We start from the raw sequence: 56540 nt of genomic DNA on the forward strand, positions 1-56540 counted from the left end.
GGCGGCGCCCTCGCCCCCGCCGCAGCCCGCCTCGCCCGCCTCGCCCGCCTCAGCGCACGGCCGCCTCCGTCATCCCCGGCTGGTCGAACTGTGTCCGGTGCAGCTCCGCGTACCGTCCGCCGGTCGCGAGGAGTTCGTCGTGGGTGCCGCGTTCCACGATCCGGCCGGACTCGACGACGAGGATCAGGTCGGCGGCGCGCACGGTCGACAGCCGGTGGGCGATGACGATCGCCGTACGGTCCACGAGTGCCTCGGCAAGGGCTTCCTGGACGGCCGCCTCGGAGGTGTTGTCGAGGTGGGCGGTGGCCTCGTCGAGGATGACGACGCGCTGGCGGGCCAGCAGCAGCCGGGCGATGGTCATGCGCTGGCGTTCCCCGCCAGAGAGGCGGTAGCCGCGTTCACCGACGACCGTGTCGAGCCCGTCGGGGAGGGAGCGGACGAGGTCGTCGAGGCGGGAGCGGCGCAGGGCGTCCCACAGGTCGTCCTCGGTGGCCCCGGGACGGGCCAGCAGGAGGTTGGCGCGGACGCTGTCGTGGAAGAGGTGGCCGTCCTGGGTGACCATGCCGAGGGTGGCCCGCAGGGAGCCCGCGCTCAGGTCACGGACGTCGACCCCGCCGATCCGGACGGCGCCCGCGTCGACGTCGTACAGGCGCGGCAGGAGCTGGGCGATGGTCGACTTGCCGGCGCCGGAGGAGCCGACGAGGGCGACGGTCTGCCCGGGGGCGGCATGGAAGGAGACGCCGTGCAGGACCTCGGCGCCGCCGCGGGAGTCGAGTGAGGCGACCTCCTCGAGGGAGGCAAGGGAGACCTTGTCGGCGGACGGGTAGCCGAAGCGGACGTCGTCGAACTCGACCGCGACAGGGCCCGGCGGCACCTCGCGGGCGTCCGGCTTCTCCTCGATGAGCGGCTTCAGGTCGAGCACCTCGAAGACCCGCTCGAAGCTGACCAGCGCGCTCATCACCTCCACCCGGGCGCCGGCGAGGGAGGTCAGCGGGGCGTACAGGCGGGTCAGGAGCAGGGCGAGGGCGACGACGGCCCCCGGTTCGAGGGTGCCGTTCAGCGCGAGACGGCCGCCGAGACCGTAGACGAGGGCGAGGGCGAGGGCGGAGACGAGGGTCAGGGCGGTGATGAACACCGACTGGGCGGTGGCCGTGCGGACGCCGATGTCGCGGACGTGGGAGGCCCGGGCCGCGAACTCCGCCGACTCCTCCTCGGGCCGGCCGAACAGCTTGACCAGCGTGGCGCCGGGCGCGGAGAAGCGCTCGGTCATCCGGGTGCCCATCGCCGCGTTGAGGGTGGCCGCCTCGCGCTGCATGCCCGCCATGCGGCTGCCCATCCGCCGGGCCGGGAGCACGAACACCGGCAGCAGGGCCAGCGCGAGCAGCGTGATCTGCCAGGACAGGGTGAGCATGACGGCGAGCGTGAGCAGCAGGGTGACCAGGTTGGAGACCACTCCGGAGAGGGTGTTGCTGAAGGCGCGCTGGGCGCCGATCACGTCGTTGTTGAGTCGGGAGACGAGCGCTCCCGTACGGGTACGTGTGAAGAACGCGACCGGCATCCGCTGCACATGATCGAACACGGCCGTCCGCAGATCGAGGATGAGACCCTCCCCCAGCGTCGCCGAGAGCCTCCTGCCCAGGATGCCGAGCGCCGCCTCCAGCACCGCGATGACCGCGATGAGCAGCGACAGCCGGACGACCGCGTCAGCGTCGCCGTGCGACACGATCGTGTCGACGACGCGCCCGGCGAGGACCGGGGTGGCGACCGCCAGCAGCGCGGTCGCCACCCCCAGCAGGACGAACAGCGCGATCCGGCGGCGGTGGGGGCGGGCGAACGCGCCGATGCGGCGCAATGTCACCCGGTCGAAGGGGCGGCGTTCCTGCTGGGCGTTCATGACGCTGTAAAGCTGCGTCCAGGCGGTGCTCTCCATGCTCATGGAAGTGACCGTAGGACCTCAAGCAACCTTGAGGTCAACTTTCTCGCCGCAGAGGTTCAGCCAGAGGTTCAGGCAGTGGATCAGACGAAGGACCCGATGACCGTACGTAATGTTCCGTCCCCGCTTCCGCAACCCGCAGTTGGCACCGTGCGGAGAACCTCTGCGAGTGTGACAGCGGTTCCCGTTCCCCTTCCCCTTCCCCGTCCCCTTCCCCCAGGCAGGCCGGCCCGGCGGGTGCCGGTGCGCAAGCTCCTGTGTCTGCTTCCGCTCCTGCTCGTCACCGTGGTCGCGGTGCGGCACCGGTCCGTTCTCGTCGAGGGCTTCGCACAGTTGCGGAGCGCGCAGTGGCCCTGGCTGCTGGCCGCGCTCGGAGCGACCTGCCTGACCTGGGTGGCGGCGGCCGTCACCCGGCAGGGCGCGGTGGTGGAGCGGCTGCCCGGACGGCGGCTGCTGGCCGCGCAGTTCGCGGCGGGCGCGGCCAACCACCTGCTGCCCACCGGGCTGGGCGCGAGCGCGGTCAACCTGCGGTTCATGACCGTGTGCGGGGTGCCCCTGGCCCGCTCCTCCGCGGCCCTCGCGCTGTACATGCTGGCGGAGGGCGTGTCCCGGGTGGGCCTGCTGGCCGTGCTGCTGCTCGTCTTCCCCGACGCGCTGCGGCTCGGCTCCCTGCTGCCCGGCGGGGCGCTCGGCCCGCTGCTGGGCGTCCTCGGGGCGGTCGTGCTGGTGGTGGCGGGCGCGCTCGCCCTCGTACGGCGGCTGCGGTCGGCGGTGTGCTCGTTCCTGCGCACCGCGCTCGGCGAGGCGCGCTCGGTGCACTCCCGTCCGGCCCGGGCGCTGGCCCTGTGGGGCGGCTCGCTGGCGTTCCCGGTGCTCCAGGCGGCCGGCCTGGCCGCGGTGGGGCAGGCGTTGGGGCTGCCGGTGCCGGTGGCGCACATGGCGGTCGCGTATCTGGCGGCGACGGTGGCGGTCGCGCTGGTCCCGACGCCGGGCGGGATCGGTTCGGTGGAGGCGGCGCTGGTCGTGGCGCTGGTGGCGGCGGGCGGCCCGGTGGCGTTGGCCACGGCCGTGGTGCTCGGCTACCGGATCATCACGGTGTGGCTGCCGCTGGTGCCGGGGGCGCTGACGCTCGGTGCGCTGGTGCGGATGAAGGTCATCTGAGGGCCCGTCGGGCCTCGGGCACCGGCCCCGGACAGCTCAGGGCCGGACGCTCACGTGGACGGGGCCGTCCTGCGGGTCGACCCGGTGCGTCCAGCCGGCCGGCAGGCGCAGGGTGCGGTTCGGCAGGACGGCCGTCCACAGCCGTTCCCGGTGCAGCACGCGCCCGTTCTGGGTGACGTGCAGAACCGGGCGGGTCAGTCGCGTCGCGGTGCGCAGGACGTACGGGAGACGGTCGGCCGGGGTGACGCGGTTCGGGGCGATCCAGAGCAGGGGCGGGTCCACGAGGAGCGGGACGGCGGCGGCGCGGTCGGCGTCCGGGGGGTGATCGGCGTCCGGGTGATCGGCGTCCGCGAGGTGGTCGGTGCGGGCGAGGTGGTCGAGGACGGCGCCGGCGGCATGGGCGCCCTCCCGCACCGCGGTCGCCGCGCTCTCCACGGCGTGCAGCACGCTGCCGACGGCGAAGACGCCGGGGCGCGAGGTGCGCAGGGCGCCGTCGACGGCGGGGCCGCGGGTGCCGGGGTCCAGGACGAGCCCGCCGCGCCGGGCCAGTTCGTGGTCGGGGACGAAGTCGCCGGTGAACACGACGGTGTCGCAGGGCAGTACGGTCGTCCGGCCGTCGCGGTGCCGCACCCGCACGCCCGACAGACGTCCGTGGCCCAGCAGTTCGGCGACCGTGGTGCCGGCCAGGAGCGGAGTGCCGTGGCGCAGCCGTGAGCCGGCGGCACGGGCCGGGGTGGTCTGCGGGCCGGGCAGGTCGGTGACCATCGCCACGACCGTGGCGCCGGCGGCCCGTACGGTGTCGGCGGCGGCGTACGAGACGTCCTGCGCGCCGACCACCACCGCGCGCCTGCCGATCCGCTGCCCGTAGAGGTGCACGGCCTGCTGGAGTTCCCCGGTGGTGTAGACGCCGGCCGGGCGGGTGCCGGGCACCAGACGGGCCGCACGGGGGCGTTCGCGGGCGCCGGTGGCCAGGACCACCGCCCGTGCGGTGATCGTCCCGGGTCCCTCGGCGCCGAGGGTGCGCAGGGCCAGGGGGCCGGCCCAGTCGAGGGCCGTCACACCGGTGCGGAGGGTCGCCCCGGCCTGCCGGGTCGCGGTGACCAACAGCCGGGCGTACGCGGGGCCGGTGAGGGGATGCAGCAGCGTGCCGTAGCCGCCGTGCGCGCAGTGCCGAGGCGCTCCCCCGGCCCGTGTCTCCCGCTCCACGATCTCGACGCGGCCCGCCCCGGCGGCGGCGAGCCGGGCGGCGGTCGCGAGGCCCGCGGGGCCCGCGCCGACGACCAGGACGTCGACCCGGCGTGCTCCGGTCACTTCCGGGCCGGTCATTTCCGGGCCGGTCATTTCCGGGCCGGTCGTTTCCGGGCCTCCTCCAGCAGGGCCCGCACGGCCGCCCCGCAGTGGAAGCCCTGGCAGCGGCCCGCGCGGGCCCGGGTGCGGCGGCGCAGCCCGTCGAGGGTGCGCGGCGGGATCGGATGGGCCAGGGCGTCCCAGATCTCGCCCCGGGAGACGCCTTCGCAGTGGCAGACGAGGATGCCGTACTCGGGGCCGGTCGGCCGCCGGTGCACCGGGACGGGGCGCAGTTCGCGCACCGGTCCCGGGTCGAGGCCGGTCTCGGTCTCGAGCAGGCCGACGACGTGGGCGGCGATGGCGAGGGACGCGGTCAGACCGGTGGAGCGGATCCCGCCGACGGTGACGCAGGCCTCGCCGGGGTGGGCGGTGATGCGGTAGTCGTCGTGCTCGGTGGCGGCGCGCAGTCCCGCGTAGACGGCGGTGACCTCCTCGTCGAGGAGCCCGGGCAGGATGCGGCCGCCCTGCGCGCGCAGCCCGGCGAGGCCGTCGGCCGTGGAGTGCGTGGCCCGTTTGTCGTCCAGGTCCTCGGCGGTGGGGCCGAGCAGGACGTTGCCGTACACGGTGGGGGCGACCAGGACGCCCTTGCCGAGGGCCGTGGGCACCGGCAGCAGGATGTGGTGGACGAGATCGCGGGCGAACGTGTCGAAGACGATGAGCTGGCCGCGGCGCGGGACGACGGTGAAGTCGTCGTGGCCGAGCAGCCGGTCGAGCGCGTCGGCGTGCAGACCGGCCGCGTTGACGAGGAAGCGGGCGCGCAGGACGCCCCGGGCGGTGCCGATCACGTGTGTGTCGCCCTGCCGGCCCACCTGGCGGACCGGGGCCTCGAGGTGCAGGTCCACGCCGTGCCGGACGGCCTGGGTGGCGTACGCCAGCGGGGTCGTCCAGGGGCAGACGACGCTCTCGCCGGGCACGTGCAGGGCGCCGAGCGCGCCGGGCCCCAGGTGCGGTTCGAGCCGGTACAGTTCGGCGGCCCCGATCAGACGCGCGTCCCTGTACTCGTTGCGTTCCGCCTTCTCCGCCAGCCGGGGCAGCGCGGCGAGCTGCTCCTCGTCCCAGGCCACGAGCAGCGCGCCGACCGGCTCCACGGGGATGCCGGACTCCGCGGCGTACGCGGCGAGCAGGGCGGCGCCCTCGCGGACCAGGCGGGCCTCCAGCGAGCCGGGGACCGCGTCGAAACCGGTGTGCAGGATCGCGGTGTTGGCCTTGGACGTGCCCTGGCCGATGTCGTCCTGGGCCTCGACGAGGGCGACCTTCAGGCGGGGCCGGCGGGCCAGTTCGCGGGCGATGGCGCAGCCGACGACTCCGGCGCCGACGATCGCGACGTCGTACGGCTCCGTGGGCAGCGGCCCCTCGGCGGTCACCGTCACGTCGGCTCCCGCTCCAGCAACACGCCCACGGCGGACCGGAATTCGCCGAGCCGCCGGGCGGCCTCCGCCGCAGGGACGCGGGGCTCGTACACCGTCGAGGGCCCGCCCTCGGGCAGCGCGTCGGCGACGCTCAACCCCGGGGTGGCGCCGAGGCGGGCCAGGGCGCCCGCGCCGAGGGCCGTCGCATCGGTCAGCGGGGACACCTCGACGGGGCACTGCGCCAGGTCGGCCTGGGTCTGCATGAGCAGGGCGGAGCGCGTGAGGCCGCCGTCGACCCGCAGGGTCGACACGGGCGTGCCGAGGTCGGCCGCCGCGGCCTCGGCCAGCTCCACCACCTGTGCGGCCAGCCCCTCGCACAGGGCGCGCACCAGGTGCCCCGGGGTGGTGTCCAGGCCGAGTCCGGTCAGGGAGCCGCGCAGGTCGCCGCGCCACCAGGGGGCGGCGAGTCCGGCGAGGGCGGGGACGAAGGTGACACCGCCGCTGTCGGGCACGGTGGCGCCGACGGTGTCGAGGTCGGCGGCGCCCTGGATGACGCCGAGGCCGGTGAGCCAGCGGACGGCGGAGGCGGCGGTGTACACCTGGCCGTCGAGGCAGTAGGCGGTGCGTCCGCCGAGCCGCCAGGCGACGCAGCCGACCAGTCCGGAGGCGCTGCGGCGGGCCGTGCCGCCGGTGGGGGCGAGGAGGAAGGCCCCGGTGCCGTAGGTGCATTTGGCGACGCCGGGTGTGGTGACGCGTTGGGCGAGCAGGGCGGCCTGCTGGTCGACGACGAGGCCGGTGAGCGGGATCTCCGGGCCGAACGCGCGGGTCGTGCCCACCGGCCCGGCGTTGTCGACGACGTCCGGGAGCCGTTCGCCGGACAGCCCGTAGAGGTCGAGGGCGCGCGGCGACCACTGCGAGCTGTCCAGGTCGAGCAGCTGGGTGCGGCCCGCGGTGGCCGCGTCGGTGACATAGGCGCCGGTGAGCCGGTGGACGAGCCAGGCGTCGCTGGTGGTGACGACTCCCTCGGTGGTGAGGTGACGTCGTATCCAGGCCATCTTGGGGGCGGCGAAGTACGGGTCCAGGGGCAGGCCGGTGAGGTGGCGCAGCTCGTCGGCGTGCGGCTCCAGTCCGGCGCACACCGAGGCGGCCCTGCGGTCCTGCCAGACGAGGGCGTCGGTGAGCGGGCGGCCCGTGGCCGGGTCCCAGGCGAGGACGGTCTCGCCCTGGTTGGCGAGGCCGAGCGCCACGACGGGCTCGCGGGCCTCGGCCAGCGCGTGGCGGCCTGCGGCGACGACCGAGTCGTACAGCGCGCCGGGGTCGACCTCGGCCAGACCGCCGGGTGGGTAGCGGGGGCGTACGGCGGCGAACCCGGCGCCGATCACCCCGCGTTCGGGACAGATCACCAGGGCCTTGGTGCCGGAGGTGCCCTGGTCGACGGCGAGTACCGGACCCGTCATCGTGCCCTCCCTCGGTGATCGGTCGGGTGATCACGGAGCGACAGCCTGCCGTCGGCCCACGGGTCGCGTCAAGAGGCCCCCGACCAGCGGCGACCGGTCTTCGTCCACTCTTCGTTCACTGGCTGATGGCCAGTCAATTCCGTTGTTCAGAAGGTGAGTTGGATCGAGCGAGAAACGAGTGTGATGCCTTTCCCGCCCCCCTATAGTGACGGCCGTCCCACGCGATCTCCTCACCCGCCACTCCGTCCGCCGCCCCGAGGAGGGCTGTTGTCACTCCACCCCGCCGTCGTGCCGGCGCCACGCCCGCGGGCGGGTGGCTGATGGCCAGAGACGGAGTACGGCCGGCCTACGACCCCGCAGGGCACGACGGTGATCTGCGGGCCGCTCTCCAGGAGGTGCGCACCGGGCGCTGGCTGTCGATGCGCCTCCTGCTGGAGCGCACCACGGCGTGGTGGCAGTGGACGCGGCGCACCCAGGTGCTGGCCGCGGCGGCGGCCGGGACGGACGTGGTGCGGGCCTGGCTCGCCGAGGAGCCGCACAGCGTGCCGGCCACGGTGATGCAGGCCCGGGTCGCCGTCGAGCGGGCGCTGCGGGCGCGCCGTGAGCACCATCTCCGTACGCACGAACTGTGGATCGAGGCCTGGGACCTGAGCCAGTCCGCGGCCCGCACCGCGCCGCCGGACCCGGTGCCGTGGGTGTGCCTGCTGGCGCTGGCCCAGCTGGACCGCGAGCTGCTGTGGGAGGAGCACCGGGCGGCGCCGCCCGAGCCGACCCTCCCGCCGGGCCCGTGGGGCCTGCTGGACGAGGCCGGCCGACGTGACCCGCACAACCGCGAGGCGCACCACCGCATGCTCCAGTTCCTGTACACGCAGGCGGGTTCCGGGCGGCTGGCCGAGGCGGCTGGCTTCGCGCAGCTGGTCGCGGGCACCGCCCCGCCGGGTTCCGCGCTGCACGTCCTGCCGCTGTACGTCCGGGCCGAGCGGTACCGGCGCGGCGCCGGCCGGGGCGCCGCCCTCGACCTGCACTGGGTGGCCGAGGACGCGACCCGGGAGGCGCTGCGGGCGCGGGAGGGCTGGTTCGACCGCGCCGGTCCCGCCGAACGCTCGCCGCTCGACCTCAACCACCTGGCGCACGCGCTGTGGGGAGCGCTCCGCTTCGCCGACGCGGCCGAGGTGTTCGACGCGATCGGCCCGTACTGCACGCCGCTGCCCTGGACGTACCGCACCCCGACCCCGGGCGATCACGCGGAGGCCGTGCAGGTGTTCCTCCAGGCCCGCACGCGCAGCCGGCCCGGGGCGCGGGGTCCCGGTTCCTGACGCCGTCCGCGGATCCCCTCACACGCCACCGTCCCCCTCCGCCCCCCTTCCGTCCCCTCCCCCTCGTGCTCGCCTCCCCGTGCTGCCGCCCCCGCGTTCTCGTCCCCGGCTCCGCTCGTGGCCCTTCTCCCCTTCGGAGGTTTGTCATGTCCAGCATCCCCGACCCTGCGGCTCCGTCCGCCGCGTCCGCGACACCCGCCGTGTCCGCGGTGCCCCGTCCCGACGAGGAACAGCGGCTGCGCGAACTCGGTTACCGGCCGGTGCTGGCCCGTCGGATGGGCGGATTCGGCAACTTCGCGATCAGCTTCTCCGTGATCTCGGTCCTGTCCGGCTGCATGACCCTGTACGGCTTCGGCATGGGCGCGGGCGGCCCCGCGGTGATGCTCTGGGGCTGGGTGGGCGTCGGCCTGTTCGTGCTGTGCGTCGGGCTCGCGCTGGCCGAGGTCACCAGCGCCTACCCGACGTCCGGCGCCCTGTACTACATGGCCGACCGGCTCGGCGGCCGGCGCTGGGGCTGGTACACCGGCTGGCTGAACCTGCTCGGCCTGCTCGGCGCGATCGCCGGCATCGACTACGGCGCCGCACTGTTCGCGGGCGCGTTCGCCAACCTCCGCTGGGGCTTCGAGCCGACGCCGGAGAAGACGATGCTGATCTTCATCGCGATCCTGCTGCTGCACGCCGTGCTGAACCTGTTCGGCGTCCGCCTGGTCAGCGTCCTCAACTCCGTCTCCGTCTGGTGGCACCTGGCGGGGGTGGCGCTGATCGTCGGCGCCCTGTGGATCGTCCCCGACCACCATCGGTCGCCGTCCTTCGTGTTCACCGAGTTCGTCGACGACACCGGCTGGCACAACCCGGTGTACGTGGCCGCGATAGGGCTGCTGCTGGCCCAGTACACGTTCTCCGGCTACGACGCCTCGGCCCACCTCTCCGAGGAGACCTCCAACGCCTCGGTGTCGGCGGCCAAGGGCATCGTGCGCTCCATCTGGGTGTCGTGGATCGCGGGCTTCGCGCTGCTGGCGGGGTTGACCTTCGCCATCCAGGACTACGCCGCCACCCGCGCGACCGACACCGGCGTGCCGCCCGCGCAGATCCTCCTCGACGGGCTCGGCACCAACGGCGCGAGCGCGCTGCTCGTCGTGGTGATCACCGCCCAGTTGTTCTGCGGGAACGCCGAGGTCGCCGCCGCCAGCCGCATGGTCTTCGCGTTCAGCAGGGACCGGGCCCTGCCCGGCTCGGATCTGTGGCGCAAGGTCAGCAGCCGTACCCAGACCCCGGTCGCGGCCGTGTGGCTGTCGGTGGTGGTCGCGGGTCTGCTCGCCCTGCCGTCCCTGTACTCGGCGACGGCGTACGGCGCGGTCACCGCCATCAACGTCATCGGCATCACACCCGCGTACGCCATCCCGGTGCTGCTGCGGCTGCGCGCCGGGGACCGGTTCCAGCCGGGTCCGTGGCATCTCGGCCGCTGGAGCCGTCCGATCGGGTGGGTCGCCGTCGCGTGGGTGGCCTGTGTGACGGTGCTGTTCTGCCTGCCCCAGTCGTCGCCGGTGACGGTGGACACGATGAACTACGCGTCCGTGGCCCTGGCCGTCGTACTGCTCCTCGCCACGGTGTGGTGGTTCGTGGCCCGCCGTTCGTACGGGACGCCCACCACCGCGGCCTACGGATCGGACCGCGAGCAGGCCGAACTGGCCGAGCAAATCGTCTGAGCTGCGGGATCCCGCCACCGCGACCGGATCCTCGGGTACGAACTCCCGTGCCGGATACGGCAGGATGAGCGGTCGCGCCCCCTCCGCGAACGGCGGCGCGACCGCACATCCCGGAACCGAACAGGTGACATCGTGACGAGACTTCACATCCGGCCGTCGGCGGCCCCCCGTGCCGCGGACCGACTTCCCGGAGGTGACCGGTGAACCGCGCCCTGACCCTGGACGACGGTGCCATCGCCGGAATCGCCCTGGCCACCGGCCTGTTGGCCGCCTTCCTGTCCCGCACGCTGCTGCGCTGGCTGGCGAAGCACGCCAAGCGCACGAAGTGGAGCGGCGACGACGTCGTCGTGGACGCGCTGCGCACCGTGGTCCCCTGGTCGATGATCGCCGCCGGCGCGGCGGCCGCGGCCGCGGTGCTGCCGCTGACGAAGACCGTCCAGCACACCGTCAACCAGTGCCTGACGGTGCTGCTGATCTTCGTGGTGACCGTGTCGGCGGCGCGGGTCGTCGCCGGGCTCGTGCAGTCGGTGACCTCCTCGCGCTCCGGAGTCGCCGGGTCCGCCACGATCTTCGTGAACATCACCCGGATCCTGGTCCTGGCGATCGGCTTCCTGGTGGTGCTCCAGACGCTGGGCATCTCCATAGCCCCGCTGCTCACCGCCCTGGGCGTCGGCGGTCTGGCCGTGGCGCTGGCCCTCCAGGACACCCTCGCGAACCTCTTCGCGGGCATCCACATCCTCGCCTCCAAGACCGTCCAGCCCGGTGACTACATCAAGCTGAGCAGCGGCGAGGAGGGCTACGTCGAGGACATCAACTGGCGTCAGACGACCGTGCGCGCCCTCTCCAACAACCTCGTCGTCATCCCCAACGGGCAGCTCGCCAAGACGAACATGACCAACTACATGCGTCCCGAGCAGCAGTTGACGATCCTGGTGCAGGTGGGCGTCGCCTACGACAGCGACCTGGAGCATGTGGAGCGGGTGACCTCGGAGATCATCGCCGAGGTCATGACGGACGTCGACGGCGCCCTCCCGGACCATGAACCCGCCATCCGGTTCCACACCTTCGGCGACTCGCGGATCGGCTTCACGGTGATCCTGGGCGTCGGCGAGTTCAGCGACCAGTACCGGATCAAGCACGAGTTCATCAAGCGTCTGCACCGCCGCTACCGCGAGGAGGGCATCCGGATCCCGGCGCCCGCCCGCACGGTGGCGTTGCAGTCGGGCACGGTCGTCATCCCGCAACAGCGGACCGGCGACGACATCGTGCAGGGCGGGCTGCCCGCCCTGCACGACTGACGGCGGCCGAGGGCGTCGGCCGCCGGGTCAGAGCGTGGCCGAGTTCTCGTGCCAACGCACTCCCGCCTGCCGGCGCGGGGCGGTGAGGGTCGGCGTCGCCGGGGTGACCGTCCAGTCCGGATGGCCGGGCATCCTCGGGGTCGTCGTGCCGTACAGCCAGTCGCGCAGGAAGCCGGACACGTCCTGGCCGCAGGTGTGCGAGGCGAGGGCGATGTAGTCCTCCGTCGACGCCGAGGAGTTGCGGTGACGGTCCAGGAAGGTCCGCTCGACCGCGTGGAAGGCGTCCTCGCCGATGAGCTGCCGCAGCGCGTACAGGACGAGGACGCCGCCCAGGTAGCGCTGGCTGTCGAAGAGGTTGGCCGCGTTCGGCGCGGCGACCGGGCCGGAGGTCCTGCGCCACTGGTCGCCGCGCGCGTAGGTGTCCTTCATCCGGGCCTCGAAGCTGGTCAGGCCCAGGGAGTCCGGCCAGCCCCGCTCGTAGCGGTACAGCAGCCCGTAGAAGTCGGCGTGGCCCTCGTTGAGCCACAGGTCGGCCCAGGTGGCGGGGCTGACGCTGTTGCCGAAGTAGGAGTGGACCAGCTCGTGCATCATGTGCGAGCCGATCTTCGGCTCCGCCTGGAGCAGGTAGTTCGGCTTGTACAGGGTGAGGGTCTGGGTCTCCAGGCCCGTGAAGTCGAAGGCGTTCGGGTCGTCGGAGTTGCAGGGCAGCAGCCCGTACGTCTCGAACGGGTAGGCGCCCAGCCGTGCCTCGAGCCACTCGACCAGGCCGGGGGTGAGGGCGAGGGCGGGCCCCAGGGCTTCGGCGCGCGCGGCCGGGACGACGTCGCGCAGCGGCAGTCCGTGCGGCCCCTGGCGCTGCTTCACGACGTAGTCGCCGACGGTGATCTGCACCAGTTCGGTGGCGATCGGCGAGCGGGAGCGGTAGGTGTACGCGGTCCGGTCGCCGGCCAGGTCCTCGGTGCACACGAGCGAGCCACTGGCGACGGCCCGCAGGGTGGCGGGGACGGTGATGCGGAAGGTGAAGTCCGCCTTGTCCGACGGGTGGTCGTTGCAGGGGAAGACGGTGTGCGCGGAGTCCGGCTGGGGACAGATCGCGAACCCGTCGGCCGTCGGGACCCACGCGGTGTGCGCGAGCGCGCGGCGCGGGTCCGCCGTGTAGGTCACGCACACGGTGACCTGGGCCCGGGCGGGCAGGGCCCGGGCCGGGGTGATCCGCAGTTTCTCGTCCACCTGTTCGAACGCGGCGGTGCGGCCGTCGACGCGGACCGTGCGTATGTCCAGGCCCAGGGCGTCCAGCGAGAGACGGGTCAGGGCCTCGGTGGTGCGCAGCTCCAGGGTCGCCGTGGCGTCGACCAGGGTGATCGAGGGGTCGTAGGAGAAGTCGAGGTGGTAGGCGCCGACGCGGTAGCCGTCGTTGCCGAGGGCCGGGAAGACCGGGTCGCCGAGGGTCTCGGCGCCCGGGGCGTCGACGGGCTTGGTGTCCGTGTCCGCGTACGCCGTGTTTCCCCCGGCCAGGACTGCTGCCGTGCCGATCAGCGCGGCCGCCGGGGCCGTCACTCTGGTGCGATATCTCATGGTCCGCTTTCGCTCGGGCGGCCGGGTGGTCGGTCCGGCCGTCGGATCAGGTCGACGATCTACCTGCAGGACTACGGAAAGCGGAGCTTCGGTTGCCCCGTAAAGGAAACATGTACATGCCGAGACAGGAGGAGACCCCTGTCGAGCCGATCCCGGTCACGAGATATCTTGATGTCGAGCAATGTTGCAGACGTGGAGCGGAGCACCCGGTGACTGACTCGACCATCATCTATACGCACACTGACGAGGCCCCGGCCCTGGCGACGTATTCCTTCCTGCCGGTGGTCCAGGCGTACGCCTCGCAGGCGGGTGTCGCCGTCGAGACGCGGGACATCTCGCTGGCCGGGCGGATCATCGCCCTGTTCCCGGAGTACCTGGCGGAGGACCAGCGGATCCCGGACGCGCTGAGCGAGCTCGGTGAGCTGGCCAAGACGCCCGAGGCCAACATCATCAAGCTGCCGAACATCTCGGCGTCGATCCCGCAGCTCAAGGCCGCGATCGCCGAGCTCCAGGCCCAGGGCTACGCGCTGCCGGCCTACCCGGACGACCCGAAGACCGACGAGGAGCGGGAGATCCAGGCCCGCTACGACAAGGTCAAGGGCTCCGCCGTGAACCCGGTCCTGCGCGAGGGCAACTCCGACCGCCGCGCCCCCGCGTCGGTCAAGAACTACGCGAAGACCCACCCGCACCGCATGGGCGCCTGGTCGTCGGAGTCGAAGACCAACGTCGCGACCATGGGCGAGAACGACTTCCGCTCCACCGAGAAGTCCGTCGTGATCTCCGAGGCCGGCTCCCTGCGGATCGAGCTGGTCGGCGACGACGGCTCCACCAAGGTGCTGCGCGAGTCGGTACCGGTCCTCGAGGGCGAGGTCGTCGACGCCTCCGTCCTGCACGTCGCGCCGCTGCGCGAGTTCCTCACCGCGCAGATCGCCCGGGCCAAGGCCGAGGGCGTGCTGTTCTCCGTGCACCTCAAGGCCACGATGATGAAGGTCTCCGACCCGATCATCTTCGGTCACGTGGTGCGCGCCTTCTTCCCGAAGACCTTCGCGCAGTACGGCCAGGCGCTCGCCGCGGCCGGCCTGACCCCGAACGACGGTCTGGGCGGCATCTACAAGGGCCTGGAGTCCCTGCCGGAGGGCGCCGAGATCAAGGCCTCCTTCGACGCCGAGCTCGCCGAGGGCCCGGCCCTGGCCATGGTCGACTCCGACAAGGGCATCACCAACCTGCACGTGCCGTCCGACGTGATCGTCGACGCCTCGATGCCGGCCATGATCCGCACCTCCGGCCACATGTGGGGCCCGGACGGCCAGGAGGCCGACACCCTCGCGGTGCTGCCGGACTCCTCGTACTCCGGCGTCTACCAGGCCGTGCTCGACGACTGCCGCGCCCACGGCGCATACGACCCGTCGACCATGGGCTCGGTCCCGAACGTCGGTCTCATGGCGCAGAAGGCCGAGGAGTACGGCAGCCACGACAAGACCTTCGAGATCCCGACCACCGGCACGGTCCGCCTCGTCGACGGGGCCGGCAACGTGGTGATCGAGCAGACGGTCTCCGCCGGCGACATCTTCCGCGCCTGCCAGACCAAGGACGCGCCGATCAAGGACTGGGTGAAGCTGGCCGTCACCCGCGCCCGCGCCACCGGCAGCCCGGCCGTGTTCTGGCTGGACGCGACCCGCGCGCACGACGCGAACCTGATCGCCAAGGTCGAGGCGTACCTGGCGGAGCACGACACCGAGGGCCTGGACATCCGTGTCCTCGCGCCGGTCGAGGCCACCAAGCTGTCGGTGGAGCGCATCCGCCGCGGCGAGGACACCATCTCGGTCACCGGCAACGTCCTGCGCGACTACCTGACGGACCTGTTCCCGATCCTGGAGCTGGGCACCAGCGCCAAGATGCTGTCGGTCGTCCCGCTGATGGCGGGCGGCGGTCTGTTCGAGACGGGCGCCGGCGGCTCCGCGCCGAAGCACGTCCAGCAGCTGGTCAAGGAGAACTACCTGCGCTGGGACTCGCTGGGCGAGTTCTTCGCGCTCGTGCCCTCCCTCGAGCAGTACGCCGACTTCACCGGCAACACCCGCGCCAAGGTCCTCGCCGACACGCTCGACCGCGCCACGGCGACCTTCCTGAACGAGGACAAGTCCCCGACCCGTCGCGTCGGCGGCATCGACAACCGCGGCAGCCACTTCTTCCTGTCCCTGTACTGGGCGCAGGAGCTGGCCGCGCAGACCGACGACGCGGACCTGGCCAAGGCCTTCGCCCCGCTCGCCGAGACCCTCGCGGCGAACGAGCAGACCATCGTCGACGAGCTGAACGCCGTCCAGGGCAAGCCCGCCGACATCGGCGGCTACTACCAGCCCGACCCGTCGAAGGCGGCGGCGATCATGCGCCCGTCGACCACCTGGAACGAGGCGCTGGCCTCCCTGAGCTGACGCACCGCGCCACCCACCTCCGCCCCGACCGGGATCCTCTCCGGCCGGGGCGGCCGTGCGTCCGACGCCGCCGTTGGACCCCGAAGCGGCCGACCCGGTCTCCGGACGGCAAAGCGACTTCCTCCACGCAATTGCGTGAACCAAATGTCTCGAACCAACTCTTCTGCGAGACAAGCACGTTGGGGATGCGGCACACTTGCGTCGAGCAATACTCCACAGCGTTGATTGCGAGGGGTGAGGCGATGGCCACGGCCGGGGGGCCCACGGTACGGCGGCGTCAACTCGGCGCGGAACTGCGACGCCTGCGCGAGCACGCGGGCAAGCGGATCGAGGACGTCGCCGCCCACCTGGAGTGCTCGATGTCCAAGATCAGCCGGGTGGAGACGGGACAGGCCCCGATCAAGGCCCGGGACGTGCGGGACCTGCTGCACTGGTACGGAGTCGCCGACCCTCTGCGGGTCGAGACGGTCATGCAGATCCACAAGGACGCACAGCAGCAGGGCTGGTGGGCGCACTACGCGGAGGTGCTGCCCTCGGGCATGGCCACCTACGCGGGCCTCGAGGCCGATGCCCGCGTCCTGCGCTCGTACGAGTCGACGTTGGTGCACGGTCTGCTCCAGACCGAGGACTACGCCCGGGCGGTGATCGCCGCGGTGCGGCCCAACCAGCCCCACGAGACGGACCAGTTGGTGCGCTTCCGCAAGGAGCGCCAGACCCTTCTCAGCAGGCAGCCCGACCCGTTGGAACTGTGGGTGGTGCTGGAGGAGAGCGCACTGCGCCGTCCGGTCGGCGGCAGGGAGGTCATGGTGGCCCAACTGCGGCACCTGGCCGAGGCGGCGGCCCTGCCGAACGTCACCATCCAGGTCATGCCGTCCGCCAAGGGCGCCCACGCGGCCCTGGCCGGCGCCTTCTCCCTGCTGGAGTTCGAACCCCATACGCCCACGGTCGTCTACGTCGACTCCATCGCCGGGAACGTCTACCTGGAGAAGGAACGCGACGTCCGCACCTTCATCCAGACCTTCGACCTGCTCCGGGCGGCGGCTCCGGATCCGCTGGAGGCACCCGCCATGCTGGAGCAGATCACGAGGGAGATGCAGAACTCATGAGCACGCAGAACGGCCGGCCTGCGCCGCGGGTCGGCCTCCAGGACGCTGTGTGGCGCAAGAGCAGTCATAGCACGGGCAACGGAGCGTGCGTCGAGATCACGGTGGTGGAGGAGGTGGTCGCGGTCCGGGACTCCAAGGACCCCGGTCGGCCGGCTCTCGTGTTCTCGCCGCACGAGTGGCGCCTGTTCCTCCATGCGGCCGGCGACGGCCGACCGCACCGCCGCTGAGTAACTCGCCAGGGGGCTGCCCGTGTACGACGTCCTGTCCGCCCGATCCGTCGCGTCCGGCCCCTTCTACGCCACGGAGACCTTCTGGACGGCGGCCGGGGTCGCCGTCGCCGTCGTCGTGGGATGCGGCGCGATCTGGGCCGCGTTCCGCGCGGCGCACCCCCGACGCCGACTCAACTGGACCGTCGGACACGCCCCGTTGGTGCGACGCCCCATCGACGGCAGCCTGGAGATCAGCCGGAACGGCACCCAGCTGATCAACCCGCATCTGGTCACGGTGGTCCTCACCAACCCCGGCAGACGGGACATCCCCAGCAGCGCCTTCGACCGGGGCGAGCCGTTCCGAGTGCGCCTCGCCGTTCCCTACGCCGAGCTGCTCGACACCGAGTCCCGGCCCAGCGACGCCCAGGCGCCGCCGGCCCGGCTGCGCGGTGCGGAGCTGAGCATCGGTCCGGGCCGGATCGGTTCCGGGACGACCGTCACCTACCACGTGCTCGTCGACACGGTCCCCACCCACGATTGCAGCCACTCGCTGCTGGACGTGCGGGTCCAGTGCACCGCCGCACCGTCACCGCGCGACCCCGCCCACCCGGCGCCGCTCCTGCGGACCTCGGGAAACGGCCTTTCGTGACGGCACCGGGCGTACACGTCGCCCGACGTGCCGGTATGGCATCTTGATCGTGCGCCACGCCGTCGACCAGCTCCGGAGCAGCCTCGTGACCCCTGCCGCACCGTCCTTCTCCTTCCTCCCCGGCGCCGCCGACTCGCCGGTGATCCTTCATGTGCCGCACTCGGCCCGGGAGATACCGGCCGGGGTGCGGGCGGGCATCGTGCTGGACGACGGGGCGCTGGAGCGGGAGCTCGACCACATCACCGACTCGCACACCGCGGAGATCGCCGAGACGGCGGCGCGGCGGGCGGGAGTGACGCCCTGGCGGTTCGTGAACCGGCTGTCGCGGCTGGTCGTCGATCCGGAGCGGTTCCCGGACGAGCGCGAGGAGATGCGGGCCGTCGGCATGGGGGCCGTGTACACGCGGACCACGCACCGCGAGGTGCTGCGGCCGCGGGAGACCGATCCCGAGCCGCTCGTCGCCCGCTACTTCCGGCCGTACGCGCAGGCGATGACCGATGCCGTCGCCGAGCGGCTGGCGGCCGTCGGACGGGCCGTGATCGTCGACGTGCACTCCTACCCCACCGAGCCGCTGCCCTACGAGCTGCACGGCGAGGGACCCCGGCCGCCGGTCTGCCTCGGGACCGACGCCTTCCACACCCCGCCCGAGCTGCTCGCCGCCGCGCGGAAGGCGTTCGGGGAGGCGGTGGGGGACGTCGGGCTCGACAGCCCGTTCGCCGGGGCCTATGTGCCCCTGGAGCACTACGGGAAGGAGCCGCGGGTGAGCGCGCTCATGGTGGAGATCCGGCGGGACACGTACATGACCGAGCCGGGCGGACCGGTCGGGCCGGGCCTCCCCCGGCTCGCCTCGGCGCTCGCGGCCCTCGTGGACGCCGTCACCGACTGAACCGCGGGCCGCACCCCCGTACCGGGCAGGCCGCCGGAGCCCGGTGCCGACGGGTGGCACGGCCGTCGGGACGGCCGTGGAGACCGCCGGGGGCCGCGACGCCCGCCCGTCGCCTTCGGGTTCAGGCGCGGAGCCACTCCGTCACGACCACCTCCGCGCGGGTCCGCAGCCGCAGGGCGAACGGGCCGCCCGGAGGCGTGTCGCAGGCGAAGCGGCCCATGTCGTCGGCGGTGAGCGAGGCGCCGGCCCGGGGGCCGTGCAGGACCTCGATCGCGGCCGACTGGGGCGGCAGCAGCTGGCCCATCAGCCCCTCGTCGGTCACCTCGACGTCGACCGTCAGCCCACCCGTGTGGAAGGTCAGCATCCGCGGCACGTCCAGCGCGCCCCGCACCGGGATGGCGTCGACCAGCGAGTCGAAGGTCAGCTCGGCGATCCGCGCGTCCAGGTCGTGCAGCGCGTAGGCCTCGATGGCGGCCCGCCGCAGCTCGACGGGGACCGGATCCAGGATGGCGGCGGCCTGGCGGAGTTCCTCCTCCAGCCGGTCGTGGTCGAACTCCTCGTCGACGAAGGGGACTTCGCCGAAGATGTCGTCCGGCTCGTCGTCGTTCATACCGTTCATGCCGTTCACAGGGCTCCCCGTGCGTCGAGTCGGGCGCGCAGGCGGCGCAGACATCGCTGGCGCATCGGTCCGATGCTGCCGACGGCGATGCCCAGGGCGGCCGACACCTCCTGATAACTGGGCGGCGGCGAGGCGATCAGGACCCGCAGCAGCTGTCGGCAGCGCTCGCCGAGCGCCTCGAACTCCTGCCACAGGAACCGCACCCGCTCGCTCTGCGCGGCCGCCTCCTCCGAGTCGAGGACCGACTGCTCAGGGGTCAGCTCCTCGCTGGCCCGGTCGAGCAGCAGAGGATCGTCGGTCGGGGTCAGCCGCCGCAAGCTCTTGATCACTTTCAGGCACTCGTTGCGCGCGGTGCTCGCGAGCCACGCACCGGCCTTGTGCGGCTCGCGGATCCGCCCGAGATGCTGGGCGAACCGGAACCACACGGTCTGGTACACCTCGTGCCCGTCGGCGTCGGAGAGCCGATGCGCGCGTACGACCGACCACACCAATGGGCTCAGCCCGTCCACCAGCGCCTTCCAGGCCGCCGTGTCACCGTCGACGGCGGACTGGACGAGCGCGCCGACATCAGTACGGTCCACGGCCCCACCCCTCGTGTACGGCCTGTCATCGTACGCCGTGGCGGGGCCCCTCTCGGACGTCATGCCGCCCTCACGCCGGACCGACCTGGGCCGGTTGCCAGGTGGGCGGAAGCAGAGCCGGTACGTGCGCACCCCGCACCTCCGCGAACTCGGAGCCGGTGGCGAGGAGCCGACGGGCGGCGGCCCGTGGATCGGTCAGTCCGTGCGCGGTCATGTGGGCCGCGACCAGCCCGGCGACCAGGGGGGTCGCGAAGGACGTGCCGCTCCAGGACGCCAGTCCCTCGAACATCACCTGGTCCGGCTTGCCCGGGGTGACCTGCTGCGCCTCGCTCAACACGCCGGTGTGGCGCGGGGATCGGCAGGTGCAGGAGTAGCTGAAGCCATAGCGGCAGTCCTCGTAGGTGGAGTGCTGGTAGACGTACGGGACGGGGGTGTCGAAGCCGGTGAGGGGGCCGGTGAGGCGCTCGCCGGGGGCGTAGACCTTCACCCAGGGGCCGTGGTTGCTGAAGCAGGCGCCGAACTCGCCGTCGCCGCGCAGCGCGCCCACCGACAGCACCGCGTCGGCGTACTCGGGCAGCGCGGCGTAGGCGGCGGGCCAGAAGGGCGCGGCGCTGCCGTTGTTGCCGGCGGCCGCGACCAACAGGGTCGGCCGGGACCGCAGTTCCTCCATGAAGGCGGCCACGCCGAGCAGGCCGTCCACCCGGCCGTTGGAGGTGCCCGCGGAGAGGCTGAGGATGTCGGGCCAGCCGTCCTCGACGGCGTCGAAGAGCCGCTCGCCGAACTCGGACTCCAGGATGGCGCCCGCGTCGTTGAGGGTGCCCCGCACCGTGACGTCGGTGTGCGGGGCGACGGCCGCGACGAGACCGGCGATGAACGTGCCGTGGCCGACGTACTGCTGGAGGACCCCGTCCTCGTCGGTCTCCCTGACCTGGGCGTCGCCCTCGGTGCGGGCCAGCAGCGGGTAGGAGCGGTAGTCGTGGGTCAGGCCGGTGTCGACGACGAGCACGCCGACGGCGTCCGCGCCCTCTCCCCCCGCCGCGGCCTGGGCCGCCGGCGCCGCGGCGGGGTTCGGCCGGGCGCTGCGCGCGGCGGGCACCGGTTCGTCGCCGGGGCAGGCGTTGACGGCGATCGACACCAGGTGGTTGCGGCTGACCAGGCGGCGGCCCGCGCGGCCCTCCGTCTCCCGCAGCGCGCGCAGGGCCCCCGCGACGGTGCGGTCGGCGCCGCGGCCGCCCTCGCCCGCGTCGCCGACCCGGATGCGGGTGATGCCCGAGCGGTTGGTCTCCGGGCCCGCCCGGCGCACGTGGTCCGGGACCAGGCCCTCGGTCGCGGTGAAGTGCGAGCGGACGGCGTCCTCGACGACCCGGGCCTCCTCGCCGTCGCGTGCGAGGACGACGCCCTTCTCGTAGATGAACTCGGCGGAGTCGTCCGGTCCCATCGCCAACGGGACGTCGGGCAGCGAGCGTTGGATGTGGTCGAACTGCTCGTGGAATCGCTGTGGTGCCATGGCGTGTCCTCCCCCTACGGCCGGTGGTCGACAGCAAGACCCGCGGGACGGCCGTCTGATACAGGTGGTGCGACGGCGGATGGGGGTGGTGCGGTTGCGTCCGCGCGCCCCCTCACGCTGCCGAGTCCGTTGACACGACGTCCAATTGTTACTGGTGGATACGGTGCCGAACCGGTGTGGCACGCAGGCCGGAGCACTACCATCCGTGGAGTGACAGCGGGAAACGACTCGGTTCTCGAACTGCTGCCGATGGTGTTCGCCGCCCCGGGCGACGCGTTGTCGCGGGCGCAAGGAGTGCTCGACACCGATCCGACGCCGTTGCACGCCTCGGTCGCCCACCAGGTGATCGGCATCTGGCAGCGGGACTGGGGCGACATGCGTCTCGCCCTGGACCATCTGCGGCGCGCCCGGGACCTCGCGGCGCGCGCGGACTCGGCCGAGCGCGAGGCGGACGTCCTCGGCACGCTCGGTGTGGCGCTGGTGCACGCGGGCCGCACCCGGCAGGGACTCGCCGCCTTCGAGCGGGGGGTCGAGCGCGGGACCGGTCACACCCGCGCGCGCGTGATGTACCGGCGGGCCTACTCCTTGTGGGTCCTCGGCCATCATCGCGAGGCACTGGAGGACGTACGCCGGACGATCCCCGTGCTGCGTCAGGCCGACGACGTCATCTGGACGGCGCGCGCCCTCACCCTGCGCGCCACCGTGCACCTGGCGCTCGGGGCGGTGGACCGGGCCGAGGCGGACTTCACGGCGGCCGAGACCCTGTGGGACACCACCGGCCAGGAGCACGACAAGGCGGACGTGGTGGAGAGCCGGGGGCTGGCCGCCTTCCGTTCCGGCGACGTGCCGGCCGCGCTGCGGCTCCTCGACGAGGCGGAGGAGCGGTACGCCAAGCTCGGCACGCCGACGTTCATGCTCAACATCCGGCGCTGCGAGGTCCTGATGGCCGCCGGTCTCGCGCCGGAGGCGCTGGCCGAGGCGGACGCGGCGATCGGGGTCCTGGACGGCATCGGGGGCCAGTCCACCCGTAAGGCGGAACTGCTGCTGACGGCCGCGAGGGCGGCGCGACTGGCGGGCGATCCGGGGACGGCGATCGCGCGCGCGGCGGTGGCCGAGCGGCTCTTCGCGGGCCAACGGCGCACCTGGTGGGAGACGCACGCCCGGCTGGTGCTGATCGAGGCGCGGGTGGCCACCGGACGCGGCTCGGGGCGGCTGGTCGCGGACGCCGCCAGACTCGCCGAACGGCTGGCCGCCTTCCAGGCGCCGGCGGCACCGGAGGCCTGGCTGCTGGCGGGCCGGATCGCGCTCGGCCTGAACTGGACCACGGACGCCGAACGGTATCTCCAGATCGCTGCCCGCAGCCGGCGCAGCGGGCCGCCGCTGGCACGGATGACGGGCTGGGCGGCCCAGGCACTGTGGGCGCGGGCCACCGGCTCGGGCCGGGGCGTGCTGGAGGCCTGCCGGCGCGGGCTCGACGTCCTCGACGACCACCGCACGACGCTGGGCGCCTCGGAGCTGCGGGCCCGGGCCACCGCGCAGGGCGCCGAACTCGCCGCACTGGCCCAGGAGGTCAGTCTGGAGCGGGGCGGGCCACGGCAGTTGCTGGTGTGGAGCGAGCGGTGGCGGGCCACGGCGCTGTCGACGCCGCCCACCCGGCCGCCGGCCGACCCGGCGCTGCTGAGCGGTATGACCGCCTTCCGGGTGATCGCGGCCCGCGCGGAGGCCGCCCGGATGGACGGCCGGCCGATGCCGACGCTGGAGCGTGAACAGCGGCGCCTGGAGCGGGAGATCCGTTCCCGGACCCTGCACATCCGCGGGGTCACGCCCTGGGGCGGCGACCGGTTCGGCGGCGACCGGTTCGACGCGGGCCGGCTGCTGGAGCGGCTCGGCGACGGTCGGCTGGTCGAACTGGCCGTACTGGACGGGCGGGTTCAGGTGCTGCTGTGCGGGGACGGGCGGGTGCGCCGGTTCGCGGGCGGGCTGCTGGCCGAGGCGGAGCGGGAGGCCGAACACGTACAGGCCGGGCTGCGGCGGCTGGCCCACCCCGGCGCGGAGGGCCGGCTGCCGGTGGTGGAGGCGGCGGGGCGGAAGCTGGAGGAACTGCTGCTCGGCGAGGCGGCGAGGCACCTGGGCCCGGGGCCGCTGGTGGTGGTGCCGCCGGCCCGGCTGCACCGGGTGCCGTGGGCGCTGCTGCCGTCGCTGCGGGAGCGGGTGGTCAGTGTGTCGCCGTCGGCCAGCGGCTGGCTGCGCGCGCGGGAGACCGAACCGCCTCCGGGCGGCCGGCAGGTCCTCGTACGGGGTCCGGGGCTGGCGTCCTGCGGGGCGGAGGTGCCGGAGGTCGCCGGGCGGTACGGCAGGCCGATCGTGCTGGAGCAGGACGACGCCCATGTGTCGCGCGTGCTCAAGGAGTTGGACGGGGCGGCGTTGGCGCACATCGCCGCGCACGGCACGTTCCGCGGCGACAGCCCGATGTTCTCGTCGCTGCGGATGGCGGACGGGCCGCTGATCGTCCACGACTTCGAGCGGCTCGCCCGCAGCCCGTACCGGATCATCCTCTCCAGCTGCGACACCGCCCGGCTCGCCTCGGTCGGCGCGGACGAACTCCTCGGCCTGGTAACGGCGTTGCTGCCGCTGGGCACGGCCGGTGTGGTGGCGAGCAGCGCACCGGTCAACGACGCGGCGGTCGTCCCGCTGATGCTGGCCCTGCACAAGGGCACGAGCGCGGGGCTCTCGCTGGCCGAGGCCCTGCGGGACGCCCGTGCCGCGCTTCCGGACGACGCGCTGCACCAGGCGACGGGCTGGGCGTTCACCGCGTTCGGCGCGGCGTGAGACGGTCCCGGGGCCGGCCGGTTCAGGCCGGCTGCTCCACCAGCCAGGGGAGGGCCCCGCGGTCGCCGGCGCCGAGCCGGGTGTAGGCGCCGTAGAGGTGGTTGCCGACGGTCCGGACGGACAGGGTGAGGCGTTCGGCGATCTGCCGGTTGCTGAGGCCGGCCGCGGCGAGGGTGACGATCTGCCGTTGCCGGGCGGTGAGTTCGCCCAGGACCAGACCGGACAGGGCCGGGGTGCGGGCGCCCTGGCAGCGCCGGGCCAGGGCGAGGGCACGCGTACGGGCGGTGCGGGCCGCGCCGGCGTCCCGGTGGACGGGTACCGCCTGCGCGTACGCCTCGGCCGCGAAGAGCAGGAACCCACGCTCCTCCAGTTCGGCGGCCGCCAGGTCCAGCGCCGGTCCGTCACCCCGGGCCAGCGCCCGCGCGTGCCGGGCGAGCGGCCCGTCGGAGGGGAGGAGCCGGACGGCGCGCTGAGGAGCGCCGAGGCGTACGGCGTCGTGGGCGAGGTAGGGGTCATGGGCGACGCAGGGATCGTGGGCCTCGCGGGGGTCACCGGCGCCGGTTCCGGAGTCGTGGCCGGGTTCGGGGCCGGTTACAGGGTCGGCCTCGGTGTCTTCGAGTGTCTTCAGGGCCGTGTCGAGGTCTCCGCGGGCGGCCGGTGGCCATGCCGCTGTGCCGGGGTGTTCGGCGAGGAGGTCGATCGGCGGGCCCGTCTCGCCCGACTGGGCTGCGGCCAGGGCGAGTTCGATGCGGCAGGCGCGGTCCTGCGGGGCGGTGGCGAGGCCCTCCCTCGCCCAGGCCGCCGCCTCGCGCAGTTCTCCCCGCAGCCGTGAGAACCGCGCGCGGACGGCGGCGTACCGCGCCGGTACCGGTTCCCCCTCGGCGACGAGCCACTCCCCCACGGGCGTGGGCGTCGTGCGGACGTCCGCCCGCCCGATGCGGCGGGTCAGCTCGGCCGCCTCGGCGTCGAGGGCGGACGCGGTGGACCGTCGTCGGCCGGTGAGCCGTCTCGCGCGCAGCCGGCCGGTCTCGGCGCGCAGCACCGGGCCGTGCAGGGGGTGGGCCAGGCGGACCGTCGCGTCGTCGTCGACGTCGAGGAGGCCGTCCGCCTCCAGGCGTTCGAGGATCCGCAGGTCCAGTGAGTCCGCCGCGAGCGGCAGCGGTTCGGCGAAGGCGAGCCGGTCGAGGATCTCGCGTTCGTCGGGGCAGGCGCGGCCGAGGACGGCGGCGGCGCGTTCCCGCAGGGCCGGTGTCACCGGGAGCGGGCCGCGCCAGGTCCGTTCGTCGGTGTCCTCGTCCCTGGTCGGCAGGCTCCGCTCGCACAGCGCGTCCAGCAGGTCGCGCAGGAGGCGCAGGTCGCCCCCGCACAGCCGGTGCAGGCGGTTGCCGGCGAGGGGCTCCACGGGGCCGCCGGCGCCGGCGTCGAGGAGTGGGGTGGTGTCCTCGCGGGTCAGGGGCTCCAGGGCGAGGCGGGGCAGCAGTTCGCCGGTCCACAGTCGGGAGACGGCGCCGGGCGGGCGGGTTTCGTCGGTGACGAGGACGAGCAGCCGGGTGCGGCCCTGGACGGCCAGCTGGTGGAGCAGGGCGGCGGAGGCGTCGTCCAGCAGATGCGCGTCGTCGACGAGCAGTTGCCGTACGCCGGACAGGAGTTGGACCGCACTGTGCAGGGTGACGCCCTCGGGGAGCAGATGGGCGAAGGCGGCGAACGGCAGGTCCCGGGTCCCGGGGGTGCCGGCCGCTCGGGCGCAGTCGGTGCCGCGGACCGCCTCCATGGCCAGCCGGGTACGGCCGCAGCCCGCCGGTCCGGTGATCACCATGCCGGGCCGTCCTCCCGACAACGAGCGGCGGACGAGCTCCAGTTCCTCGTCCCGGCCCGTGAACGGCCACGGCAGTCGCAGGGTCCCGGCTCGCGGTTCGAAGGTCGTCACCTCAAGGAGAGTCGGCATACTCACGCCTGATACAGGGCGACTTGAGTAGCCCCCGACTCAGGCCGGACGGTGGTCCCGCACGGCAACCTGGAGCCCATGACCGCCCGTTACTGCTCGCTCGCCCAGCAGTCGGCCCCCGCGTTCGCGCCGGGGCTGGCCGTCGAGCGGCTCGGCGCGCTGCTGAGCGGGCGGCGGATGTGGGTCAACGGCACCGTGCTGCACTACTGCTTCCTCGACGGCGAAAGCGACGGGTCGGTCATCGCCCCGCCGGGTTCGAGCACGACCCGCTGGGTGTCGTGGGTCGGCGGGGCGAGTCAGCGGGAGGTCGTGCGGGACTGCTTCCGCGAGTGGCGGGAGCTGGGCATCGGGGTGTCCTTCGCCGAGGTCGCCGACCGCTCGGAGGCGGAGCTGCGCATCGGGTTCCAGCCGGGCGACGGCTCCTGGTCGGCGGTGGGCCGCGACGCGCTGTCGGCCGGTCTCAACGAGCGCACGATGAACTTCGGCTGGGATCTGACCGCGCCCGGGGAGCGCGCGACGGCCCTGCACGAGATCGGACACGCGCTCGGCATGCAGCACGAGCACCAGAGCCCTTTCGCCGGCCTGCACTGGGACGACGAGGCCGTGTACGCCGATCTCGCGGGCCCGCCCCACCACTGGAGCCGGGAGCGGACCTGGTTCAACATCCTGCGCAAGCTGGACCCGGCCGAGGTGAACGGGTCGGTGTGGGACTCGCAGTCCGTCATGGAGTACCCGTTCTCGGCGGGTCTGATCCTGGAGCCGGAGCAGTTCCGCGGGGGTGTGCGTCCGTCCGGCGGGTTGTCGCCGCTGGACAAGGAGTTCGTCCTCGGCTGGTATCCGCCGCCCGACGCGGCAGGGCCGCCCGCCCTGGAGCCGTTCCGTTCGGCGCCGCTTTCGTTGGGTCCGGGCGAGCAGGTCGACTTCACCGTCGAGCCGCGCGAGACCCGCGAGTACACCATCGCCACCTTCGGGGAGTGCGACTCCTTGGTGGTGGTCTTCGAGGAGCGGGACGGCGAGCCCCGCTTCCTCGCGGGGCACGACGACGGAGGCACTCCGCACAACGCCACGATCAGGGTCCGGCTCGTCAGGGACCGCCGCTACTTCGTCCGCGTGCGCCTGTACTCCGGCTGGGGTTCGGGCGAGACCGCGGTCATGTGCTGGTGAGCCGGGAGGCCGCCCACACACCACAGTCCGGCGCCGGGGGAAGCGCCGGGGACGCGTCGCCTTCGGGGGAGGGGGACGCGTCCCCGGCCACACCCGGTCCCCGCCGGGGACGGCGTTCGCGGTGGCGTCGGTCGTCTGCGCGGGCCTGCTGGCGGGGGCCCTGCCGGTGAGCGCGGCGCTGTCGCGTGTTCCGTCCGGTGCGGGGCGGGTGCGGGGCCGGGCGGGGGCTGCGGACCGTACGTCGAGCGAGGCGCCGTAGGCCGTCGGCGGGTCAGTCGCCCCGTCCGGGCCGAGGCCTGGCCGCGCCGCCCAGCTCCAGCGGTCGTGCCGGATCCTTCGACCACTCCTCCAGGGAACCGTCGTAGAGGGACACGTCCTCGCGCCCGAGCAGGGTGAGGGCGAGGGCCACCCCGGCGGCCGAGACACCGCCGCCGCAATACAGGACGACCGGCGTGTCGGTGGTGTCGAGACCGGCGCCGACGCGCGCGGCGAGGTCGGCGGCGGGCAGCAGGCGTCCTTCGGCGTCCAGGAGTTCGCGACCGGGAAGACTGCGGCTGCCGGGGATGTGTCCGCGTCGGCTGTACCGGGTGGGGACCGAGCCGTCGAAGCCGGCCGTGGGCAGCGCGCAGACCAGCGTGCCGGGCTGCTCGCCCCGGCTGATGGCTCCTACTTCGTGGACGTCTGTCCACATTCCGGGACGCGGGACGGGCGTCACGGGCGTCACGGGCGTCACCTCGGGTGCCGGCACCGTGTCGTCGCCGGACGCGAGCGGCCGTCCCGCCGACTCCCAGGCCGCCAGACCCCCGTCGAGCACGGCCGCCGGCACGGAGATCGCCCGCAGCGTCCACCACAGCCGGGCCGCCCAGATCCCGCCCCGGCGAGCAGCTCCTGTTGTTGTCGCACGTGCGGCTGGCTCGCGTGCCGCTGTCGCCGGTCCGTCTGACCGCGCACCGCCCCGCACCCCGCGTTCCCCCTCCCCCGCCGAATCGGCCGCGCTCCCCGAGCTGCTGCCGCTGGTGCACGCCGAGTTCGCGCTGTCCGAGCTGGGCTACTTCCACGGCGTCACACGGTCCGCGGAGAACACCCGGCTGGCGTACGAGTACTGCGTGGGGCACGCCGAGTGGTTCGCGACCGACGACGGCGGACGCCTGCTGGACGTCGTGGCCCATGCCGCCGGGGTAAAGCGCGGGGCGTCCACGGCGGGCGCCCCGCGGCAGGGGTGGGTGTGCCGCCGTCGGCGCGGCGACGAGGCCGGCCGCGCCGAGGCGATCACGTACGGGCGCTCCGCGGGGACGCCGGTGGGTCAACTCACCCGGCCGGTGTGGCCCCTGCGGCGCCACTCCTCGGCGAGAAGTGCGTAGGAGCGGACACGGTCCGTGTGGTCGTGGGTGATGGTGGTGACGAGCAGTTCGTCGGCGCCGGTGGCCTCCTGGAGTTGTTCCAGGAGGTCGGCGACCCGGGCCGGGGAGCCGACGAACTGGGTGTCGAGCCGGTCCTGGACGAGCGACCGGTCCTCGTCGGTCCAGGTGTGGGCGCGCGCTTCCTGCGGGGTGGGGAACGGGATCGCGCCCTCGGCGGTGCGGATGCTGCGCACCCACGGGCCGTAGCCGGTGGCCAGTTCGCGGGCCCGGGCGTCGTCCTCGGCGACGACGACGTCGGCGGAGACGCTGACATAGGGCGCGTCGAGGGCCGCGGAGGGCTTGAAGCGGGCCCGGTAGCCGTCCACCGCCTCCAGGACGGTGGCCGGGCTGACGTGGTAGTTCGCGGCGAACCGCAGGCCCCGGGCGCCCGCGACCTCGGCGCTCTGACCGCCGCTGCTGCCCAGGATCCACACGTCGAGGTCGGCGCCCTCGCCCGGTACCACGTGCGCCTCGACGCCCTCCGGGGAGCGGTAGGTACCGGCCAGCAGGGCGAGGATGTCGTCGATCTGCTCGGCGTAGTCCTGCGAGGTGGCCTCCGGCAGGAGCAGCAGCCTGCGCTGGAGGGCGACCCGGGGCGATCCGAGGAGGCGTGCGAAGGAGAAGCGGGGCGGGATCAGCAGGCCGTTCGGGGCCCGGCCGTCGACGACCGGGGTGGCCGTGGCCGGCGGGTTCGCCCGCTCCCCCGGCGGACCGCCGCCCGATCGGCCCAGGCCCAGGTCGAAGCGGCCTGGGTGCAGCGCGTCGATCAGGCCGAACTCCTCGACCGTGGACAGGGCGGTGCGGTGGCCGAGCTGTACGGCGCCGGAGCCGAGCCGGATGGTGGAGGTGGCGGCCGCGGTCAGGGCCAGGACGACGGCCGGGGACGTGCCCGCGACACCGGGGTTGAGGTGGTGTTCGGCGAACCAGTAGCGGGCGTACCCGAGTTGTTCCGCGTGTCGGGCCAGGTCGATGGAGTTGCGCAGGGCGTCCGCGGCCGTCGAGCCCGAGGAGATCGGGACCAGGTCGAGCACGCCGAGGGGGATCTCAGACACGGGCCGGCTCCTCGGTGTTCGACGGTGTGGGAAGCACCGGCCCCCAGGCGAACGGCGGGTCCGGTATGTCCTTGCGGAGCACGGACGCCACCTCCGACCGGAACAGTTCCAGCGAGTCGCGGTGCTGCGGTTCGGTGAGGCCGCCGGCGTCGGCCTGCACATGCAGCACGGTGTGGCCGAACCGCTCGTGGTAGCGGTGCACCTTGTCGACGACCTGCTGCGGGCTGCCGATCAGGGCGGAGCTGCGCTCGACGAAGTCCTCCAGCGTCTCGAAGACGACGGGCAGTCCGGCCTGTCTCTGGAAGGCGAGCGTGCCCTCGAACACCGGCCGGTAGGCCTCGACGGCCTCCTGGGAGGTGCGTGCCACGTACAGTCCCGCCGAGCCGGCGCCGACCGCGAGGGCGCCGGGGTCGTGGCCGTAGTGCTCCCAGCGCTCCCGGTAGTACCGGATCAGCTCGGCGTAGGGCTCGATGGGGTGGGTGACGTTCGCCGAGAAGAGCGGGTCGCCGTAGCGGGCGGCCAGGTCGACGGACTCCTTGCTGGTGGCGCTGCCGTGCCAGACCCGGACGGGCCGCTGGTACGGCCGGGGCCACACCTCCGCGTCCGTCAGCTCCGGACGGAAACGGGTGGCCGCGGTGACCTTGTCCCGGCGCCAGATCTGCCGGAACACCTCGTAGCTCTCGGCGTTGCGCTCCCACTGGTCGTCGGGCGTGACCTGGAACAGCTCGCGCTGGGCGGCGCCGTTGCCCTTGCCGATGATCAGTTCCAGGCGGCCGTCGGAGAGGTGGTCGAGGGTGGCGTAGTCCTCGTAGGCGCGGACCGGGTCGAGGAGGCTGAGGGTCGTCACGGCGGTGAAGAGCCGGATGCGGCGGGTGCGGGCGGCGATGTGGCTCAGCACCACCGGTGGGGAGGAGGAGATGAACGGCCGCTCGTGCCGCTCCCCCACGCCGAAGCCGTCGAAGCCGAGTTCCTCGGCGAGCAGGGCGTTGTCGAGCACCTCGCGGAAGCGGTCCCGGGTCGTCTTCAGGACGCCGGTGACCGGGTCCGGGCGGTGCACGATCAGCGTGATGGCGAGGAACTTCACGAGGCCACCCGCTCGGCGCCGCCCGCCTCGTCCGGGTGAGCGAGGCCGAGGTGGTCCCTGAGCGTGGTGCCCTCGTACTCGGTGCGGAAGACGCCCTGTTCCTGGAGCAGCGGGACGACCTGGTCGGCGAACGCGTCGAGGCCGCTCGGGGTGATGTGCGGGACGAGGATGAAGCCGTCGGCGGCGTCGGCCTGCACGTACTCGTTGATCGTCCTGGCGACGGTCGCCGGGGAGCCGACGAAGTTCTGGCGGTTGCCGGTCTCGATGACCAGGTCGCGGATCGACCAGTTGTTGGCCTCCGCGAGCTCCCGCCATTCGCGGGCCGTGGCCAGCGGGTCGCGGTACATCCGGACCTGGGCGCGGCCGCGCGCGATGTGGCTCTCGCCGAGATCCGGGTCGATGTCGGGCAGGGGGCCCTCCGGGTCGTAGCCGGACAGGTCCCTGTTCCAGACGAACTCCAGGTGCTTGAGGGCGGTGGCGCCGCTGACCTGCTGGCGGCGCACGTCCTTGGCGATCTCCTCGGCCTCGGCGTCGGTGTCGCCCAGGACGAAGCTCGCGGCGGGCAGGATCAGCAGTTGGTCGGCGCGCCGGCCGTACTTGGCGAGGCGTGACTTGACGTCGGTGTAGAAGGCCTGGCCGGCGTCGAGGGCCGCGTACCGGCTGAAGATCGCGTCGGCGGACGAGGCGGCGAACTCGCGGCCCTCGTCGGAGTCGCCGGCCTGGAAGATCACCGGACGGCCCTGGGGGCTGCGCGGGACGTTGAACCGGCCCTGGATGTCGAACTGCCGGCCCTCGTGGACGAAGGCGCCGGCCTTGGCGTCCTGGAGGAAGGTGCCGCTGCTCTGGTCGGCGACGATCTCGTCGCCCCGCCAGGAGTCGAAGAGCTCGCCGGTGGTGGCCAGGAACTCCTTGGCGCGGGCGTAGCGCTCGTCCTGCGGGAGGTAGCCGCCGCGGCGGAAGTTCTCGCCGGTGAAGGCGTCCCAGGAGGTGACGACGTTCCACGCGGAGCGGCCGTCGGAGAGGTGGTCGAGGCTGGCGAACTGGCGGGCCACCTCGTAGGGCTCGTTGAAGGTGGAGTTGATGGTGCCGGTCAGGCCGAGGCGCTCGGTGACGGCGGCGAGCGCGGCGAGGATCGTGAAGGTGTCGGGGCGGCCGACCACGTCCAGGTCGTAGATCTCGCCGCCCTGTTCACGCAGGCGCAGTCCCTCGGCGAGGAAGAGGAAGTCGAACTTGGCGCGTTCGGCGGTCCGCGCGAAGTGGGCGAAGGAGCTGAACTCGATATGGCTGCCGGCCCGCGGGTCGCTCCATACGGTGGTGTTGTTGACGCCGGGGAAGTGCGCGGCGAGATGGATCTGCTTCTGGGGCTTGCTCATGGTGGGTCTCCCTCCCGCTCAGACGGCGGCGTAGCGGTTGGCGGGGCGGGGCAGGCCCAGCAGCCCGCGCAGGGTGTCGGCCTCGTAGGCCTGGCGGAAGGCGCCGCGGCGCTGGAGTTCGGGGACGAGTCCCCGGGTGACGGCGGGGAGGTCGTGGCCGACGACGGCGGGGCGCAGCCGGAACCCGGTCAGTCCGGCCGCCTGGAAGTCCTGGAGCAGGTCGGCTAGTTGGGCGGGCGAGCCGGCGAATATGCGGGCGTCGCTGCGGTACTCCTCGCCGGCGAGGGCGTCGAGGCGGTCGCGCCGGGCGGCGGCCTCGGCCGGGTCGTCGTCGAGGAAGACCACCAGGTCCGCGAAGACGTGCAGCGGCTCGGCGGCCCGCCCTGCCCGCTCCTGTTCGGCGCGGATCTCGGCGACGATCGCCCGGGCCTGGTCGGTGTCGTGCGGGGTGACGTACCCGACGTCGGTGGCGCGGGCCACCAGGCGGTAGGGGACCGTGTCATGGGCGAGGGCGCTGACCAGGGGCTGGCCCTGCGGCGGGCGCGGGGTGATGGAGGGCCCCTTGACGCTGAAGTGGCGGCCCTCGAAGTCGATGTAGTGGAGTTTGTCGCGGTCGACGAAACGGCCCGTCGCCACGTCCCGGATCTCCGCGTCGTCCTCCCAGCTGTCCCAGAGGCGGCGCACGACCTCGACGTAGTCGGCGGCCTCGTCGAACAGGTCGGTCACCAGCTCCTGGGTGGCCGGGGCGTCGTAGGCCTCGATCCGGGGGATCGTGCGGCGGCCGAAGTGGGCGGCCTCGGTGGGACGGGCGGTGATCTGGACGCGCAGGCCGGCGCGGCCGCCGCTCACGTAGTCGAGGGTGGCGATCGCCTTGGAGAGGTGGAACGGCTCGGTGTGCGTGGCCACCACGGTCGGCACCAGACCTATGTGGTGGGTGAGCGGAGCGACGCGGGAGGCGACGAGCACGGCGTCGAGCCGGCCGCGCACCTGGTCGGTGCGGTCGTCGGGGTCGAGGAAGTGGGAGGACTGCGGGCCGAGGCCGTCCTCGATCGTCACGAAGTCGAGCAGTCCGCGCTCGGCCTCGGCGACCAGGTCGGCCCAGTATCCGGCGGTGAACAGCTCACGGGGTCGGGCGACGGGCTCGCGCCAGGAGGCGGGGTGCCAGCCGGTGCCGTCCAGAGCGACGGCGAGATGCAACGGGGAGGAGGGGGTCGGGGACACGAGGTGCCTTCCTGGAGGTCCGAACGAGAGCGCCGGCCTGCGCGCAGGGACTGCGCGGGCACAGGGCGGGCACAGGGCGGGGGCGAGCCCGGGGAAACGGGGCCCCCGGCCCAGGGCAGGGGAAGCGTCAGGAGCGACAGAGCGCGCCGGCCACGCGCTGGAGGTCGATGTGGGGCCGGGAGTGGAGGTGCACGGCATGGCGTATGTGGGTCACGTCCGCACCTCCCTCTTTCCGGGCGCCGGACGGCGCCCCACACATCTCGTCATGACTCAGAACGCCCCGATCTCGGCGGATGTTCCCGGCGTGCGCACCGACACGATGGTCGAGCGGCGGCGCAGGGCGAAGCCGAGGGACTCGTACAGGCGGATCGCGGGGGCGTTGCCGGCGGCGGCGTGCAGGAACGGGGTGTCGCCGCGCTCACGGATGCCGGCGCCGACCGCGCGGATCAGCCGGGTGGCGAGGCCCTGGCCACGCTGGTCGGGGTCGGTGCAGACGGCGCTGATCTCGGTCCAGCCGGGCAGTCGCAGCCTCTCGCCGGCCATGGCGATCAGGCGGCCCCGGTGGCGGATGCCGAGGTAGGCGCCGAGCTCGACGGTCCGCCGCAGGAAGGGGCCGGGGCGGGTGCGGGCGACGAGGTCGAGGATCTCCGGCACGTCGTCGGGGCCGAGGCGTACGGCCTCGGGTTCGGGTTCGGTGCGGAACGCCTCGGTGGCGGCGAGTTGGACGCCCTCTCCCCCGCCGGTCACCTCCCAGCCGTCGGGTACGCGGTCGACGGGCTTGATGCGTACGGCCGTTCCGGGGCCGACGAGGGTGAGCAGGTCGGCCCAGGCGGCGGAGTCCCCGGGGTCGGCGAGGGCGGCGAAGGCGTAGACGTCGGCCGGGTAGCGGGCGGCGCGGCCGACCCGGTCGGCGAGGTGGGCGTGCGGGCCGTCGAGCGCGGCCCACACGGCGTTGTCGAGGGGGTGCGGGCGGGTGGTGGTCGGAGCTCCGCCTCCGCGGAGGTCGATCGAGGTGGCCACGGAGACGGAGTCCCTTCCTGTCGTTGCCGTGTTGCTTTCGTTGCCGTGTTGCTGTCGTTGCTGTTGTTTCTCACTCAACCCGCGTACGTCACAGCTGTGGTGACGACCGATCAGGAGTTGTCCAGCGGCAGCCCGGGCGGGTTGATCTCGGACTTGGCGACGGCCTCGTTGGAGAGGTTGTAGGCCGCCAGCCACTTGGCGTACTGACCGTGCTCGATCAGGTAGTTGATGGCGTCCGCGACCGGCTTGGCGAGGCCGCTGTCCTTCTTCGCGGTGGCGGCGATCAGGCCCTGGAGCGTCTCGCCGGCGCCGGAGAAGGTGCCCGCGTTGCGGGTGGCGTTGGCCTTGCCCGCGGTCTGGGAGACGTTGTAGGCGATGCCGGGGTTGGGGCCGAAGTACGCGTCGATCTTGCCGCTGGCGAGCGCCAGGTAGATGCCGTTGCGGTCCGGGTAGTACTTGACGGTGAGCTTCTTGCCCTCGGACTCCAGCTTCTTCTTCCACTCCAGGAGGATCTTCTCCTGGTTGGTACCGGAGCCGACGGTGACGGTCAGACCGGCGAGGTTCTCGTAGTTGCCGTCGAAGTTCCACGTGCTGGACTTCTTGACCTCCCAGCCGAGGTTGTCCTGGCGGTAGGAGGCGAACTCGTACTTCTTCTTGCGCTCCTCGGTGTCGGTGATGTTCGAGAAGCCGACGTCGACCTTGCCGCTGTCGATGCCGACGAAGAGGTTCTCCCAGGTGAAGTTCTTCGTCTCCGGCTTCAGGCCGAGGACCGCGGCCACCAGGCGGCCGAGGTCGGGCTCGGCACCGGTGAGGGTCTTCTGGTCGTCGCCGACGTAGGCGAGCGGGGCGAAGCCGGAGGGCAGGGCGCCGATGCCGATGTTCAGCTTGCCGCTCTTCCTGAGCGCGTCGGGCAGTTCGGCGCTGATGGACTTGACCTCGGAGACCTTCAGGGCGCTCTCCTCGGCGGCGCCGTTGGACGCCCGGCCGATGGTCACGCTGTCGGCGGCGCTGCCGGTCGTGGTGGCGGCCTCGCTGTCACCACCGCAGGCGGCGAGCCCGGTGGCGAGGGTGGCGACCGCGGTCGCCGCGGTGATGCCGCGAATCAGGCTGCGTCGGGTGAAGTGGGCAGACATGGGCGTCCTTTGTGACTGGTGTGATGGTGTCGTGGGGGGAAGTCGTGGGGCGAAGGCGCGGGGCGCGGTGTCAGAGCACCTTGCTGAGGAAGTCCCGCGTCCGTTCGTGCCGCGGTTTGTCGAGGACCTCGCTGGGCGGGCCCTGCTCGACGATCTTCCCTTCGTCGATGAAGACGACCCGGTCGGCGACCTCGCGGGCGAAACCGACCTCGTGGGTGACGATGACGAGCGTGGTGCCGCTGGTCGCCAGGTCCTTGATGACCGCGAGGACCTCGCCGACGAGCTCGGGGTCGAGGGCGGAGGTGGGCTCGTCGAAGAGGATGACGCCGGGGCGCAGCGCGAGGGCGCGGGCGATGGCGACGCGCTGCTGCTGGCCGCCGGACAGCTGCCGGGGGTAGGCGGCGGCCTTGTCGGCGAGGCCCACCCGGTCCAGGAGTTCGCGGGCCAGTTCCAGGGCGGCGGACTTGGCGAGCCTCCCGGTGGCGACCGGTGCGGCGGCGACGTTGTCCAGCACGGTCAGGTGCGGGAAGAGGTTGAAGTTCTGGAAGACGAAGCCGATCCGGCCGCGCTGGGTCAGGATGGCCCGTTCGCTCAGCTCGCGCAGCCGCTCGCCGTGCCGGCGCACGCCGATCAGCTCGCCGTTGATGCTGACGTAGCCGATCTCGGGCTTCTCCAGGTGGTTGATGACCCGCAGCAGGGTGGACTTGCCGGAGCCGGACGGGCCGAGGATCACGGTGACCTCGCCGGGCCGCACGGTCAGGCTCACCCCGTCCAACACCCGGTGGGCGCCGTACCACTTGTGCACGTCGTGCACCTCGACGGCGGCGGGCACGATCCCGGTGGCGTCGGCGCTCTGCACGGTCTCGGTGCTCATACGGCGGCCTCCTGGCGGATGCGGCCCCGCAGGTCGGTGAGACCGGTCCGCAGTTTCTGCAACGGCGTCGGCGGCAGGGAACGCGTGGCGCCCCGGGCGTAGTACCGCTCGACGTAGAACTGGACGACGGAGACGAGGCTGGTCAGGATCAGGTACCAGACGGTGACGACCAGCAGCAGCGGCACGATGTCGCCGGGGTAGGTGGCCCCCATGGTCTGCGCGGTGCCGAACAGGTCGAGCAGCGAGACGTAGAAGACCAGCGAGGTGGACTTGACCAGGCCGATCAGCTGGTTGACGTAGTTCGGCGTGATCGACCGCAGGGCCTGCGGGAAGACGATCTTCCAGAACTGGTAGCGCTTGGGCAGGCCGAGCGCGGCGGCCGCCTCGTGCTGGCCCTGGTCGACGGAGAGGATGCCGCCGCGGACCACTTCGGCGGCGTAGGCCGCCTCGTTGAGGCTGAGGCCGATGACGGCGATCACCATGTCGGTGGCCAGCCGGGACTCGTCGAAGCGGAAGAACGCCGGACCGAAGGGAACCCCCACGCTCAGGGTCTGGTACAGGGCGCTGAAGTTGTAGAGGAAGAGCAGCACCACGATCAGCGGGATGGAGCGCAGCGCCCATACGTAGGTCCAGCTCACCGCGCGCAGCACCGGGCTCTTCGAGAGCCGGGCGAGGGCGAGCAGGATGCCGCCGAGGAGGCCCAGCACCGCGCTGTAGGCGGCCACTTCCAGGGTGATCAGCAGTCCGTCGAGGATCACCGGCCGCAGGAACCAGTAGCCGAAGCGGTCCCACTGGTAGAAGGGGTTGGAGATCAGTCCGTGCGTGAACTGCGCCACCAGGACCAGGGCCACGGCGGTGGCGATCCAGCGGCCGGGCTTGCGCAGCGGCTGGACGCGCTGGGCGGTCGGCTTCGCTGACGGGACGTCGATGGCGGGCGCGGCCTCGGCGAGGGTCACGGCGCCTGGGGGTTCACTCATAAGGGGCTCCGGCGGGAGTCGGACACCCCGGGTCACGGCGGACGTGCGTGGCCTGACGCGCCGGGGCGGGGCGGCGGGAACCGCTCGGCGGGCGCGAACAGGGCATGGCTCACGGATGCGTACGGGAGACCGGGGTGGGGCGGACAACGGCACACCGCTCGGGCGGTGTTCGTCAGGAACGCGGAGGCGGGGCTGAGGTGCGAGGGGTTCGTTCAGCCCCGACAGCGGGCACGGCCCGGTGCGGTACACAGTGCGCTGTTCACACGCAGGAGGTCGACGGCGCGGTTGGCGACGAGGATGTCGAGGTACGGCCGTACGCAGCCCCGGGGGCGACGCGGCGCCGTCCGATGAGCTGCGTACATGTCCGTCACCGTCACTGTTCCGGCCCCTGAGGGGCCCTCGCGCTTACCGATACGTCATTACCGAAACGTCGGTCCGGTCGTCACCTGGGGCACCCCACCGCGGAGCGAGGGTTGCCGGTCAGCGAGCCAGGGCTTGTCGCTGACGCTCATGACCGTTCTGGGCCGTAAGTAAGACAGTTGCCCGAACGTATGTCAACGGCGGTCCAGTGGATGGACCGGGTCACGGCTGGTTGACCTGCGGTCGGACCGCCGATCCGTCTGCCGCGTGGGTCTCCCAGTCCAGGATCTGGACGGCGGCGCCGGCGGCCTCCAGGCCCTGGCAACGGGCGTGGTGACGGCGGGCGATGGCGTCCAGGTCGAGGTGGGCGCCGAAGGCCGGGTGGGCGGCCAGACGGCGGGCGTAGGCCCACAGGGCGGGATGGTCGGCGATGCGGTGCACGGCGGCCGCGTCGAGGTGGTAGCGGTGCACGGTGTCGAGTTGGACCAGGGCGACCCACAACTCGACGTCGGAGGCGGTGATCTGATCACTGATCAGGAACTCGTGGGCGCCGAGTCCGCGCTCCAGCACCCCGAGCGTGGCGAGCAGCGTGTCGAGGGCGGCGGCCCGCTCCGCCTCTTCGGCGTCGGCCGCTCCGGCGCGCTGGGCCGCCTCCTCGATGCCCTGGGCGCACATCCGCTCGACGGCCTCGATCTGCGACTCCGCGCCGCACGGATACAGGGTGGGCCGGCCGCCGCCGAACCGCCGGGCCAGGTCGCGGGCGATGTCGGGGCCGTGGCTGCTGACGATGCGCCCCGACCAGTCGTCGCTGAGCACCGGCGCGAGGGCGGGTCCGGTGTACCGGTGCGCGCTGGCGTCGTACAGCGGACGCAGCGCGGAGTGGCCTCCGTCGGGGCAGTCCGCGACGGCGGGCAGGAAGGTGACCGGGCAGGCCTTTTCCAGGCCGAGGAGGCTGTGGGTGACGGCGATGCGTAGACAGTCGGGGTCGGCCGCCGCCAGGTGGAGGCGGTAGCGGCGCGGCACCGCGTAGTGGCCGCTGCGGGCGTCCCGGCCGATCCGGCCCCGGAAGGCGGCGGCGGGTCGGGCGGACAGGTGGGCGGCCAGTGGTGTGACGGACATGACTCTCCCCAGGGGCGGGACGCACGAGGGACGTGCGCGCGGCGGATGCGACGTCGAAGAGGGAGGTGCGGACCTCGTCCGCTCGTGCCGGGTGCGGCCGCGTCCAGGGGACGCCGCCGGTGCGGTTCGGCGCGGGGACGGGTCCGGCTCAGTCCTGGAACCTGATGGCGCTGCAGACGCGCTTCAGGTCGATGTGACGGCGGGAGGTGAGAAGGGGCGACGACCGGGCCGTGCGGCTCGCGCGGCCGGTGATCGGCTCCTGTCGCCCCATTGTTTCCCTACCCGTTCACTAGGATTCCCGGATCGAGTGTCGATCCGCCTCGGTCCTCCGTCAAGGGGGCGTCCACCAGGTGAGTACCGGGCGGGTACGGGGCGGCCCGCGGAGAGCGTCCGGCGCGTGTGCTGCTCGGGGACGCCCGGCCTGGGGCGGGCAGCGCCCCGGGCGCCTCGACGGTCGACGGCTCACCCCTGAGGCCGACGCGCAGGGGCCGCCCGCTCAGCTCTCGTTCCGGGGGCGCCAGAACACGGCCAGCAGACCGGCCGTCGCGACGACGCCCACCCCGAGCACCACACCGGCGCCGGTCCATCCGGTCACACTGATGTCCGCGGCCTCGTCCACCGCGTACTCCCCCGGCCCCCAGGCTCCCAGCGCCACCGCGAGAACGCCCAGGACGAGGACGTACTCGTAGCCCTCCTTGAACACGAAGAAGCCGTTGCGGCGGTGCGCGAGCAGGCCCGCCACCAGCATCACGGACAGCACCGCCGCGCAGGCCAGCGTGGTGAGGAAGCCCGCCAACAGCAGTACGCCCGCGCCGAGTTCGGTGAGGACGCTGAGCCAGGCCTGGAGTCTCGGGCGGGTGAGCCCGAGGCCGCCGAACCAGCCGGCGGTGCCGGATATGCCGCCTCCGCCGCGCCAGTGGTTCCAGCCGTGCGCCACCATCACCACGCCGAGCACGACCCGTACGAGCAGCAGTGCGGTGTCCGAAGCCTGACTCATCGCGATGTCCCCTTCTCCGTCGGCGGCGCCCGCACACCCGGCGCGCACTCCTCGACGAAGGCGAGCGCCTGCGGGCGGTGGGCGGGTGCGGTACGGCCGACGCAGGTGTCGTGGCCCGCGCCCGCCTGCTCGTGGCGTACCACCCGTGGGGCTCCGGTGAACATGGAAGCGAGGTTTGCCGGCCCGGCGGGGCCGTTCGCCCGCACCCGCTCGTAGTCGAAGGGCACCGGTCTGCCTCAGGTGCGGGACTTGGCCGTCGTGGCGAAGGAGTCGGCGGCCGCGAGGTCGAAGTCGCCGTGGTCGCTGCCGAGGCCCTGCGCGACGAGTGCGGCGGCGGCGCTGCCGAGGACGGCGGCGTCGCTCGGCGTACGGCCGAGGCTCACGCCCCGCAGATAGCCGGCCGAGAAGGCGTCGCCGCACCCGGTGGTGTCGACGACGTCGACGACGAAGGCGGGGACCGGTTCCGCGCCGTCCGCGGTCACCACGAGCGCTCCGTCGCCGCCGCGCGTGACGGCGACGACGCCCGCCCCGGCGCCGAGGAGCTTGCGCGCCCCCGTCAGCAGGTCGCTCTCGCCGCTGAAGCCGAGGACCTGGTCCTCGTTGGGCAGCAGATGGTCGATGTAGGGCAGGGCCGCCTCGATCTGCTCGAAGCTGCCGAGGACACCGGGGGCGAGCAGGTCGACGGAGGTGACGACGCCGTGCTCCCTGGCGTACGACAGGATGCGTGTGGCGACCTCGACGCCGATCAGCTCCGGTCCGCCCAGGTGCAGATGATCGGCCTCGGCGAGGGCGTCCCAGGGCACGTCGTCGAGGCCGTAGGTGATGTTGGCGCCGAGCAGGTGCAGCGAGGGACGGTCGCCGTTGGGCCGGATCGGCAGGACGCTCGCGGAGGTGGCGGTGTCCGTGCGGCGGACGAGGAACTCGGTGTCGACGCCGGCCCGGCCGAGCAGCTGCACCAGCATGTCACCGGTCGGGTCGGAGCCGATGGCGCCGGCGCTGCGCACCCGCGCGCCCAGCTTGGCGAGGGTGAGCGCGGTGCCGCCCGCGGTCCCGGCGGCGGTCATCCGGATGTCGTCGACCAGCGTCGCGCCCTGGCCCTCGGGTATCTCCTGCACCGGCCGCACCAGCACGTCCAGGACGTGCACGCCCATGGTGAAGACCTTCATCGGCTTTCCCCCTTCGTCGACTTCATCGGCTCTGTCACTGCGCGGGTGGTACGGGGTGGGTGGTGCCGTAGTCGCGGGCGATCGCGGCCTCGATCACGGCGAGTTGCTGCTGTTCGTCGAGGAAGCGGGGCCGGCCCATGGCGGCCGCGCGCTGGTAGAGGCCGCAGGCCCATTCGAGGAGCAGCGCGTTCTCGACGGCCTTGTCCAGGGTCGTCCCGTGGGTGACCGCGCCGTGGTTCGCCAGCAGGGCGGCGCTGCGGCCGTCGAGCGCGGCGAGCACCGACTCGGCGAGTTCGGGGGTGCCGAACGTGGCGTAGGGCGCGACCCGCACCGTACCGCCGAGGGCGAGCAACTGGTAGTGGATGCAGGGCAGTTCGTCGAGCACGCAGGAGACCGCGGTGGCCATCGGAGCGTGGGTGTGGACGACGGCGCCGGTTCCGTAGCGGCGGTGGACCCCGAGGTGCAGCTCCCACTCCGAGGTCGGCCGCAGGCTTCCGGCCACGACCTCGCCGTCCAGGTCGACCACGGTCACCTGATCCGGGGTGAGTTCGGCGAGGACCGCTCCGGTCGCTGTGATCGCGACCCGGTCCTCGACGCGTACGCTCACGTTGCCGGCCGTGCCGATGAGGAGGCCTTCGGCCCCCAGGCGCCGGCAGGCGTCCGCGACGGCGGCCCGCTCCTGACTCAGCGCCGAGCTTGAGGCGGTCATGGGCGCGAAGGTAGCGTAAACATGAAACAAAGTCACGTTCAGGTTTGGAGGCAGTTCCTTGGACCGGACGACCACGGGTTCCGACGGCGGCACTCCCCTGCGCCGCACGCCGCGACAGGCGCGCAGCAAGGCCCGTCTGGCCCTGATGCTGGAGGCCGCCGAGCGCATCCTGGTCGACGACGGCGTCGAGGCGCTCACCACGACGCGGGTCGCTGCCGAGGCGAAGGTGTCGGTCGGCTCGCTGTACCAGTACCTCCCCGACCGTGACGCGATCATCGACGCCCTCGCGACGGGCTACTTCGCCCGCCTCGAGGACGTCATGGACGAGCTGGTCCGCACGGCGGGGCGGGAGCGCTGGGACGATCCCGTGGGCGTGCTCATCGACACGTTCGCCCGCGTCTACCGCACCGAACACGGCTTCCGCGCCCTGTGGTTCGGCAGCGGACTGACCGAGCGGACGCGGGCCGCCGACCGTGAGCACAAGCGGCGGATGGCCGACGGGATCCGCCGGGTGCTGCTCGCGCTGGGCGTCGCCCGCGACGACGAGACGCTCGCGCGGGCCTGCCACGCCGCGATCCTCGCCGCCGACGCCCTCGCCCAGGAGGCCTTCCGCCGCGCCCCGGAGGGCGACACCGACCTGCTCGACGAGGCGAAGACGATGCTGCGCCGCTACCTCACCGAGGTCGTCGCACGCTACGAGCAGCGGTCGCCGTGACGGACGTCTGCCGCGGACACCCCGCTCCCGCCGGACCGAGGACGCCGCCGACCGGCCGCGGTCGGTGCACCGGCCCGGAGGGTTTCCCGGCGATGCCGCGTGGCTCGCGGGGGCATCGCGCGATCCGGTGAGTAATCTCGCGCTGCCCCACGCCGCACTGTCTCCGAGCCGAACCAGGAGAAGACCCATCAGCGAGCCCAAGCGCGAAGACACGGGGACCGCTCCGGGAAACCAGCCCCAGGAGGCCGATCAGCTGCGGGAGATGCTGCGCCGGCCCGGGTACCGGCGGGCGCTGGTGTTCTGCGGTGTGATCGGGATCCCGGTGTCGTTGGCGGCGTTCTGGTTTCTCGTCCTGCTCCATGAACTGCAGAATCTGCTCTGGGTGGACTGGCCGCACGATCTCGGGTGGACGGATCCGCCCTGGTGGTGGCCGCTTCCGCCGGCCCTGGTGTCGGGCGTGGTCGTGGCGCTGGTCGTCATCCGGCTCCCCGGCAGGGGCGGGCACATCCCGGCGGCCGGCCTCCACCCGGGCGGGGCGACGAAAGCCGCCCTCCCCGGTGTGATGCTCGCCGCGCTGGCCAGCCTGCCGCTGGGAGCCGCGCTCGGACCCGAGGCCCCGATGATCGCCCTCGGCGGCGCTCTGGCCCTGGTCTTCAGGGATCTCGCCCGGGCCCCCGCGACCGAGGCGAGCACCTCCCTGCTCGGTGCCGCCGGCTCCGCCGCGGCCATCTCCGCGATCTTCGGCAACCCGCTCATCGCGGCCGTGCTGCTCATGGAGGTGGCCGGGGTGGGCGGGCCCCAGCTGTTCGCCGTGATGCTGCCCGCCCTGCTGGCCAGCGGAATCGGCGCCATCGTCTTCACCGGCTTCGGCCACTGGACCGGGTTCCAGACCGGGAGCCTCAGCATCGGACTGCCCGCTCCCCCGAGGCTCGACACCGGGGACGTGGTGTGGTCCGTCCTGATGGCCGTCGTCATCGGGGCCGTCATCCACTGGGTCATCGTGGGAGGACGGATCGCGGCGGGTTTCGTCGCCGCGCGTCCGCTGCGCAACACGGTGCTCTGCGCCCTCGCCGCCGCCGGCTGCGCGGCGCTCTACGCGGTCGTCACCGGCCGTTCGCCGGCGGAGGTCTCACTGTCCGGCCAGACCACCCTGACCCAGCTCGCCGCCGACCCGCACGCGTGGCCGGTCGGCAGCCTGGTGGCGGTCCTGGTGTTCAAGGCCCTCGCGTACGCGCTCTGTCTGGGCAGCCTGCGCGGCGGTCCGGTCTTCCCCTCGCTGTTCCTGGGCGGCGCGCTGGGTGTGCTGCTCTCGCCCCTGCCCGGGCTCGGCGTGGTGCCGGGCATGGCGGCGGGCATGGCGGCCGCGTCCGCCGCCGCGCTCCGGCTGCCCGTCAGCTGTGTGGTGCTGGTCGTCCTCATGGTGGGCAGCTCGGAGACGGTGCCGGTGATCGTGCTGGCCGCGGTGGTGGCGTTCGTGGTCACCGAGCTGCTGCCGCAGGGGCCGGGGATCCCCGCCTTCACCGCGGGATCGCGTCGAGGGCCTCGTCCAGCGTCGTCGCGGCCATGATGAGGGAGAGATGGGTGAAGGCCTGCGGGAAGTTGCCGAGTTGCTCCCCGCTGGGGCCGATCTCCTCGGCGAACAGGCCGACATGGTTGGCGTACGTCTGCATCTTCTCGAAGGTGTAGCGGGCCTGGGGCAGACGCCCGGCGCGGGCGAGGGCGTCGACGTAGAGGAACGTGCAGAGGCTGAACGTGCCCTCGGAGCCGCGCAGTCCGTCGGGGGACGCCTCGGGGTCGTAGCGGTAGACGAGGCTGTCGGAGACGAGGACGCGGTCCATCGCGTCGAGGGTGTTGAGCCAGCCGGGGCTGCGCGGCGATATGAACCCGACCCGGGGGGCCAGCAGCAGGGAGGCGTCCAGGACGTCACCGCCGTAGTGCTGGACGAGGGCCTGCTGCTTGTCGTCCCAGCCGCGTTCCATGACCTGTTCGAGGATCGCGTCGCGGGCCCGGGTCCAGCGCGCGGTGTCCGCGGGCCTGCTGAACGCGGCGGCCAGCTTCAGACCGTGGTCGAACGCGGCCCAGCACATCACCCGGCTGTAGGTGAAGTCCTTGCGGCCGCCCCGGGTCTCCCAGATCCCTTCGTCGGGCCGGTCCCAGGAGTCGGCGAGCCAGTCCAGCATGCGGGACAGACCCTTCCAGCCGTGGTAGCCCGCCTGTTCGCCGATCCGGCGGCTCTCGGCCATGGCGTAGAGGGCCTCGCCGTAGATGTCGAGCTGCAACTGGTCGGAGGCGGCGTTGCCCGCCCGGACGGGGTAGGAGCCGCGGTAGCCCTCGAAGTGCTCCAGGATCTCCTCGGTCAGACGAGGGTCGCCGTCGACCCGGTACATGATCTGGAGGGGTTCCTCGTCCGGTCCTTCGCGGGCCGCCAGGCGGTCGCCGAGCCAGTGGGTGAAGCGGGTGGCCTCCTCCACGAAGCCGAGGTCGAGCAGGGCCCGCACCGACAGGGAGCCGTCCCGCACCCAGGTGTACCGGTAGTCCCAGTTGCGTTCCCCGCCGACCTGCTCGGGCAGCCCCATCGTCGCGGCGGCGACCGGCGCGCCGGAGGGCGCGTACGTGAGGAGTTTGAGGGTGATGGCCGAGCGGTGCACCATCTCCGTCCAGCGGCCCCGGTAGCGGGACGTGCGCACCCACTTCTGCCAGAAGTCGATGTTCTCCCACAGTCCGTCGGTGACGCTCTCGGTGGTCGGGCGCGGGGGCGCCTCCCCGCCCGGCGCGCACACGGTGAACACGACGGCCGCCGACTCCCCGGCCTGAAGGGTGACGGCGCCGCGGACGTCGGACCCGTCCCGTTCGAGCGGAATGGTCCCCTGGAGGTGGGCCGTCGCCCCCGGGGCGCGGAACGTCGCCGCGTCGGGCGTCAGGTCGAGTTCGTGGGACGCCCGCGCGTAGTCGAACCGCGGGCGGCATTCGAGGCGGAAGCGGACGGTGCCGCGCACGGTCCGTACGACGCGCACCAGCCGGTGCCGGTCGGTGGCCGTCGGGCCCGGCAGGACGGGCATGTGGTCGATGATCTCGCCGACCCCGTCGGGGGACATGAACCGGGTCACCACTATGGCGGTGTCCGGGTAGTAGAGCTGCCTCCAGGACCCTTCGGGATGGTCGGGCGCGAGGAGGAAGTACCCTCCGCCGTCGTGGTCGAGCAGCGCGGCGAAGACACTGGGCGAGTCGAAGCGCGGCGCGGCGAACCAGTCGATCACGCCCTGGGACGAGACCAGCGCGGCGGTCTGGAGGTCCCCGACGAGCCCGTGGTCGGCGATGGGCGGGTAACGGTCCATGACGTTCTCCTCAGGCGGCCTCGGCCGCTGCCGTCGGCGGGTGGCCGCGGGTCATCGCAGCCGCTCCGCGAGGTGGTCGCCGACGCGCAGGGCGTTGGCGATGGCGGTCAGCGAGGGGTTGACGGCCCCGATGCTCGGGAAGAAGCTCGTGTCGACGACGTAGAGGTTGTCCAGGTCGTGGGCCTTGCAGTGGACGTCGAGGGCGGAGCTGCCGGGGTCGTCGCCGAAGCGGACCGTGCCCGTCTGGTGCGCGGTGGCGCCGATGGGCATGCCCTTGTGCAGATAGATGCTGTGCGACAGGAGTTGGTGGTCCCGCATGCCCAAGTGACCGAGCATGCCCTGGAGTTTGTGCCGCAGGCGGTTCAGTCCGGCGATGTTGTTCTTCTCGTCGAGGGCCAGGTGGATGCCGCCGTCCCGGTCCAGGGTGACGCGGTTGCCGGCGGCGGGCAGGTCCTCTCCGCACAGCCAGAAGTCGACGGCGTGGTGGGCGAGTACCTCGAAAGGCAGGTCGGGGGTCACGGCCCCGGCCCAGCGGGGCGCTTCGCCGTGGATCTGCTCGGAGTCGGACTTGCCGAGCATCTGGATGCCGCCGAGGGGATGGTCCCAGTCGTCGGATCCCAGATACCAGTCGTGCAGCGCCAGGGTCTTCTGGAACCTGGTGTCGTTCGGTTCCCTGGACACGGCCATCAGAGCCAGGTTGTTGTGCCGCATGTAGTGCCGGCCCACCACGTCCGAGCTGTTGGCCAGCCCCCGCGGATGCCGATCGTCGGCCGAACGCAGCAGCAGGGCGGCGGAGTTGACGGCGCCACAGGCGACCACCACGATGTCGGCGCGGAACTCCACGGTGGAAGGGTCCCCGTCTCCCGGCTCCCCCACCGTGGCGACGACCGAGGTGACGCTGTGGCCGGTCGCGTCCGTTTCCAGCCGCCGCACGTCCGCGTGGGTGACCAGCTCGACGTTGGCGTGTTCGAGAGCGGGGTCGACGCAGATGACCTGTGCGTCGGACTTCGCGCCGACCAGGCAGGGGAATCCGTCGACCCGGTCGCAGCGGATGCAGGCGCTGGTGCGGGTGGCCCGGCCCCGGTCGTCCTGGGTGAGGTTCACCCCGATCGGGAGGTGGAAGGGATGCAGTCCCTGTTTCTCCAGGTCATGGCTGAGTTGCTGGATGCGCGGCTCGTGCTGGACCGGCGGATGGGCGTACTGGGCGCTGGTGGGGCCCTCGGTGGGGTCCTCGCCGTGCCGGCCGTGGACGAGGTAGAGGTGTTCGGCCTGCGTGTAGTACGGCTCGAACTCCTCGTAGCTCACCGGCCAGGCGGGGGACACGCCGTCGTGGTGGCGGAGTTCGCCGAAGTCCTCGGGGCGCAGCCGGAAGAGCGCGGCGCCGTAGAACTTGGTGTTGCCCCCCACGTAGTAGTTGACCTCGGGCGGAAACTGTTTCCCGTCCTTGTCGTACCAGAACTCCGCGGCACGGTACTTGCCCTTGACGAAGACCGCGGTGGAGTCCCAGTTGTCCCGTTCACGGGGCAGATAGCCCCCGCGTTCGAGAAGGAGAATCCGTTTTCCGGTGGGTGCCAGGCGATGGGCGAGGGTGCCACCGCCCGCACCTGTGCCGATGATGATGACGTCGTAGTGCCGCGCGTCGGTCATGCCGGCCACCGTCCTCGGAGCATGCGCCGGTCCTGCCTGGTGAAAGGGCCGTCGGACCCGACCACCAACGTATCTCCGGGCGATGTTCGCGGCGAGTTGGGCCGGTCGGGTGAACCGGGGCGCCGGGTCCCGGGACCGCCGCGTGCGTGGGCGGCTCGACCGGTGTCACAGGATCGCGAGCGGATTGACGGGAGAGCCGGTGGCCGCGGGCAGCCGGAGCGGGGCGACGACGCAGAGGAACGACCAGCGGCCCTCCCGCGCGCAGAGCGGCGCGAGGTCCTCGAACCGCAGGTAGTCCAGCAGATGCAGTCCCATGGCGTGGATGCCCAGCACATGGACCGGGAAGCCGACCCCCTGGACGGCGCTGGGCGCGCTGTCGTTGTTGCCGTCACCGCCGAGGACGGCCACCTCCCGCTCGGCCAGGAACTCCATGGCCGTGGGATGGAGTCCGGCGCGGGCGGCTGCCACGTCCCAGGGGCCGAGCTCCTCGCGGCGTCGGCGGTGTCCGACCCGTACGAGCAGGAGGTCGCCACGGCCGACCCGGACGCCCTGGCGTTCCTCGGCGGCGGCGAGGTCCTCGGCCCGCACCCGCGCTCCGGGTTCGAGCCAGCGGACGCCGTGCAGCCGGGGGATGTCGAGGAGGACCCCGCGTCCGACGATGCCGTCGCGGGCGAGATCGACGGACAGGGCGCTCGCTCCCGCCGGCGACAGCACGTCCGCCGCCGGTACGCCGCCGTGCAGGGTGCCGTCGTAGACGACGTGGCACAGCGCGTCGAGGTGGCTGTCGACGTCGCCGTGGATGTTCATGGCGAAGCGGTCCCGGGCGAACTCCAGGCCGCTCGTGCCGGGTTCGCCGTCGGCCGGGGCGGTGAGCCGGTGTTCGGCCGGGTCGGCGTCGTCCGGTCCGGTACGGGTGTTCACGGGGGCGGCGAGCGACACCGTGCGCCCCGACCGCACCTCGCGCACGGCGGCCCGTACGCGGTCCCCGGTGATCGTGTCCAGGGCGCCCCGGGGCGCGGCGCCGCCGGGGGACGTGTCGCGCAGGTGCCGGTAGAGACGCCGGAAGGCGGCCTCGCTCAGCTCGCCGGTCGTCCGCATCCCCCCACCCTCCGGCAGGCGCCGGGCCCCCGCACGCCGAGTTGCCGGGCTCGGGGACCGCCGCGTTAATAGGTGAGCGAACCGATCCCGCGGAGGTCCGGATGGACATGATCCGTGTCCGGGCGGTGTGCCCGCCGGACCTCACAGAACGCGCCATGGCCCTGCTCGGCGCCGAGCCGTGTGTCCTGAACCTGCACCTTCAGCCGGGCCGTGTACGCAACCCCGACGGTGACGCCATCCAGTGCGACGTCCTGACCGGAGCCGCGAACGAGGTGCTGCACGGGCTGCGGGAGCTCGGGCTCGAGCGCCGCGGCTCCATCGTCCTCGATCCGGTGGACACGGCGTTCTCGGACCTCGCGGCCCGGGTCTGGGCCAAGGAGCTCGGCGGACGGCTGCGCGCGCCGGTGTGGGAGCAGGTGGAGGCCCGGATCCGGGCCGAGGGCAGCTACCCCCCGAGCTTCTACCTCTTCCTGGTCATCGCCGGACTCATCGGCGCGGTGGGCATCATCACCAACTCCCAGATCCTCATCGTCGCGGCCATGGTGGTCGGCCCCGAGTACGGGGCCATCACCAGCGTCGCCCTGGGCATCGACCAGCAGGCCCTGCCGAGGATCCGGCAGGGCCTGCTGGCGCTGCTGGTGGGCTTTCTGCTGGCCGTCGCCGCGACCCTGCTCTTCGCCCTCCTCGTCCGCGGCTTCGGGCTTCAGCCGGAGGCCTTCGAGCGGGGGGTGCGGCCCGTCTCGAATCTGATCAACACCCCCAACTTCTTCTCGGCCGTGGTGGCGGTGCTGGCCGGGGTCGTCGGCATCGTCTCGCTGACGGAGGCCCGGACGAGCGCGCTGCTCGGCGTCTTCATCTCGGTGACCACGATCCCGGCGGGGGCGGACATCGGGGTCTCCGTGGCGTTCGGCAGCTGGGACGAGGCCTGGGGTTCGCTGTTCCAGCTGCTGCTCAACATCGTCGTCCTGATCCTGGTCGGGACCGGCACCCTCAAGTGCCAGCGGGCCATCTGGCGCCGGGTGAGCGAACGCCGGTACGGGCGCGCGATCGGGCGGACCACGTAGGAGGCCGGGTGGGAGTCCGGGTGTCGGTGGCGCACCGAAGTGCGGCCGCCTCCGTCCGATGCTGCAATGAGATCCGAGGACGGGCGAACGCTGAACGCCGTGACCACACCAGGGGTGAAGCCGTGAGCGATGAATTCGTCGAAATGGGACCGATCGACTATGTCGTCGTCGAGTTCCCCGGGAACCGCATGACCGGCGAGGGCTTCCCGCTGCTGGTCGATCTGGTGGACCGCGGCCTCATCCGGATCCTCGATCTGCTGTTCGTCCGCAAGGACGAGGACGGATCCGTGGTCGGCCTGGAGATCGCCGACCTCACCGGCGACGGAGTTCTGGACCTGGCCGTGTTCGAGGGCGCGTCCTCCGGTCTGCTGGGCCAGGAAGACATCGAGGAGGCCGGCGGCGCTCTGGGCGCCGGCAACTCCGCGGCGATCCTGGTCTACGAGAACCTGTGGGCCGCGCCCTTCGCCACCGCCCTGCGCCGCGGCGGCGCGCAGCTCGTCGCCTCCGGAAGGATCCCGGTACCGGCCGTCCTGGCCGCGCTGGACGAGACGGACGACGTCCGGCCGCCGAGGGCGTAGAAGTTCCGTCGCGGTGACGGAGGACCACGTATTCCTGGGCCTCGGCCTGATCGTCGTGCTTGCCGTCGGCTCCCAGGTGCTGGCGAGCCGGCTGCGCGTCCCCGCGCTGATCGTCCTGCTGCCCGTCGGATTCACCGCGGGCGCGCTGACCGACGACGTCGACCCCGAGCGGCTCCTGGGCAGCGCCTTCTCCCCGCTGGTCTCGCTGGCCGTCGCGGTGATCCTCTACGACGCCGGACTCGGCCTGGACCTGAGGAACTTCAGAGCCCACACCCGCCGGGTCGTGGTGCGGCTGATCTGGTTCGGCGCGCTGGTCACCGGCGCTTCCACGGCGCTGGTGGCCATGCCGTTGCTCGGGATGTCACAGGGCGCGGCCGTGATGCTCGGCGCGATCCTCGTCGTGTCCGGGCCGACGGTCGTCGGCCCGCTGCTCGCCTTCGTCCGCCCCACGGAACGACTGCGGCGGATCCTCGTCTGGGAGGGGTCGCTGATCGATCCCGTGGGCGGCATCCTGGGCGCGCTGGTCTTCCACGCCGTCACGGCCGGCGGGGCCGGCGGCTTCGGCAGCCGGATCGGCCCCTTCGCCGTCAGCACGGCGGTGGGGGTGGCGGGAGGCGTCGTCGGAGCGGCCGTGCTGACGGTGGCGCTGCGCGGGCTGTGGCTCGGGGAGGTGCTCGCCACCACGGTGCAGCTCGCCGCGGTGGTCGGCGTGGCGGCCGCCTGCGACATCGTCCGCGACGACACGGGACTCATCGCCGCCGTCCTGATGGGGCTGGCGGTGGCGAACCTGTCCGACGGGGGCGTCACGGCCCGCAGGCCGTTCTTCGAGACCCTCGTGGATCTGATCATCGGACTGCTGTTCGTCTCCATCTCGGCCACCGTCAGCCCCCGGTCCCTGCGGCACGTGCTGCTGCCGGCCCTGGGGCTCGTGGCGGTCCTGGTGCTCGTGGCCCGCCCCCTGGTGGCGGCCGCGTCGGCGTGGAGAACCGACCTGACGGCCGGGGAGCGGGGCTTCCTCGGGTGGATGGCGCCGCGTGGCATCGTCGCCGCGGCCACCGCCTCGACGTTCTCGGCCACGCTGGTGGACCAGGGCGTCGGCGGCGCCGCGAAGATCCTGCCGGCCACGTTCGTGGTGATCGTCGCCACCGTCACGCTGTACGGGCTGAGCGCGGCGCCGGTGGCCGGGCGGCTGGGCGTGGTGCGCTCGACGCGTTCCCGGCCGCTGCTCGTGGGCGGGGATCCCTGGGTGGTCGATCTGGGGCGGGCCCTGCGGTCGGCCGGTCTTGAGGTGGTGATGTGGGCGGGGCGCGAGACGGAGCGGGACAGCATCAGGGCCGCCGGGATCGAACTCGCCCCCGGGGAACTGTTCGCCGCGGCGACGGGCGAGGGCGCGGAGCTGGAGGGCCTCACCGGGGTCCTGCTGCTCACCGGCGAGGACGACTTCAACGCGCTGGCGGCCACGCATCTCGAGGGCGGCGTCGAGGGCACGGTCCACCGGCTGCGGCCGCCCGCGGGGAGCCAGGGCGTCATCACGCCCTACGCGGGCGGCGAGGTGCTCTTCGATCCGGACCTCACCGGGCCCGAACTGGCACGGCGTCACGCCCGGGGCGCCCGCGTCGTGACCCATCGCTTCGACGGCGCGCTTCCGGCCGGACACCGGACGCTGTTCCTGGTGCGGGACGACGGCCGGCTCCTCCCCGTCACCCGTACCGGCGGCCCGGCACCGCGGCCGGGGGACGTCGCCGTGCTGCTGAGCGGCTGACCCGTCAGCGGTCCGTGGTCCGGGCGAAGGAGGCGACGGCGGCCCGCACCCGGTCGAGGGCGGCCGGGAGACCGGCGGTGGCGTCCAGGGTCAGGCCCGGCTCGTCCGGTTGCAGCGGCTCCAGCGTCGCGAACTGCGAGTCGACCAGGTGGGCGGGCATGAAGTGGCCGGTGCGCCGGGACACGCGGTCCCGTGCGGTGTCCCGGTCCAGGGCCAGGTAGAGGCACCAGAGCCGGCCGCCCGCGGCTGCCCGGAGCTCGTCGCGATAGGCCCGCTTGAGGGCCGAGCAGGCGAGAACCAGCCCCTCGCGGGCCTCGGCGGAGCGCCGGACGCGGTCGGCGAGGGCCCGCAACCAGGGCTCGCGGTCGGCGTCGTCCAGGGGGTGGCCCGCGGTCATCTTGGCGACGTCGGCGGCGCTGTGGAAGCCGTCGCCCTCGACGAACGTCACTCCGAGCCGCTCGGCGACCGCCGTGCCGACGGTGGTCTTCCCGGAACCGGACACACCGAGGACCAGCACGATCGGCGGTCCCTGCCCGGCCCCGCGCACCGGCTCCCCACGCACCGGCTCCCCACGCACCGGTTCCCCGCGCATCGACTCCCCGCCGCCGGTCACGGGCTCTCGGGCTCCCGTCCGGCCGCCGTCCGCCGCAGGTCCGCCTCGGTGAGGGGCTGGAGGGCGCCGGCGGTGTCCAGCCGGTAGAGCAGGACGAGGGGCGGTCCGACGAGCACCACGGCGATGGCCGTGACCAGCAGCAGCCAGCGCAGCGTCGTCGGCGCGCCGGCCGCCTCGGACACGGTCAGCGAGGTGGGGACGAGATAGGGCCGCTGGGCCAGCCCCCACGCCACGACGACGAGGGCCACGCTGCCGACGGCGGTGATCCTCGCCCATCCCGTGGCGGTGCGGTACAGCAGCCCGGCGGTGGCCAACGCGGCGGCGACCGCGACCAGGACGAGGGCGAGACCGATTCCGCTGGTCAGTCCGTCGTGGACGTAGCGCGCGTCGTCGCGGGTCACGGCGAGGCCGACGACCGCAAGGACGGCGAGGACGCCGAGGCTGCACCAGGCCCGCAGCCGGAAGTATCCGACCAGGTCGGCGGCGTCGAAGCGGCGGGCGTCGGCGGTCAGGAACACCGCCCCGAGGAAGGCGGTCGCGGCGACGGTCAGCAGACCGGCGATCACGGACGTCCCGTTGGACCACGCGTCGGCCGTCGCCTTCGTGCCGGGAGCCACCCGGCCGGTGGCCAGCCCGCCGACCGCCGCGCCGAGGAAGAAGGGCGTCAGCAGCGAGGAGACGGCGAAGGCCGCGCCGTAGACCCTGCGCCCGGCGAGGCGCTGCGTGGGCTTGCGCAGGGCGAACCCGGCGCCGCGCAGGACGAGTCCCACGGCCGCCAGCGCCAGCGGCAGCCACATGGCGGTGAAGACCGTCTGGAACAGGACCGGGAAGCCGGTCCACATGATGACCAGGACGAAGACGAGCCAGACGTTGTTGGTCTCCCACACCGGTTCCATGGCGTGGTCGATGAGCCACCTGGGCCGCCTGCCCCGCTCGGCGCCGCCCGCCAGCAGGTCCCAGAATCCGGCGCCGTAGTCCGTGCCGCCGGCACACGCGTAGGCGGCCACCACGGCCAGCAGCACCCAGGCGACGGCGGCCTCGGTCATGTGCCGCCCCCGTCCCGTCCGCCGGTGATGGTGGTGGTGGACAACGGCCGGGGTCCGTAGGGGGTGTCGCCCTCCACGTCCCCGGTGGAGGCGGCCGTGCCGACGCTCTCGTCGGCCAGCCGCCACCGCCCGCTCATCTTCAGCAGGACGGTCAGGAAGGCGCCGAACACGAGGACGTAGAGCACCACGACGATGCCGAGCATCGCCCACAGGGTCGAGGCGCGGGTGTCCGTCACCGCCTCCGCGACCCGCATGTTCTGGTAGACGATCCAGGGCTGGCGGCCCACCTCGGTGGTGATCCAGCCGCACTCCACGGTCAGCAGGCAGGCCCCGCCGGCCAGCGCCGCGCACCGGAAGAACCACGGTGACCCGGGCAGGTCACGGCGGCGGAGCCAGCACCAGCCGTACCAGAGCGCGAGCAGGGCGAGCAGGCTTCCGACGGTCACCATGATGTCGAACGCCCAGTGCGCGATCGTGGCCTGAGTCGCCGTCGGGCGCTCGCTCGCCGGGACCGAGGACAGGCCCGTCACCTTGGTGTCCGGGCTGAAACCGGCGAGGATCGAGTCCAGTTGGGGGATCCTGATCCCGCCGGAGATCGTGCCGTCGGCATGCAGACGCCCGAACATGTACTCCGGCACGTGGGTGTCGGTCTTCCAGACGATCTCGGTGGCCGCGAACTTCAGCGGCTGCTTGTGGAAGACGGAGCGGGCGATCGAGTCCCCCAGCATGAACTGCACGGGGGTCAGGATCGCGGCGACGGAGAACGGCACGGTGAAGCCGAGCCGGTGGTAGCGGTCCCGGCGGCCCCGCAGCCAGCCGACCGCGTACACCCCGGCGACGACGTAACCGGCGGTGAGCACCACTCCGACCACGAAGTGCCAGTACTCCGGGCCGAACATCGGCGTGAAGATCGCCCTGCGTACGTCGACGTCCACCGGGTCGCCGGACGCGTCGAGGGTGAAGCCGCGCGGGGTGTTCATCCAGGAGTTCGCGGCGATGATGCCGAACGCCCCCATCAGGGCGGCCAGCGGCAGGGGCAGGCCGAGCCAGAAGTGCGTCCACGGTGTGAGCCGGCGCCAGCCGTACAGGTAGACGGCGATGAGGATCGCCTCGAGGAAGAACGCCCAGGCCTCGACCCCGAAGCCGAGGCCGAAGACATCGCCCCACCGGCCCATCATCCCCGGCCACAGCAGGCCGAGTTCGAAGGAGAGGACGGTGCCGGTGACGATGCCGATGGCGAACTGGACGGCCATGACCGCCGACCAGCGCCGCGCGAGCAGCAGGGCGACGGCGTCGCCCTTGCGCAGTCCGCGGTAGTGCATCAGCAGGGTGATGGCGGGCAGGGCCACGCCGAAGGGCACGAGCAGGATGTGCGAGCCCAGGGTGAAGGCCATCAGCTCCCGGGCCGGCAGCAGCTGTGCGGGGCCGTCCGCCAGAAAGTGGTCGATCGCGCTGTTCACATGGTCCTCGGTGGCTCGTCCCGGATGGCTGAGGCGTGGCGGGTCTCAGCCACCGGTGGCGAATCCGGGGAACAGCGTCATTCCGCCGTCGACGTAGATCGTCGTCCCCACCACGTAGTCGAAGAGGTCGGAGGCCAGCGCGGACACCACGTTCGCGATGTCGTCCGGGTCGCCGACGCGGTGGTAGGGGACGAGCCGGAGCAGGTCGGCCTCGGCCTCGGGGGTGTCCCAGGCACTGCGGTTGATGGGTGTGCGGATCGCTCCCGGAGCGACGGCGTTCACCCGGATCCGGTGCGGCGCGAGCTCCTGGGCGAGGGTCGCCATGAGCATCTGCACCCCGCCCTTGGACGACGCGTAGTTCACATGGCCCGTCCAGGGGATGATCTGGTGGACCGAGCTCATGCAGATGATTTTCCCGGCGGACCGGGAGACTTCCGGCACGACCCCGCGCCGCATGAATTCCTTGGTCGCCTCGCGTGCGCACAGGAACTGTCCGGTCAGATTCACGTCCAGTACCTTGTGCCACTGTTCCAGGGTCATGTCGGTGACGGGGGCGTCCCGCTGGAGCCCCGCGTTGGCGACCATGACGTCGATGGTCCCGAACTCCTCGACCATGCGGGAGACCATGTCGACGACCTGGTCCTCCCGCGACACATCGGCCTCGTGCGCATAGGCGCGGACGCCGAAGCCCTCGATCTCGCGCACGACTTCCTCCGCGGCTTCCCGCCCCGCCACATAGTTCACGACCACATCGGCGCCCGCCCGCCCGAGGCCGATCGCGGTGGCCTTTCCGATGCCGGAATTCGCGCCCGTCACCAGCGCCTTCTGCCCTTTGAGGAGCAGCGGGGCAAGGGGCTGACGACCGTCAATGCCGCTGGTTTCCACTCGTGTCTCCCTGTGCGTGCCGGCGCGGACATTCGGCGGATTTACAGAGGAGTCCGCCCGACAACAGAAACACGCGGGAACCGGTACGGCACGGTGGCGCGTCTGCCGTCAGCCGCCCGGGGCGCCTGCCCGCACCGAACGGCCCCATGCCCGCCGGACGGGTGGCGCGCGACGGCGCTGACCGCTCGAACGGGCTGGTCACAGGGGCGCGCGCGGGCGGCGCGGAGGGCTAGTCGGTGCGGGCCTCGCGGCCCGTTCCGATGCACAGCGCCCAGATGACGAAGGCGTCCACGGCTATCAGCACGATGGCCCAGACGGGCTGGTACGGCAGCCACATGAAATTGGCGAGCATCGACAGGCCGGCCAGGGCGACGCCGACGACGCGCGCCCACAGTGCGCCACGGAACAGCGCGACGCCCGCGAGCGCGACCAGAACGCCGAGGACGAGGTGGATCCAGCCCCAACTCGTCAGATTGAAGTTGTACGCGTAGTCGCGGGTGACGACGAAGACGTCGTCCTCGGCGATGGCGGCGATTCCCTGGAATATCGCCATCAGCCCGCCGAAGATCATCATGACCCCGGCGAAACCGGTCCAGCCGGACACCCATGCCCCGCCGCCGCTCGCCGTCCCGTGTCCGTGTCCGTGGTGCACTCCGGTCGCGGTCATCTGGGCTCCTCCCACATACGTCTCGCCACTGCGTATCGCCGCTGACAGGTGGCCGTTCGGTCGCCCGATATCAGCTTGCCATGAGAAGCACAAACCGGCAGAAGACCGGTATTCGCGCA

Annotated in this window: 49 protein-coding genes and 1 riboswitch; of the genes, 17 read left to right on the top strand and 32 right to left on the bottom strand. The window is 72.8% G+C overall.

Annotation, left to right across the window (positions count from 1 at the left end; all coding sequences use genetic code 11):
* Positions 1-49: 49 nt before the first annotated feature.
* The gene (locus ACIRPU_RS19005; RefSeq protein ID WP_403868749.1) at positions 50-1930 is read right to left on the bottom strand and encodes an ABC transporter ATP-binding protein; all 1881 of its coding nucleotides are present in this window, start codon (positions 1928-1930) and stop codon (positions 50-52) included.
* A 240-nt stretch (positions 1931-2170) separates the two neighbouring features.
* On the opposite strand from ACIRPU_RS19005, the gene ACIRPU_RS19010 reads away from it, so the two are divergent.
* Positions 2171-3094 (top strand): YbhN family protein, encoded by a 924-nt coding sequence (locus ACIRPU_RS19010; RefSeq protein ID WP_403868366.1) that lies wholly within the window; start codon positions 2171-2173, stop codon positions 3092-3094.
* Positions 3095-3130: 36 nt separating this feature from the next.
* Here ACIRPU_RS19010 and ACIRPU_RS19015 read toward each other — a convergent pair whose 3' ends face one another.
* Genes ACIRPU_RS19015 through ACIRPU_RS19025 form a run of 3 tightly spaced genes read right to left on the bottom strand, consistent with a single transcriptional unit; the run spans position 3131 to position 7247 of the window.
* Positions 3131-4420, bottom strand: coding sequence for an NAD(P)/FAD-dependent oxidoreductase (locus ACIRPU_RS19015; RefSeq protein ID WP_403868369.1), 1290 nt, complete (start codon positions 4418-4420; stop codon positions 3131-3133).
* Positions 4421-4431: 11 nt separating this feature from the next.
* Positions 4432-5811: an FAD-dependent oxidoreductase gene (locus ACIRPU_RS19020; RefSeq protein WP_403868372.1), complete on the bottom strand. Its 1380-nt coding sequence runs from the start codon at positions 5809-5811 to the stop codon at positions 4432-4434.
* Positions 5808-7247, bottom strand: coding sequence for an FGGY family carbohydrate kinase (locus tag ACIRPU_RS19025; protein ID WP_403868375.1), 1440 nt, complete (start codon positions 7245-7247; stop codon positions 5808-5810). Before ACIRPU_RS19025 ends, ACIRPU_RS19020 begins: the two co-directional genes overlap by 4 nt.
* A gap of 320 nt (positions 7248-7567) precedes the next feature.
* Here ACIRPU_RS19025 and ACIRPU_RS19030 point away from each other — a divergent pair, with 320 nt between their 5' ends.
* From ACIRPU_RS19030 to ACIRPU_RS19040, 3 genes are all read left to right on the top strand, one after another.
* Positions 7568-8563 (top strand): hypothetical protein, encoded by a 996-nt coding sequence (locus ACIRPU_RS19030; RefSeq protein WP_403868377.1) that lies wholly within the window; start codon positions 7568-7570, stop codon positions 8561-8563.
* A gap of 146 nt (positions 8564-8709) precedes the next feature.
* Positions 8710-10269: an amino acid permease gene (locus ACIRPU_RS19035; RefSeq protein WP_403868380.1), complete on the top strand. Its 1560-nt coding sequence runs from the start codon at positions 8710-8712 to the stop codon at positions 10267-10269.
* A 200-nt stretch (positions 10270-10469) separates the two neighbouring features.
* Positions 10470-11567, top strand: coding sequence for a mechanosensitive ion channel family protein (locus ACIRPU_RS19040; protein ID WP_403868383.1), 1098 nt, complete (start codon positions 10470-10472; stop codon positions 11565-11567).
* Between the two features lie 27 nt (positions 11568-11594).
* On the opposite strand, the gene ACIRPU_RS19045 is transcribed toward ACIRPU_RS19040, so the two are convergent.
* Positions 11595-13142 (bottom strand): M1 family metallopeptidase, encoded by a 1548-nt coding sequence (locus tag ACIRPU_RS19045; RefSeq protein WP_403868386.1) that lies wholly within the window; start codon positions 13140-13142, stop codon positions 11595-11597.
* A gap of 209 nt (positions 13143-13351) precedes the next feature.
* Here ACIRPU_RS19045 and ACIRPU_RS19050 point away from each other — a divergent pair, with 209 nt between their 5' ends.
* The 5 genes from ACIRPU_RS19050 (at position 13352) to ACIRPU_RS19070 (ending at position 18421) form a co-directional block, all read left to right on the top strand.
* Positions 13352-15571: an NADP-dependent isocitrate dehydrogenase gene (locus ACIRPU_RS19050; RefSeq protein ID WP_403868389.1), complete on the top strand. Its 2220-nt coding sequence runs from the start codon at positions 13352-13354 to the stop codon at positions 15569-15571.
* Positions 15572-15813: 242 nt separating this feature from the next.
* Positions 15814-16677 carry a helix-turn-helix transcriptional regulator gene (locus ACIRPU_RS19055; protein WP_355702276.1) on the top strand — a complete coding sequence of 288 codons (864 nt, stop codon included), beginning with the start codon at positions 15814-15816 and terminating at the stop codon, positions 16675-16677.
* Complete coding sequence (locus tag ACIRPU_RS19060) at positions 16674-16904, top strand: DUF397 domain-containing protein (protein WP_355702277.1); 231 nt, start codon at positions 16674-16676, stop codon at positions 16902-16904. The genes ACIRPU_RS19055 and ACIRPU_RS19060 overlap by 4 nt, the downstream gene beginning before the upstream one ends.
* Before the next feature lie 22 nt (positions 16905-16926).
* The gene (locus tag ACIRPU_RS19065; RefSeq protein WP_403868393.1) at positions 16927-17535 is read left to right on the top strand and encodes a hypothetical protein; all 609 of its coding nucleotides are present in this window, start codon (positions 16927-16929) and stop codon (positions 17533-17535) included.
* A gap of 85 nt (positions 17536-17620) precedes the next feature.
* Positions 17621-18421 carry an N-formylglutamate amidohydrolase gene (locus ACIRPU_RS19070; protein ID WP_403868396.1) on the top strand — a complete coding sequence of 267 codons (801 nt, stop codon included), beginning with the start codon at positions 17621-17623 and terminating at the stop codon, positions 18419-18421.
* Positions 18422-18542: 121 nt separating this feature from the next.
* Here ACIRPU_RS19070 and ACIRPU_RS19075 read toward each other — a convergent pair whose 3' ends face one another.
* The 3 genes from ACIRPU_RS19075 to ACIRPU_RS19085 form a co-directional block, all read right to left on the bottom strand.
* Positions 18543-19031, bottom strand: a complete 489-nt coding sequence (locus ACIRPU_RS19075) for a hypothetical protein (protein ID WP_403868751.1) — start codon at positions 19029-19031, stop codon at positions 18543-18545.
* A gap of 14 nt (positions 19032-19045) precedes the next feature.
* Positions 19046-19621: a sigma-70 family RNA polymerase sigma factor gene (locus tag ACIRPU_RS19080; protein ID WP_351757115.1), complete on the bottom strand. Its 576-nt coding sequence runs from the start codon at positions 19619-19621 to the stop codon at positions 19046-19048.
* Positions 19622-19691: 70 nt separating this feature from the next.
* Positions 19692-21128, bottom strand: a complete 1437-nt coding sequence (locus ACIRPU_RS19085; protein ID WP_403868399.1) for a S8/S53 family peptidase — start codon at positions 21126-21128, stop codon at positions 19692-19694.
* Positions 21129-21338: 210 nt separating this feature from the next.
* On the opposite strand from ACIRPU_RS19085, the gene ACIRPU_RS19090 reads away from it, so the two are divergent.
* Positions 21339-23957: a CHAT domain-containing protein gene (locus ACIRPU_RS19090; protein WP_403868402.1), complete on the top strand. Its 2619-nt coding sequence runs from the start codon at positions 21339-21341 to the stop codon at positions 23955-23957.
* A gap of 22 nt (positions 23958-23979) precedes the next feature.
* Here ACIRPU_RS19090 and ACIRPU_RS19095 read toward each other — a convergent pair whose 3' ends face one another.
* Positions 23980-25884 carry a LuxR C-terminal-related transcriptional regulator gene (locus ACIRPU_RS19095; RefSeq protein ID WP_403868405.1) on the bottom strand — a complete coding sequence of 635 codons (1905 nt, stop codon included), beginning with the start codon at positions 25882-25884 and terminating at the stop codon, positions 23980-23982.
* Positions 25885-25980: 96 nt separating this feature from the next.
* Here ACIRPU_RS19095 and ACIRPU_RS19100 point away from each other — a divergent pair, with 96 nt between their 5' ends.
* Complete coding sequence (locus tag ACIRPU_RS19100; RefSeq protein WP_403868408.1) at positions 25981-27066, top strand: M12 family metallopeptidase; 1086 nt, start codon at positions 25981-25983, stop codon at positions 27064-27066.
* A 271-nt stretch (positions 27067-27337) separates the two neighbouring features.
* On the opposite strand, the gene ACIRPU_RS19105 is transcribed toward ACIRPU_RS19100, so the two are convergent.
* Complete coding sequence (locus tag ACIRPU_RS19105) at positions 27338-27790, bottom strand: sulfurtransferase (RefSeq protein ID WP_403868411.1); 453 nt, start codon at positions 27788-27790, stop codon at positions 27338-27340.
* A gap of 25 nt (positions 27791-27815) precedes the next feature.
* Here ACIRPU_RS19105 and ACIRPU_RS19110 point away from each other — a divergent pair, with 25 nt between their 5' ends.
* On the top strand, positions 27816-28427 hold the full coding sequence (locus ACIRPU_RS19110; protein ID WP_403868414.1) for a hypothetical protein: 612 nt from the start codon (positions 27816-27818) through the stop codon (positions 28425-28427).
* Here the strand turns inward: ACIRPU_RS19110 and ACIRPU_RS19115 are convergent.
* The 14 genes from ACIRPU_RS19115 to ACIRPU_RS19180 form a co-directional block, all read right to left on the bottom strand.
* Positions 28370-29518 carry an LLM class flavin-dependent oxidoreductase gene (locus ACIRPU_RS19115; protein ID WP_403868417.1) on the bottom strand — a complete coding sequence of 383 codons (1149 nt, stop codon included), beginning with the start codon at positions 29516-29518 and terminating at the stop codon, positions 28370-28372. The genes ACIRPU_RS19110 and ACIRPU_RS19115 overlap by 58 nt on opposite strands.
* Positions 29511-30602 (bottom strand): LLM class flavin-dependent oxidoreductase, encoded by a 1092-nt coding sequence (locus tag ACIRPU_RS19120; RefSeq protein ID WP_403868420.1) that lies wholly within the window; start codon positions 30600-30602, stop codon positions 29511-29513. Before ACIRPU_RS19120 ends, ACIRPU_RS19115 begins: the two co-directional genes overlap by 8 nt.
* Positions 30599-31975, bottom strand: coding sequence for an NtaA/DmoA family FMN-dependent monooxygenase (locus tag ACIRPU_RS19125; RefSeq protein WP_403868423.1), 1377 nt, complete (start codon positions 31973-31975; stop codon positions 30599-30601). The genes ACIRPU_RS19120 and ACIRPU_RS19125 overlap by 4 nt, the downstream gene beginning before the upstream one ends.
* Before the next feature lie 18 nt (positions 31976-31993).
* Positions 31994-33196: an LLM class flavin-dependent oxidoreductase gene (locus ACIRPU_RS19130; RefSeq protein WP_403868426.1), complete on the bottom strand. Its 1203-nt coding sequence runs from the start codon at positions 33194-33196 to the stop codon at positions 31994-31996.
* Between the two features lie 127 nt (positions 33197-33323).
* The gene (locus ACIRPU_RS19135; RefSeq protein WP_403868429.1) at positions 33324-33455 is read right to left on the bottom strand and encodes a putative leader peptide; all 132 of its coding nucleotides are present in this window, start codon (positions 33453-33455) and stop codon (positions 33324-33326) included.
* A gap of 11 nt (positions 33456-33466) precedes the next feature.
* The gene (locus ACIRPU_RS19140; RefSeq protein WP_403868432.1) at positions 33467-34216 is read right to left on the bottom strand and encodes a GNAT family N-acetyltransferase; all 750 of its coding nucleotides are present in this window, start codon (positions 34214-34216) and stop codon (positions 33467-33469) included.
* Between the two features lie 110 nt (positions 34217-34326).
* Positions 34327-35349 (bottom strand): ABC transporter substrate-binding protein, encoded by a 1023-nt coding sequence (locus ACIRPU_RS19145; protein WP_403868435.1) that lies wholly within the window; start codon positions 35347-35349, stop codon positions 34327-34329.
* Positions 35350-35419: 70 nt separating this feature from the next.
* A complete protein-coding gene (locus tag ACIRPU_RS19150; RefSeq protein ID WP_403868439.1) occupies positions 35420-36223 on the bottom strand; it encodes an amino acid ABC transporter ATP-binding protein in 804 nt (267 codons plus the stop codon).
* Positions 36220-37200: an amino acid ABC transporter permease gene (locus ACIRPU_RS19155; protein WP_403868442.1), complete on the bottom strand. Its 981-nt coding sequence runs from the start codon at positions 37198-37200 to the stop codon at positions 36220-36222. Before ACIRPU_RS19155 ends, ACIRPU_RS19150 begins: the two co-directional genes overlap by 4 nt.
* A gap of 396 nt (positions 37201-37596) precedes the next feature.
* Positions 37597-37716: riboswitch (SAM riboswitch) on the bottom strand.
* Between the two features lie 66 nt (positions 37717-37782).
* Positions 37783-38679: a glutathione S-transferase C-terminal domain-containing protein gene (locus ACIRPU_RS19160; protein ID WP_403868445.1), complete on the bottom strand. Its 897-nt coding sequence runs from the start codon at positions 38677-38679 to the stop codon at positions 37783-37785.
* Between the two features lie 496 nt (positions 38680-39175).
* Complete coding sequence (locus ACIRPU_RS19165; RefSeq protein WP_385552581.1) at positions 39176-39676, bottom strand: DoxX family protein; 501 nt, start codon at positions 39674-39676, stop codon at positions 39176-39178.
* Entirely contained in the window at positions 39673-39840 is a 168-nt protein-coding gene (locus tag ACIRPU_RS19170; protein ID WP_403868449.1) for a hypothetical protein, read from the bottom strand. The genes ACIRPU_RS19165 and ACIRPU_RS19170 overlap by 4 nt, the downstream gene beginning before the upstream one ends.
* A gap of 72 nt (positions 39841-39912) precedes the next feature.
* Positions 39913-40842, bottom strand: coding sequence for a carbohydrate kinase family protein (locus tag ACIRPU_RS19175; protein WP_403868452.1), 930 nt, complete (start codon positions 40840-40842; stop codon positions 39913-39915).
* Positions 40843-40876: 34 nt separating this feature from the next.
* A complete protein-coding gene (locus ACIRPU_RS19180; RefSeq protein ID WP_403868455.1) occupies positions 40877-41551 on the bottom strand; it encodes a class II aldolase/adducin family protein in 675 nt (224 codons plus the stop codon).
* A gap of 58 nt (positions 41552-41609) precedes the next feature.
* Between ACIRPU_RS19180 and ACIRPU_RS19185 the strand changes: the two genes are divergently transcribed.
* Positions 41610-42266: a TetR family transcriptional regulator gene (locus ACIRPU_RS19185; RefSeq protein ID WP_403868458.1), complete on the top strand. Its 657-nt coding sequence runs from the start codon at positions 41610-41612 to the stop codon at positions 42264-42266.
* Between the two features lie 262 nt (positions 42267-42528).
* A complete protein-coding gene (locus ACIRPU_RS19190; protein WP_403868461.1) occupies positions 42529-43833 on the top strand; it encodes a chloride channel protein in 1305 nt (434 codons plus the stop codon).
* On the opposite strand, the gene ACIRPU_RS19195 is transcribed toward ACIRPU_RS19190, so the two are convergent.
* The 3 genes from ACIRPU_RS19195 to ACIRPU_RS19205 form a co-directional block, all read right to left on the bottom strand.
* A complete protein-coding gene (locus ACIRPU_RS19195; RefSeq protein ID WP_403868464.1) occupies positions 43784-45601 on the bottom strand; it encodes a glycoside hydrolase family 15 protein in 1818 nt (605 codons plus the stop codon). The two genes, ACIRPU_RS19190 and ACIRPU_RS19195, sit on opposite strands and share 50 nt — an antisense overlap.
* Before the next feature lie 51 nt (positions 45602-45652).
* On the bottom strand, positions 45653-47248 hold the full coding sequence (locus ACIRPU_RS19200) for a GMC oxidoreductase (protein WP_403868467.1): 1596 nt from the start codon (positions 47246-47248) through the stop codon (positions 45653-45655).
* 165 nt (positions 47249-47413) lie between these two features.
* The gene (locus ACIRPU_RS19205) at positions 47414-48346 is read right to left on the bottom strand and encodes a cyclase family protein (RefSeq protein WP_403868470.1); all 933 of its coding nucleotides are present in this window, start codon (positions 48344-48346) and stop codon (positions 47414-47416) included.
* A 101-nt stretch (positions 48347-48447) separates the two neighbouring features.
* Here ACIRPU_RS19205 and ACIRPU_RS19210 point away from each other — a divergent pair, with 101 nt between their 5' ends.
* The 3 genes from ACIRPU_RS19210 (at position 48448) to ACIRPU_RS19220 (ending at position 51750) form a co-directional block, all read left to right on the top strand.
* Entirely contained in the window at positions 48448-49410 is a 963-nt protein-coding gene (locus ACIRPU_RS19210; RefSeq protein WP_403868473.1) for a DUF389 domain-containing protein, read from the top strand.
* Between the two features lie 143 nt (positions 49411-49553).
* Positions 49554-49988 carry a DUF6325 family protein gene (locus ACIRPU_RS19215; protein ID WP_403868754.1) on the top strand — a complete coding sequence of 145 codons (435 nt, stop codon included), beginning with the start codon at positions 49554-49556 and terminating at the stop codon, positions 49986-49988.
* Positions 49989-50001: 13 nt separating this feature from the next.
* Positions 50002-51750, top strand: a complete 1749-nt coding sequence (locus ACIRPU_RS19220; RefSeq protein WP_403868476.1) for a cation:proton antiporter — start codon at positions 50002-50004, stop codon at positions 51748-51750.
* A 4-nt stretch (positions 51751-51754) separates the two neighbouring features.
* Here ACIRPU_RS19220 and ACIRPU_RS19225 read toward each other — a convergent pair whose 3' ends face one another.
* The 5 genes from ACIRPU_RS19225 to ACIRPU_RS19245 form a co-directional block, all read right to left on the bottom strand.
* Entirely contained in the window at positions 51755-52363 is a 609-nt protein-coding gene (locus ACIRPU_RS19225; protein WP_403868478.1) for a gluconokinase, read from the bottom strand.
* Positions 52360-53409, bottom strand: coding sequence for a cytochrome d ubiquinol oxidase subunit II (locus tag ACIRPU_RS19230; protein ID WP_403868481.1), 1050 nt, complete (start codon positions 53407-53409; stop codon positions 52360-52362). Before ACIRPU_RS19230 ends, ACIRPU_RS19225 begins: the two co-directional genes overlap by 4 nt.
* The gene (locus tag ACIRPU_RS19235) at positions 53406-54803 is read right to left on the bottom strand and encodes a cytochrome ubiquinol oxidase subunit I (protein ID WP_403868756.1); all 1398 of its coding nucleotides are present in this window, start codon (positions 54801-54803) and stop codon (positions 53406-53408) included. The genes ACIRPU_RS19230 and ACIRPU_RS19235 overlap by 4 nt, the downstream gene beginning before the upstream one ends.
* A gap of 111 nt (positions 54804-54914) precedes the next feature.
* Positions 54915-55754, bottom strand: coding sequence for an SDR family oxidoreductase (locus ACIRPU_RS19240; RefSeq protein ID WP_403868484.1), 840 nt, complete (start codon positions 55752-55754; stop codon positions 54915-54917).
* A 229-nt stretch (positions 55755-55983) separates the two neighbouring features.
* Positions 55984-56421, bottom strand: coding sequence for a hypothetical protein (locus ACIRPU_RS19245; RefSeq protein ID WP_384109353.1), 438 nt, complete (start codon positions 56419-56421; stop codon positions 55984-55986).
* Positions 56422-56540: the final 119 nt, after the last annotated feature.

Source organism: Streptomyces sp. NPDC102259, assembly GCF_044766465.1.
Classification (GTDB): domain Bacteria; phylum Actinomycetota; class Actinomycetes; order Streptomycetales; family Streptomycetaceae; genus Streptomyces.

Coding starts and splice junctions, on each gene's coding strand:
- ACIRPU_RS19005 (WP_403868749.1), bottom strand. CDS start 1,930: ATGGAGAGCACCGCCTGGACGCAGCTTTACAGCGTCATGAACGCCCAG.
- ACIRPU_RS19015 (WP_403868369.1), bottom strand. CDS start 4,420: ATGACCGGCCCGGAAGTGACCGGAGCACGCCGGGTCGACGTCCTGGTC.
- ACIRPU_RS19025 (WP_403868375.1), bottom strand. CDS start 7,247: ATGACGGGTCCGGTACTCGCCGTCGACCAGGGCACCTCCGGCACCAAG.
- ACIRPU_RS19030 (WP_403868377.1), top strand. CDS start 7,568: ATGGCCAGAGACGGAGTACGGCCGGCCTACGACCCCGCAGGGCACGAC.
- ACIRPU_RS19035 (WP_403868380.1), top strand. CDS start 8,710: ATGTCCAGCATCCCCGACCCTGCGGCTCCGTCCGCCGCGTCCGCGACA.
- ACIRPU_RS19045 (WP_403868386.1), bottom strand. CDS start 13,142: ATGAGATATCGCACCAGAGTGACGGCCCCGGCGGCCGCGCTGATCGGC.
- ACIRPU_RS19055 (WP_355702276.1), top strand. CDS start 15,814: ATGGCCACGGCCGGGGGGCCCACGGTACGGCGGCGTCAACTCGGCGCG.
- ACIRPU_RS19060 (WP_355702277.1), top strand. CDS start 16,674: ATGAGCACGCAGAACGGCCGGCCTGCGCCGCGGGTCGGCCTCCAGGAC.
- ACIRPU_RS19075 (WP_403868751.1), bottom strand. CDS start 19,031: ATGAACGACGACGAGCCGGACGACATCTTCGGCGAAGTCCCCTTCGTC.
- ACIRPU_RS19085 (WP_403868399.1), bottom strand. CDS start 21,128: ATGGCACCACAGCGATTCCACGAGCAGTTCGACCACATCCAACGCTCG.
- ACIRPU_RS19100 (WP_403868408.1), top strand. CDS start 25,981: ATGACCGCCCGTTACTGCTCGCTCGCCCAGCAGTCGGCCCCCGCGTTC.
- ACIRPU_RS19125 (WP_403868423.1), bottom strand. CDS start 31,975: ATGAGCAAGCCCCAGAAGCAGATCCATCTCGCCGCGCACTTCCCCGGC.
- ACIRPU_RS19135 (WP_403868429.1), bottom strand. CDS start 33,455: ATGTGTGGGGCGCCGTCCGGCGCCCGGAAAGAGGGAGGTGCGGACGTG.
- ACIRPU_RS19145 (WP_403868435.1), bottom strand. CDS start 35,349: ATGTCTGCCCACTTCACCCGACGCAGCCTGATTCGCGGCATCACCGCG.
- ACIRPU_RS19150 (WP_403868439.1), bottom strand. CDS start 36,223: ATGAGCACCGAGACCGTGCAGAGCGCCGACGCCACCGGGATCGTGCCC.
- ACIRPU_RS19155 (WP_403868442.1), bottom strand. CDS start 37,200: ATGAGTGAACCCCCAGGCGCCGTGACCCTCGCCGAGGCCGCGCCCGCC.
- ACIRPU_RS19160 (WP_403868445.1), bottom strand. CDS start 38,679: ATGTCCGTCACACCACTGGCCGCCCACCTGTCCGCCCGACCCGCCGCC.
- ACIRPU_RS19165 (WP_385552581.1), bottom strand. CDS start 39,676: ATGAGTCAGGCTTCGGACACCGCACTGCTGCTCGTACGGGTCGTGCTC.
- ACIRPU_RS19170 (WP_403868449.1), bottom strand. CDS start 39,840: ATGTTCACCGGAGCCCCACGGGTGGTACGCCACGAGCAGGCGGGCGCG.
- ACIRPU_RS19175 (WP_403868452.1), bottom strand. CDS start 40,842: ATGAAGGTCTTCACCATGGGCGTGCACGTCCTGGACGTGCTGGTGCGG.
- ACIRPU_RS19180 (WP_403868455.1), bottom strand. CDS start 41,551: ATGACCGCCTCAAGCTCGGCGCTGAGTCAGGAGCGGGCCGCCGTCGCG.
- ACIRPU_RS19190 (WP_403868461.1), top strand. CDS start 42,529: ATGCTGCGCCGGCCCGGGTACCGGCGGGCGCTGGTGTTCTGCGGTGTG.
- ACIRPU_RS19195 (WP_403868464.1), bottom strand. CDS start 45,601: ATGGACCGTTACCCGCCCATCGCCGACCACGGGCTCGTCGGGGACCTC.
- ACIRPU_RS19200 (WP_403868467.1), bottom strand. CDS start 47,248: ATGACCGACGCGCGGCACTACGACGTCATCATCATCGGCACAGGTGCG.
- ACIRPU_RS19205 (WP_403868470.1), bottom strand. CDS start 48,346: ATGCGGACGACCGGCGAGCTGAGCGAGGCCGCCTTCCGGCGTCTCTAC.
- ACIRPU_RS19210 (WP_403868473.1), top strand. CDS start 48,448: ATGGACATGATCCGTGTCCGGGCGGTGTGCCCGCCGGACCTCACAGAA.
- ACIRPU_RS19215 (WP_403868754.1), top strand. CDS start 49,554: ATGGGACCGATCGACTATGTCGTCGTCGAGTTCCCCGGGAACCGCATG.
- ACIRPU_RS19230 (WP_403868481.1), bottom strand. CDS start 53,409: ATGACCGAGGCCGCCGTCGCCTGGGTGCTGCTGGCCGTGGTGGCCGCC.
- ACIRPU_RS19235 (WP_403868756.1), bottom strand. CDS start 54,803: ATGGCCTTCACCCTGGGCTCGCACATCCTGCTCGTGCCCTTCGGCGTG.
- ACIRPU_RS19245 (WP_384109353.1), bottom strand. CDS start 56,421: ATGACCGCGACCGGAGTGCACCACGGACACGGACACGGGACGGCGAGC.